The 57,671-nt window shown below is 33.7% G+C and carries 41 protein-coding genes (1 of these 41 running past the window's edge); 14 read left to right on the top strand and 27 right to left on the bottom strand.

Features of this window, described 5'->3' with window-relative positions; translation table 11 throughout:
- Both K7G79_RS11095 and K7G79_RS11090 read right to left on the bottom strand, forming a co-directional pair.
- On the bottom strand, window positions 1-176 hold the start of the coding sequence (locus K7G79_RS11095) for an L-rhamnose mutarotase (RefSeq protein ID WP_223551651.1). The gene continues 448 nt to the left of window position 1, outside the view; the window shows 176 of its 624 coding nt (coding positions 1-176); it begins with the start codon at window positions 174-176; its stop codon lies off the left edge, out of view.
- A 14-nt stretch (window positions 177-190) separates the two neighbouring features.
- Window positions 191-1,789, bottom strand: coding sequence for a sodium/solute symporter (locus K7G79_RS11090; protein ID WP_223551650.1), 1,599 nt, complete (start codon window positions 1,787-1,789; stop codon window positions 191-193).
- A gap of 176 nt (window positions 1,790-1,965) precedes the next feature.
- On the opposite strand from K7G79_RS11090, the gene K7G79_RS11085 reads away from it, so the two are divergent.
- The 3 genes from K7G79_RS11085 (at window position 1,966) to K7G79_RS11075 (ending at window position 7,667) form a co-directional block, all read left to right on the top strand.
- The gene (locus K7G79_RS11085) at window positions 1,966-5,076 is read left to right on the top strand and encodes a glycoside hydrolase family 2 TIM barrel-domain containing protein (RefSeq protein ID WP_223551649.1); all 3,111 of its coding nucleotides are present in this window, start codon (window positions 1,966-1,968) and stop codon (window positions 5,074-5,076) included.
- A gap of 42 nt (window positions 5,077-5,118) precedes the next feature.
- The gene (locus K7G79_RS11080) at window positions 5,119-6,129 is read left to right on the top strand and encodes a zinc-binding alcohol dehydrogenase family protein (RefSeq protein ID WP_223551648.1); all 1,011 of its coding nucleotides are present in this window, start codon (window positions 5,119-5,121) and stop codon (window positions 6,127-6,129) included.
- An 83-nt stretch (window positions 6,130-6,212) separates the two neighbouring features.
- Entirely contained in the window at window positions 6,213-7,667 is a 1,455-nt protein-coding gene (locus K7G79_RS11075; protein ID WP_223551647.1) for a tagaturonate reductase, read from the top strand.
- Between the two features lie 221 nt (window positions 7,668-7,888).
- Here the strand turns inward: K7G79_RS11075 and K7G79_RS11070 are convergent, their stop codons facing one another.
- From K7G79_RS11070 to K7G79_RS11030, 9 genes are all read right to left on the bottom strand, one after another.
- The gene (locus K7G79_RS11070) at window positions 7,889-9,403 is read right to left on the bottom strand and encodes an aminotransferase class V-fold PLP-dependent enzyme (protein WP_223551646.1); all 1,515 of its coding nucleotides are present in this window, start codon (window positions 9,401-9,403) and stop codon (window positions 7,889-7,891) included.
- Window positions 9,404-9,530: 127 nt separating this feature from the next.
- Window positions 9,531-11,546, bottom strand: a complete 2,016-nt coding sequence (locus K7G79_RS11065) for a protein-disulfide reductase DsbD (RefSeq protein WP_223551645.1) — start codon at window positions 11,544-11,546, stop codon at window positions 9,531-9,533.
- A gap of 162 nt (window positions 11,547-11,708) precedes the next feature.
- Complete coding sequence (locus K7G79_RS11060) at window positions 11,709-14,504, bottom strand: pitrilysin family protein (RefSeq protein ID WP_223551644.1); 2,796 nt, start codon at window positions 14,502-14,504, stop codon at window positions 11,709-11,711.
- A gap of 106 nt (window positions 14,505-14,610) precedes the next feature.
- A complete protein-coding gene (locus K7G79_RS11055; protein WP_223551643.1) occupies window positions 14,611-15,138 on the bottom strand; it encodes a protein-disulfide reductase DsbD domain-containing protein in 528 nt (175 codons plus the stop codon).
- Window positions 15,128-16,651 carry a hypothetical protein gene (locus K7G79_RS11050; RefSeq protein WP_223551642.1) on the bottom strand — a complete coding sequence of 508 codons (1,524 nt, stop codon included), beginning with the start codon at window positions 16,649-16,651 and terminating at the stop codon, window positions 15,128-15,130. The genes K7G79_RS11055 and K7G79_RS11050 overlap by 11 nt, the downstream gene beginning before the upstream one ends.
- Before the next feature lie 105 nt (window positions 16,652-16,756).
- Complete coding sequence (locus K7G79_RS11045; RefSeq protein WP_223551641.1) at window positions 16,757-17,935, bottom strand: TlpA disulfide reductase family protein; 1,179 nt, start codon at window positions 17,933-17,935, stop codon at window positions 16,757-16,759.
- 92 nt (window positions 17,936-18,027) lie between these two features.
- Window positions 18,028-19,467, bottom strand: coding sequence for a RagB/SusD family nutrient uptake outer membrane protein (locus K7G79_RS11040; RefSeq protein ID WP_223551640.1), 1,440 nt, complete (start codon window positions 19,465-19,467; stop codon window positions 18,028-18,030).
- An 11-nt stretch (window positions 19,468-19,478) separates the two neighbouring features.
- Window positions 19,479-23,114, bottom strand: coding sequence for a SusC/RagA family TonB-linked outer membrane protein (locus tag K7G79_RS11035; RefSeq protein WP_223551639.1), 3,636 nt, complete (start codon window positions 23,112-23,114; stop codon window positions 19,479-19,481).
- 114 nt (window positions 23,115-23,228) lie between these two features.
- A complete protein-coding gene (locus K7G79_RS11030) occupies window positions 23,229-24,407 on the bottom strand; it encodes a FecR family protein (RefSeq protein WP_223551638.1) in 1,179 nt (392 codons plus the stop codon).
- A gap of 97 nt (window positions 24,408-24,504) precedes the next feature.
- Here K7G79_RS11030 and K7G79_RS11025 point away from each other — a divergent pair, with 97 nt between their 5' ends.
- Window positions 24,505-25,128: an RNA polymerase sigma factor gene (locus K7G79_RS11025; RefSeq protein ID WP_223551637.1), complete on the top strand. Its 624-nt coding sequence runs from the start codon at window positions 24,505-24,507 to the stop codon at window positions 25,126-25,128.
- Between the two features lie 60 nt (window positions 25,129-25,188).
- Here the strand turns inward: K7G79_RS11025 and K7G79_RS11020 are convergent, their stop codons facing one another.
- The 8 genes from K7G79_RS11020 to K7G79_RS10985 form a co-directional block, all read right to left on the bottom strand.
- Entirely contained in the window at window positions 25,189-27,930 is a 2,742-nt protein-coding gene (locus K7G79_RS11020; RefSeq protein WP_223551636.1) for a S9 family peptidase, read from the bottom strand.
- Between the two features lie 372 nt (window positions 27,931-28,302).
- Window positions 28,303-29,262 carry a hypothetical protein gene (locus tag K7G79_RS11015; protein WP_223551635.1) on the bottom strand — a complete coding sequence of 320 codons (960 nt, stop codon included), beginning with the start codon at window positions 29,260-29,262 and terminating at the stop codon, window positions 28,303-28,305.
- 102 nt (window positions 29,263-29,364) lie between these two features.
- Window positions 29,365-30,561 carry a TlpA disulfide reductase family protein gene (locus tag K7G79_RS11010; RefSeq protein ID WP_223551634.1) on the bottom strand — a complete coding sequence of 399 codons (1,197 nt, stop codon included), beginning with the start codon at window positions 30,559-30,561 and terminating at the stop codon, window positions 29,365-29,367.
- Between the two features lie 12 nt (window positions 30,562-30,573).
- Window positions 30,574-31,947: a TlpA disulfide reductase family protein gene (locus K7G79_RS11005; RefSeq protein WP_223551633.1), complete on the bottom strand. Its 1,374-nt coding sequence runs from the start codon at window positions 31,945-31,947 to the stop codon at window positions 30,574-30,576.
- A gap of 100 nt (window positions 31,948-32,047) precedes the next feature.
- Window positions 32,048-36,046 (bottom strand): FG-GAP-like repeat-containing protein, encoded by a 3,999-nt coding sequence (locus tag K7G79_RS11000; RefSeq protein ID WP_223551632.1) that lies wholly within the window; start codon window positions 36,044-36,046, stop codon window positions 32,048-32,050.
- 398 nt (window positions 36,047-36,444) lie between these two features.
- The gene (locus K7G79_RS10995; protein WP_223551631.1) at window positions 36,445-37,128 is read right to left on the bottom strand and encodes a hypothetical protein; all 684 of its coding nucleotides are present in this window, start codon (window positions 37,126-37,128) and stop codon (window positions 36,445-36,447) included.
- A 307-nt stretch (window positions 37,129-37,435) separates the two neighbouring features.
- Window positions 37,436-37,804 carry a TfoX/Sxy family protein gene (locus K7G79_RS10990; RefSeq protein ID WP_223551630.1) on the bottom strand — a complete coding sequence of 123 codons (369 nt, stop codon included), beginning with the start codon at window positions 37,802-37,804 and terminating at the stop codon, window positions 37,436-37,438.
- 2 nt (window positions 37,805-37,806) lie between these two features.
- Window positions 37,807-38,895, bottom strand: coding sequence for a heparan-alpha-glucosaminide N-acetyltransferase domain-containing protein (locus K7G79_RS10985; protein ID WP_223551629.1), 1,089 nt, complete (start codon window positions 38,893-38,895; stop codon window positions 37,807-37,809).
- A 455-nt stretch (window positions 38,896-39,350) separates the two neighbouring features.
- Between K7G79_RS10985 and K7G79_RS10980 the strand changes: the two genes are divergently transcribed.
- Together K7G79_RS10980 and K7G79_RS10975 are read left to right on the top strand one after the other, a co-directional pair.
- The gene (locus tag K7G79_RS10980; protein ID WP_223551628.1) at window positions 39,351-39,605 is read left to right on the top strand and encodes a DUF4212 domain-containing protein; all 255 of its coding nucleotides are present in this window, start codon (window positions 39,351-39,353) and stop codon (window positions 39,603-39,605) included.
- Window positions 39,606-39,624: 19 nt separating this feature from the next.
- Window positions 39,625-41,325, top strand: a complete 1,701-nt coding sequence (locus tag K7G79_RS10975) for a sodium:solute symporter family protein (RefSeq protein WP_223551664.1) — start codon at window positions 39,625-39,627, stop codon at window positions 41,323-41,325.
- A 55-nt stretch (window positions 41,326-41,380) separates the two neighbouring features.
- Here K7G79_RS10975 and K7G79_RS10970 read toward each other — a convergent pair whose 3' ends face one another.
- From K7G79_RS10970 to K7G79_RS10960, 3 genes are all read right to left on the bottom strand, one after another.
- Window positions 41,381-41,968: an outer membrane beta-barrel protein gene (locus K7G79_RS10970; protein WP_223551627.1), complete on the bottom strand. Its 588-nt coding sequence runs from the start codon at window positions 41,966-41,968 to the stop codon at window positions 41,381-41,383.
- A 108-nt stretch (window positions 41,969-42,076) separates the two neighbouring features.
- The gene (locus K7G79_RS10965) at window positions 42,077-43,030 is read right to left on the bottom strand and encodes a transketolase family protein (protein WP_223551626.1); all 954 of its coding nucleotides are present in this window, start codon (window positions 43,028-43,030) and stop codon (window positions 42,077-42,079) included.
- Window positions 43,031-43,051: 21 nt separating this feature from the next.
- Window positions 43,052-43,897 (bottom strand): transketolase, encoded by an 846-nt coding sequence (locus K7G79_RS10960; protein ID WP_223551625.1) that lies wholly within the window; start codon window positions 43,895-43,897, stop codon window positions 43,052-43,054.
- 286 nt (window positions 43,898-44,183) lie between these two features.
- On the opposite strand from K7G79_RS10960, the gene tgt reads away from it, so the two are divergent.
- From tgt to K7G79_RS10930, 6 genes are all read left to right on the top strand, one after another.
- Window positions 44,184-45,314, top strand: coding sequence for a tRNA guanosine(34) transglycosylase Tgt (tgt, locus tag K7G79_RS10955; RefSeq protein WP_223551624.1), 1,131 nt, complete (start codon window positions 44,184-44,186; stop codon window positions 45,312-45,314).
- A complete protein-coding gene (locus K7G79_RS10950; protein WP_223551623.1) occupies window positions 45,314-46,390 on the top strand; it encodes an LptF/LptG family permease in 1,077 nt (358 codons plus the stop codon). Before tgt ends, K7G79_RS10950 begins: the two co-directional genes overlap by 1 nt.
- Window positions 46,377-47,273, top strand: coding sequence for a DMT family transporter (locus tag K7G79_RS10945; protein WP_223551622.1), 897 nt, complete (start codon window positions 46,377-46,379; stop codon window positions 47,271-47,273). The genes K7G79_RS10950 and K7G79_RS10945 overlap by 14 nt, the downstream gene beginning before the upstream one ends.
- Window positions 47,274-47,330: 57 nt before the next feature.
- Entirely contained in the window at window positions 47,331-48,284 is a 954-nt protein-coding gene (locus tag K7G79_RS10940) for an acetyl-CoA carboxylase carboxyltransferase subunit alpha (protein ID WP_223551621.1), read from the top strand.
- A gap of 168 nt (window positions 48,285-48,452) precedes the next feature.
- Window positions 48,453-49,991 (top strand): replicative DNA helicase, encoded by a 1,539-nt coding sequence (gene dnaB, locus K7G79_RS10935; RefSeq protein WP_223551620.1) that lies wholly within the window; start codon window positions 48,453-48,455, stop codon window positions 49,989-49,991.
- Between the two features lie 205 nt (window positions 49,992-50,196).
- A complete protein-coding gene (locus K7G79_RS10930; protein ID WP_223551663.1) occupies window positions 50,197-51,381 on the top strand; it encodes an asparagine synthetase B in 1,185 nt (394 codons plus the stop codon).
- Window positions 51,382-51,389: 8 nt separating this feature from the next.
- Here K7G79_RS10930 and K7G79_RS10925 read toward each other — a convergent pair whose 3' ends face one another.
- Entirely contained in the window at window positions 51,390-51,827 is a 438-nt protein-coding gene (locus K7G79_RS10925; protein WP_223551619.1) for a hypothetical protein, read from the bottom strand.
- A gap of 119 nt (window positions 51,828-51,946) precedes the next feature.
- On the opposite strand from K7G79_RS10925, the gene K7G79_RS10920 reads away from it, so the two are divergent.
- Together K7G79_RS10920 and K7G79_RS10915 are read left to right on the top strand one after the other, a co-directional pair.
- Complete coding sequence (locus tag K7G79_RS10920) at window positions 51,947-53,482, top strand: sulfatase (protein ID WP_223551618.1); 1,536 nt, start codon at window positions 51,947-51,949, stop codon at window positions 53,480-53,482.
- Window positions 53,483-53,487: 5 nt separating this feature from the next.
- Window positions 53,488-53,910, top strand: coding sequence for a secondary thiamine-phosphate synthase enzyme YjbQ (locus K7G79_RS10915; protein ID WP_223551617.1), 423 nt, complete (start codon window positions 53,488-53,490; stop codon window positions 53,908-53,910).
- A gap of 83 nt (window positions 53,911-53,993) precedes the next feature.
- On the opposite strand, the gene rplT is transcribed toward K7G79_RS10915, so the two are convergent.
- The 4 genes from rplT to thrS form a co-directional block, all read right to left on the bottom strand.
- On the bottom strand, window positions 53,994-54,338 hold the full coding sequence (gene rplT, locus K7G79_RS10910; protein ID WP_223551616.1) for a 50S ribosomal protein L20: 345 nt from the start codon (window positions 54,336-54,338) through the stop codon (window positions 53,994-53,996).
- Between the two features lie 144 nt (window positions 54,339-54,482).
- Window positions 54,483-54,680: a 50S ribosomal protein L35 gene (gene rpmI, locus K7G79_RS10905; RefSeq protein WP_223551615.1), complete on the bottom strand. Its 198-nt coding sequence runs from the start codon at window positions 54,678-54,680 to the stop codon at window positions 54,483-54,485.
- 85 nt (window positions 54,681-54,765) lie between these two features.
- Window positions 54,766-55,311 (bottom strand): translation initiation factor IF-3, encoded by a 546-nt coding sequence (gene infC / locus K7G79_RS10900; protein ID WP_223551662.1) that lies wholly within the window; start codon window positions 55,309-55,311, stop codon window positions 54,766-54,768.
- Window positions 55,312-55,342: 31 nt separating this feature from the next.
- Window positions 55,343-57,277, bottom strand: a complete 1,935-nt coding sequence (gene thrS / locus K7G79_RS10895) for a threonine--tRNA ligase (RefSeq protein WP_223551614.1) — start codon at window positions 57,275-57,277, stop codon at window positions 55,343-55,345.
- Window positions 57,278-57,671 lie beyond the last annotated feature (394 nt).

Here is a 57,671-nt window from a genome sequence, read left to right as displayed (position 1 = left end):
GTATTCGAATCCTGTTTTAAAGCCTGAATAATCATTAAATAAACAGATTGGAGCTTATAGATTTCAAGTTTTATAGAATTATTGTCGAAACTTATGCTATTGCATTTGGATATTAGTTCTGAATCACTGCAATTCCCTTTGTTTTCCAAAACAAAACATAATTGATTAGTAGACATATTCATAGCTTTAATCAATAGAAGGTAGCATAAATGATTAACATGACAATAACCAATACAATACTCAAGGTATTGACTGTTTTTGACGGTGATTTTATCTTTAAATAAAAGGTTTCAGGTATGCTTTGTTTAGATTTATCAAAATAAGAAACGCTAAAATATATGAAAGAAGAGATTATAAAGTACAAATAGGTTTGTCGTAACCAATTGATGCCTAGTCCCTCTGGGTTTGAAATATAATTTTCAATACTATTAATAGGTATGTATTTTTCTATAATAAAGATAGTTCCTGCAAATAAACTCCCTAGGCATAAAGTCCAAAAGGATGCATTGCTTGTACCTTTTTTAGATAAGATACCCCAAAGAAACACAACCACAATTGAAGGAGCAAAAATACTGAACATTTGATTGATTAAGGCAAAAATACTACCTAAATCCCCTAAAAATGGAGACCAAGCAACAGCAAGGACAAGGACAGTGGCACTGGTTATTTTACCAATTTTGATCTTTGATTTGTCGGAGAGATGAGGTTTGATTTTATCAAACACATCAAAAACGATAAGTGTAGAACAGCTATTTAGAGCAGCAGCCACAGAGCTCATTACGGCAGCTAAAAGTGCCGCAATCATTAGTCCTTTGAGTCCAATAGGCATTAAATTCATGATAAGTACAGGTAAAACATTTTTTGTTTCACTACCAATTTCCTCTTGAAATAGGGCAAATGCTAAAATTCCTGGAACGACCATGATAAAAACGGGTAGGATTTTTAGAAAACCAGCGAACAATGCTCCTAATTTTGCTTGCTTTTCAGATTTTGCACCCAAAGCTCTTTGAACAATCGTTTGGTCTGTGCACCAATACCAGATGCCTAATACCAAATGCCCAAAAAGCATATCTAAAAAGGTAAAACCTTTTTTATTGGCATCAAAACTAACCGCTTTTAATCTGTCTGGATCTACAGCTTGCTTTAAGCTTTCATAAGAATTAATACCAATATCTGGAAGTTCATAAATAGCTAAAAGGGTAATGGTTATAGAGCCAGCAATCAATATAATGGTTTGTACAGATTCTGTTACAACCACTGAAACCAAACCACCTATAATGGTATATATCCCTGTTGCAATAGCAATGATAATAATGGATATTAGAATGTTTATACCAAATAAATTTTCTATTACTACAGCTCCAGCATAAAAACTAACACCTATGTGCATGAATAATGCAGCTAAAATGCTAAATATTGCAAGTATGATTCGTGACCGTCCGTCATATCTTTTTTCAAGAAATTCTGGTAGAGTAGATATTTTGGTTCTTATATAAAATGGAATAAAAATAAATGCCAACAGAATTAGCTCAAACGAAGAAAACCACTCAAAATTACCCCAAACAATACCGTCTAAAAAACCAGACTCGGCTAATCCAACAAGATGTACTGTTGATATATTGGAAGCAAATAAAGAAGCCCCTATAACGGACCAAGTTAAAGTTTTGTTTGCGAGAAAATATCCAGAACTTGTGTTTTTTTGTTTACGAGATGCCCATAACCCGATTAATATTATAACTATAAAATATACACAGATTATTATAGCATCTATACCTGAAACTAACCCCATAAATTTGAAAAAATTCAAATATAAAAATATTATTTAAGTGTAAAAAAATATTTTAATTTAAAGTGCTTATTGTTTATATTGCGCCTTCAATATTTATAGGTTGTTTAGAAGAATATTAGGTTAAAAAACATCTGTAATAATTAATGAATTTAATCACCAAATAAAGGCTAGTTTTAATGAAAATTTTAAAGAAAATTACTGTAATCGTATTGTTATTGTCTAACACTCTAATATCTCAAACTTTAGATCCTGTAATTGAAAATCCAGATGTTATTTCAGAAAATAAATTGGCAGCTAGGGCGTCTTTTTTTCCATTTAGTTCAAAAGAGATTGCATTAAAAAATGATCTAGAAGGAGCTGACAACTATTTATTGTTAAATGGAACATGGAAATTTAACTGGGTTAAATCACCTGAATTAAGGCCAGAAAAATTTTATTTAGATGATTTTAATGTAGATCAATGGGATGATATTAAAGTGCCTTCCAATTGGGAAGTAGAAGGTTATGGGATTCCCATTTATACTAACACAACGTATCCATTTGCTGTTAACAATCCTAACCCACCCGATATTCCAGATGGTTATAATCCTGTGGGGTCTTACAAAAGATCTTTTGAGTTGCCAACCCATTGGAACAATAAAGACATATTTATTCATTTGGGAGCAGTTAAATCAGCTTTTTACATTTGGGTAAATGGTAAAAAAGTAGGATATAGTCAAGGTTCAAAATTACCAGCTGAGTTTAACTTAACAAACTTTGTTAAACCGGGTAAAAATACCATAGCTATGGAAGTGTACCGATGGAGTGATGGTAGTTATCTTGAATGTCAGGATTTTTGGCGTATATCTGGTATCGAAAGAGATGTTTATTTATATGCCAGGCCAAAAGTTCATATTTCAGATTTTACGGTAAAATCAGGGTTAGTAAACCAATATATAGATGGTGATTTTGAATTACAAGTCGATATTTCAAATGCCATTGCGAAAAAGTATAAAGGAACTGTTGAAATTGAACTACTGGATCTAGATAAAACTATATTTCAGTCGAATAAGAAAGTTGAATTTAATTCCAATACGTTAGCTGCTTTAAATTTTAAAACGGTTGTCCCAAAGGTAAAAAGTTGGTCGGCAGAATCACCAAATCTTTATACTTTAAATATAATTCTAAAAGATAAATCAGGTAATATTAAAGAAGTAATTTCGAAAAAAATTGGGTTCCGTAGCTCTGAGGTTGTTAAAGGCAGGTATTTGTTAAACGGTAAACCCATACTCTTTAAAGGAGTTAACAGACATGAGACAGATCCTGAAACCGGGCATGTGGTATCGAAAGAAGACATGCTTAAGGATATCCAAATATTTAAAAAGTATAATATCAATGCGGTTAGAACCTGTCATTACCCAAATGATCCTTACTGGTATGAGCTCTGTGACCAATATGGCATTTATGTTATAGATGAAGCTAATATAGAATCCCACGGAATGGGATATAACCTTAATAAAACACTTGCCAATAACCCTAAATGGTTAAAAGCGCATTTGGATCGAACAGAAAGAATGGTATTACGCGATAAAAACCACCCTTCAATTGTTATTTGGTCCTTAGGTAATGAGGCAGGAAACGGATACAATTTTTATAATACATATTTGCTGGCAAAGAAATTGGATAGTACTAGGCCAGTCCAATATGAAAGAGCAGGTTTAGAGTGGAATACCGATCTATATGTGCCTATGTATGCTTCACCAGATTATTGTGAGAAATATGCAATTTCAGATGAAGACGAAAGATCCTTGATTCAATGTGAATATGCCCATGCTATGGGAAATAGTATTGGTGGTTTTAAAGAATATTGGGACTTATACGAAAAATACGATAAGCTACAAGGGGGGTTTATTTGGGATTTTGTAGATCAAGGGATTAAGACAGAAAAAAATGGCAAGACTATTTTTGCCTATGGAGGCGATTTTGGTCCAGAAGATGTTCCTAGTGATAACAATTTCTTGAATAATGGATTGGTACAACCTGACAGAAAACCAAACCCTCATATAAATGAAGTTAAACACATCCATCAAAATATCAAATTTTATGAAAAGGACATCAGTAAAGGGTTAATAGATATTAAGAACTGGTATTTCTTCAGGGATTTATCTAATTATAAATTACATTGGGAAGTTATTGGTAATGGTTTAGTAGTAGACTCAGGAAGCATTGATAATATAGATTGTCAACCTCAAAAAACAACTACGTTTTCAGTTCCATTTAAAAAAGATTTTAATGTAGGCGTAGAATATTTTTTGAACCTAAAAGCCGTATTGAAAGAAGCAGAACCTTTACTGGAACCAGGTTTTGAAATTGGGCATGAGCAATTTAAAATAAATGATGTTGAGTTTGTGTTTAACGAACCCAATAATCTATCAAGTTTAGAACTTGAAGAAACTTCAAAAGCCGTTAATATCACAGGGTTTAATTTTAAAGTTTCATTAGATAAAACCTCAGGGACATTATCATCCTTTACTTTTAGCGGTAAATCTTTAATAGAAAAAGGTGGAGCAGTAAATTTTTGGAGAGCGCCAAACGATAATGATTATGGAGCAAGATTGCAAAAAAGATACGCTGAATGGAAAATGGCCGGAAAAAATGAAATAGCTCAAGTAACTATTAAAGAAAACTCAAAAACTAAAATAGTTATTTCTAGTACCAAGGAGTTGTTTGGGGGAGATGCAATTTTTAGGCAAGTTTATACAATTTATGGAGATGGAACAATTAAGGTGTCTAATAATTTTGAAGCATTAAAGGGAGATCATACCAACATGTTTAAATTTGGTAACGAATGGATATTATCTAAAGACTTTAAAAATGTGGAATGGTATGGTAAAGGTCCTTTCGAATCTTATGTCGATAGACAGCATGCGGCTAAAGTAGGGCTGTTTTCAAGTCCAGTTTCTGATCTTTATTTTCCTTATATAAGGCCTCAAGAAAATGGGAATAGAGGAGGTGTTCGTTGGATGAAAATACTAACAAACGATGGGGTTTCCTTAAAACTTTTTGGAGATAAACTCCTCGATATTTCAGCTTTAAATTACAGTGTTGATGACTTGGATTCTGGAAGTGAAAAAGGCCAAAAACATGCTGGAGAACTTATTGCAAGGGATGAAGTTTATGTTAATATTGACGGATTTCAACAAGGATTGGGTAGTATTAATAGTTGGGGAGCATTGCCTTTAGAAGAATATAGATTACCATTTCAGTCCTATAGTTATTCTTATTGGGTTGTCCCTCAAAAAGATTAAGTACTCTTTATGTTAAATTTTATAAAATAATTATTGGGTTAAATGAAGTATATAGTTTGTGAAAAACCTGGTGAATTTCTTTTAAAAGAAAAGGAAGTTCCAACTAGGCAAGAAAACGAGGCCTTGTTGCAGATTAATAAAGTGGGTATCTGTGGTACAGATTTACATGCCTATGCCGGTAACCAAGCGTTTTTTACATATCCTAGAATTTTGGGACACGAGTTGGCATCTGAAGTTTTAGAGATAGGAGAAAACCCTAAGGGGATTAAAAAAGGGGATAAAGTCGTCGTAATGCCTTATGTGAGTTGTGGCAAATGTATTGCCTGTAGTAATGGAAAGACTAATTGCTGTACTAATATAACTGTTTTGGGGGTGCATGGTGACGGAGGTATGCAAGAACAAATTACTGTTCCATACGATATCTTGTTGCCAGCTAATAATTTGTCAGACAACCAGATGGCTATAGTAGAACCCTTGGCTATTGGGGCACATGCCATAAGAAGGGCAGGTATAAAAGCAGGGGAAACCTTAGCTGTAGTGGGGTGTGGCCCCATAGGAATAGGTATTATGAAGTTAGCACAAATTGCAGGTGCAAAAGTTATTGCTATTGATATGAATAAGCAACGGTTGGAATATGCTAAAGAGAAAATAGGAGTTGAATATATTGTTGAGGCAGGAGAAAATGCAGTTAATGAGGTTTCTGAGATAACTAATGGCGATTTATGTACGGCAGTGTTTGATGCTTCAGGGAATAAGTTTGCATTAGAGACATGTCCTGATTACATGTCTCATGGAGGCCGATTTGTTTTGGTAGGACTATCAAAAGGAGAATTGACCTATACCCATCCTAAAATACATGCAAAGGAAATGACCTTAATGTGTAGCCGTAATGCCACGGTTGAAGATTTTGAGCATGTTATTGATGTGTTAGATCAATTTCCAACCGATTCATTCATTACACACAATGTGGCATTTACAGAAATGATAGAACATTTCGACAGTTGGTTAAAACCAGAAACAGGTGTTATAAAAGCTACTGTAGATTTTAATTAAAAGATAAAGAGCTTTAATTTTCCAATTTGTAACCAGTTATAATTTAGCTAATAACTTGCTTAAAAGAAAGAGGTATTCAAAACATGAAAACATTAAATAGGGATAGAGAAAACGTTTCAACTTATACCGAAAGAATCATACAATTTGGAGAAGGTAACTTTTTAAGAGCCTTTGCCAATTGGATGATCCATGTAATGAATAAAAAGGCCGGGTTTGATGCAGGAGTGGTTGTTGTACAACCCATAAAAGAAGGATTGGTAAAAATGTTGAACGATCAGGATGGTCTGTACACACTATACCTTAACGGACTTAAAAACGGAAAGGCTATTAGTGAACATGAAATTATTGATTGTATCCATAGAGCTATTAATCCATACAACGATTATAATGCTTTTTTATTGCTTGCACAAAACCCGGATATTCGCTTTATATTATCCAATACTACAGAGGCTGGAATAGCTTATAATGCAAACGATAAATTAGACGATGCACCTCAAGAAAGTTTTCCTGGAAAACTTACCGCTTTGTTGTATAAAAGGTTTAAAGCTTTTGATGGAGCTGCAGACAAAGGATTGATTGTTATCCCATGTGAACTTATCGATAGAAATGGTGATAATTTGAAGAGAATAGTATTGCAATATGCCAATGACTGGAATCTAGGAATCGCTTTTGTAGATTGGATAAAGAACAACAATATTTTTTGCAATACATTGGTAGATAGAATTGTTCCAGGATATCCAAAGGGTAAAATAGACAACTTAATAAACGAATTGGGCTACAAAGATAATTTAGTAGTAGAAGGGGAGCAGTTTCATTTATGGGTTATTGAAGGTCCAGAATCTATAAAGAAAGAAATTCCGGCTGAAGTTTGTGATTTGAATATTGTTTTTACTGATAATATGGAACCATATAGAACACGTAAGGTACGTATCCTGAATGGTGCCCATACCACACTTGTGCCTGTGGGTTATTTGTATGGTATCGATAAGGTTCGAGAGTCTATAGAAGACCATATAGTTGGCAAATTTTTAAAAGATGCCATTTTTGAGGAGATTTGTCCAACACTGGATTTACCAAAAGCTGAAGTCATTCAGTTTGCAAATGACGTATTGGATCGTTTTCTAAACCCTTACCTAGAGCATGAATTGATGAGTATTTCGTTGAATTCTATCTCTAAATTTAAAACAAGAGTACTACCCACTATTCTTGAGTATATTAAACGAAATGGAGAACTGCCTAATAGGTTATTGTTTTCGTTATCAGCGTTAATTGCTTTCTATAAGGGCGAAAGGAACAATGATATTATTCCGTTAAAAGATTCCCAATCTGTTTTGGAATTCTTTAAGTTGCAATGGGCTAAAGGACATATTCCATCAATAGTTAAGGCTACACTTGAAAATGTTGAGTTTTGGGGAATGGATTTAACAAAAGTTGATGGACTGCAAAAAGCGGTCACTAATGGTTTAGAACATATTGTAAATGATGGGATGCATAAATCCCTTGAATCATTAACAAGTGAGCATATCCAAAATATTTAAATGGTTTTGAAGATATAGCAAAACACTTCAAACAAGTTGGTGTTAATTAGTTCAAGAATTTTTTCAATTTTTTACTTGTATTTACAAATGGACCATTATCATTTACTCTATCTTCTTTTGTTAAGAATTTAAGATTAAAAGTATTTCAATGGTTTGCTAAAAACTACCCATGCAATTGAAAAGAAACAGGGATTATAAAAAGGGTTCCCGTTATTATAAACTTATAATGAGAACCATTTTTTTACCAATTCCTTTTCTACAGGTTGGGCAGAGGTATGGACATAATCATTTTTTATGGGATCGTATTTATAATCCTTTGCCCAATGCTCAATGTTTTTAGAAAGCTCAACCAACGAATTACATACAAATTCTACTTCTTTATTGGTCATTGTAGGATGTATTGATAAACGTACCCAACCAGGCTTTTCGGTATTGCATCCTTCAAGAATTTTTTGTTCTATGGCTTTTGAGGTTTGCTGATCCACATTTAACAAATAATGCCCATAGGTACCCGCACAGGAGCAGCCACCTCTAGTTTGGATGCCAAATCTATCGTTAAGAAGCTTGACAACCAAATTAAAATGATAATCTTCAAAATAAAATGAAAAAATTCCCAGTCTATTCTTGTGATTTGGAGCCAAAATTTTCACGCCATTTAAATTCTCTAAGGTTCTGAAGATTTGAGTGTTAATTTCTTCCTCTCTAGCTTTAATGGCTTCAGTTCCCATTTGCTCTTTTAACTGTATGGATAAAGCTACTTTTATGGTCTGTAAAAATGCTGGGGTACCACCATCTTCCCTTGTTTCAAAATCCTCAAAATAGTCACGGTCACCCCAAGGGTTTGTATAACTAACGGTGCCTCCACCAGGATTATCGGGAACCATGTTTTTATATAATTTTTTATTGAAAATCAATACCCCTGAGCTGCCCGGTCCTCCTAAAAACTTATGAGGAGAAAAGTAGATCGCATCCAAATACTCATCTTCATTATTTGGGTGCATATCAATATCAACATAAGGTGCTGAGCAGGCAAAGTCTACAAAGCACAAGCCATCATACTTATGCATTAATGCAGCAATTTTATGATAATTGGTTTTTATACCAGTTACATTAGAGCAAGCTGTAACCGATGCAATTTTAATAGGTCTAAGTTGGTATTCTTTTACAGATTTTTCAAAGTTCTCCATACAAATAAGACCCTCTTCATTACTGGGAATTACAACAACATCTGCAATAGTCTCTAGCCATGAGGTTTGATTGGAGTGATGCTCCATATGGGAAATGAAAACCACCGGTTTTTTCTCCTCGGGTACTTGTGTATAATCCTTTAGGTTTTCAGAAACTTTTAAACCTAAAATACGTTGAAATTTATTTACGACACCGGTCATTCCAGACCCGTATGTAATTAACATATCATTGGCGCTCGCATTGACGTGACGCTTTATAATCTTTCTAGCTTCGTGATATGCCAATGTCATTGCTGCACCAGAAGTTGATGTTTCGGTATGGGTATTGGCCACAAAAGGCCCCATCTCATTTAGCAATTTTTCTTCAATAGGTTGATACAATCTTCCGCTTGCAGTCCAATCTGTATAAATTAACTTCTGCTCTCCATAAGGGGATTTAAAAGTTTGGTCTATACCTACTATATGTTTTCTGAACTGTTGAAAATAAGTTTCTAAAGTTGTGTCTGTTTTTACAGAATTGGAATTATTGTTTTGGATTACTTGCTTCATAGTTCTAATTATAAATAACCTCTCCGGTTGATTTCCGGAGAGATCCTAATCAATCAAAAATCACCATCAAATTTTAACTAATTACTAAAAATGAAATACGCATTAATGGTGAAGCTTTAATACTTTTTTATTCTTTAAAATTTTGAATTCCTTTATTTAACCAATCCAAATACTCCTGTACGTTAGGGTTATAGGCTTCGGGTTCTATAAGATTATTTTCCTGATGGTCCATTAAAATGTACATAGGTTGCGAATTGGATTTATATTTTATGGTTTGTAGTTCACTCCATTTCTGGCCAATATATTTTAATTTCTTTCCAGGCTTTAATTTGGAATCGACGATCTCATCACCTGATAATTTTCTTTTATCATCAACATAAAGGGAAATCATAACAATATCGTTTTTCAACACCGATAGTACTGCTGGATCAGACCATACGAATTGCTCCATTTTTCTACAATTAACACAAGCATGACCAGTAAAATCTATCATAACTGGTTTACCTACTTTTTTGGCATAGGCTAAACCTTTGTTGTAATCATGAAACATAATGATACCGTGTTCGCCAACTTCCCCACCTGCAGCTAGAGCATCGTCAGGAACATAACTTGTAGAGCTTGTACTTCCCGTCTTGGTAAAGCCCACTCCATAAGGAGATTCACTGTATTTCATAGGAGGTGGAAACCCACTAATAATCTTTAGGGGAGCTCCCCAAAGACCAGGGATTAAATAAATGGTAAAGGTTAAAACAAGTAATCCTAAGCTTAATCGTCCCACAGAAATATAGGTCACAGGAGAATCATGGGGTAACTGGATTTTCCCAAACAAATAAAAGGCCAACGCACCAAAAATGGCTATCCATATGGCTAGAAATACTTCTCTTTCCAAAAGATGCAGTTGAAGCACCAAATCGGCATTGGATAAAAACTTAAAGGCCAGTGCCAATTCTAAAAACCCGAGTACTACTTTTACCGTATTAAGCCATCCACCAGATTTTGGCAATGAATTCATCCACCCTGGAAAAGCAGCAAATAATGTAAAAGGCAAAGCAATGGCCAAAGAAAAACCAAGCATTCCAATAATGGGGCCTAGGGTATTGCCTCCAACGGCAGCTTCAACAAGTAAAGTGCCTACTATTGGACCTGTACATGAAAAGGAAACAATAGCCAAGGCCAAGGCCATAAAGAAAATACCTATTAGCCCACTACGGTTCGATTGTGCATCTACCTTATTGGCCCACGATTGAGGCAAGGTAATTTCAAAAGCACCTAAGAAGGAAACAGCAAAAACAACTAATAACAAAAAGAAAATAATGTTGAACCATACATTGGTAGATAGGGCATTCATGGCAGCTGGACCAAAAATAGCACTTACCAACCATCCTAGTAATACATAGATAACCACTATTGAAATGCCATAGAAAATCGCATTTCTAATGCCCTGTGCTTTTGTCTTACTTTGTTTTGTAAAAAAGCTAACAGTAAGTGGGATCATTGGAAAAACACATGGGGTTAACAATGCAGCAAATCCTGAGAAAAATGCAATGATGAAGATTGCCCATAAGCTTCTTGAATTTGATTTTTCTGAACCTTTAGTGTTTTCTGATTCTGTTGTAGTAATGGTTTCAGTCTTTTCAGAACCTTCATTAGATAATTTTGGACTATCGTCTGCATTGGTCTTTACAGATGCATTTGATGTACCTATTTTAAAAGATAAGTCTACTTCCGTTGGAGGCAAACATCTTACGTCGTCACAGACCATAAATTCTACAGTTCCTACAACCTTAGTAATTTCTCCAACAACCTCTATCTTTTGTTTAAAAGTAGCCTTGTTTTCAAAGAACTTGATTTTCATATTGAATACGGGATCATCAACGGTGTGTCCCTCATCCTCTGTTGTATTACCAATAACATTAATCTTTCCCTCCTGTTGGTCATAGATAAAAGTAGTTGGAATTGGACCGTCTTCAGGGACATCCTGTGAATATAAGTGCCATCCCTTATCTATGGTTGCCGTACTTATAAGGTAATATTCTGAATCGGAAACCTGCTCTACTGAAGTAGACCATTTTACCGGTTCAAATATTTGAGCATTAAAAACTGAAACTGAAAGTAAAAAAAGTAAAAGAAGTGATTTTTTCATGTTCTTTAAGGTTGGTTTAATGTTGTTAAGATACTATAAAAAATACAGTTAAATTAAAACAAATGTTTTCTGTTTTTTAGGATTGCATTGTTAATCTAATTTATTTTTAAAATTTAGTAGGTTTAAATCTAATAAAATTATTACCCAAGAAAGTTGAAAACTCTATTCGGTTGGTTTAAAAACAATCTCATACGATTTGTGGTCTTCCAATAATTTTATTGTTAAATCTTGAATATCTTTTTTTGTTATTGAATTGACAATGTTTTCAAAGTTTTCAGGGGCATTTCTATTATAGCCATCTATGATCCAAGTACTAATTGCAGATAATTCATATCTGTTAAAGCTTTTACTTTCTTCCCTTTCTTTTAAAAAGTTAGTAAGTACTTTATCCAAATCATTTTGCTGAATTTCACCCTGCTTTATCTTTTCTATTTCTTTGTAAACGATTCCAATTAATTTTTCAGCTAAATCTGGATTACAGTCAAAACTTATTGATAGATAAGCTAATTCTAATGGTTCTTTATAAAGAGACCCTCTAGCACTCGCACCATAAGTGCCACCTTCCTGTTCCCTTAAAGACTCTGTATATCTGAGTTGTAGTATGCTTCCAAGAGCATCCATAAGCAAGGAATTCTTTACGGAATGCGACATATTATTTTTAATGGCTATTCTTACTGAAGCTTTAGGATCTTCCATAGGTAAAAATATGTCCTTATCTATTTTAGAACTTAACCATTCTACAGAATTATCTTTCCAGTGTTCTTTTTCTTTAGTTGTAGGTAAGCTTGCTATATAGCGTTCCAATAAAGGTTTTAGACTATCCTCTTTAACATCCCCTACAATAACAAATTCGAAATCTGCTGCATTAGAAAACCTTGAGCTATAAAGACGCTTCATTTTATCGAAATCAATATCGGAAACATAATTTTTATCAAACAATCGTTTATATGGGTTATTGTTGCCATAGAGGGATACGGTTATGCTGTCACTTATTTTAGATCTTAGATCTTTACTTTTAGTAAGTAAATAATTATCTAAATTTTGTAAAAACACATTGTAGGCTACTTCATCAAATCTAGGTTTTGTAAAATGAAGGTTTAATAGTTGTAGCATGGTTTCAACATCCTTAGTGGTTGAAAATCCAGATATTGATTCAGAGATATCTCCTAAAGAAAGGTTAACACTAGCCGTTTTTCCTGCTAAAACTTTTGGCAGTTCTGTTGCTGAAAATTCACCAAGGCCAGATCTTCCAATAACATTAAGCATCATATTGGCAGAGGGTAGGTCTTCTGTATTTATTAATGAATTTCCACCATAACTATGGGCTCTTAATGCTACATTGTTTTTTTGTTTGTCAACAAATTGATAGTGTACTTTAACCCCATTACTTAGTGTGTAAGTAGTGAATCCAAGTTCTTCTTGTGACTCTGTTTTTACAATTTTACCTGAAGTTAATTCCACACCTGCCATTAATGACTTCAATTCCTCTTCTTCTTGGTATGGTTGTAATGTTGTATCGTTTTCTACTTCGTTAATAATTTCTATTGTCTGAGCTTCTGTTAGGTTATTTTTTCCTTCAACCCCAGTTACTATAACATTTCTGTTATTTTTAGAATATAGTTTTTGTATTTGGGATAACAGAATATTCTGGGTTACCTCATTAAAAATACCCTTGGCTATTTCATATTCTTTGGTTATGTCTGTAATAGGCTCATTATCAAGATAATTTGCTTGTATTTGTCCTAAAATTTCTCCATGGCCTCTATCATCTAATCTGGCAATTTGGTTTTCATAATTGTTCTGGTTTTTAATGATGGATCTTTGGATTTCGGCCTTAGTAAAACCAAATTTTACGGCTCTATTAATTTCCAACATCGCTAACTTAAAAGCCTCTTGCTGTTTGCCTTCTTTAGGTATAATTCCAAATATAAATTGATTATGGGCCCTAGAAAGACCTCTAAAGCCTGTATAAACATCTATAAAAGGAGCTTCAGGTTGCTGTTTAATTTCGTTAAAACGTTCTGTTAAAACATCTATAACAATACCATTTAAAATATTCTCCCTTAAATATGCAATAGATTTTTTGTCTTTTGGTTTGTCGTGGCGGATATTAAATTGAATACCTGCAGAAGATACCTCATTATCCATTGCCATAGCATAAGCCAGCGATTCATTGTCTTCGATTTCAACAACATAACGTTCAAGAGGATTGTCAACAGCTGGAATTGCTGAAAACTTTTCTTTTATTTTGGTTTCCATTTGTTCCAAATCAAAGTCTCCAATTATTGCTATGGCCTGTAAGTCTGTTCTATACCAATCGTGATAAAAGTCTCTCAGTGCTTTATATTCAAAATTTTCAACAATATCCATTTTTCCAATAGGAAGGCGTTCTGCGTATTTTGAATTACCAAAGGCAGTACCTATAGTTTGTTGAAAAATTCTCATTCTACCATTTTGTCTGGTACGCCATTCTTCTTTTATAACCCCTCTTTCAGCATCAATTTCATCTTCTGTTAGGAGTAGATAATTAGACCAATCATGAAGGATTTGAAGTCCCGTTTCAATAAGCTCAGGTGTTGTTGGAATATTATTTACATTATAAACGGTTTCATCAAAAGAGGTGTAGGCATTTATATCCTTTCCAAAAACAATACCTTCTTTTTCCAAGGTATTTAAAATTCCCTTTCCTTCAAAATGCTTTGTGCCGTTAAAAGCCATATGTTCTAGAAAATGAGCCAAACCCTGTTGGTCATCATTTTCTAATATTGAACCTACGTTTTGAATAATGTAATAGCTGGCTACATCGTTGGTCACATCGGTGCTATGCAAGTAATAGGTCATTCCATTTGGTAAGACCCCTTTTTTTATGCTGTTATCAATAGGTAAGTTATTATTGGTGTTTTGAGCAGTAAGATTTAAGAAAAAGAAGATGCTTAATAGTGTTATGCAGTTTTTCATGATTATGTATAAATATTTTTTATATAGACGGTAATGTTTCGAGATTCCCCTATTAAGAAAATGTTAAATTAAATGAATTAAGGCTAAACACCTATTTATAAAAACTTTATAAAAATTTTTTAGGATTTAAGTTTATTTTTTTCTCTTCAGGAGGGTAACATTTGTTAAGGTCACAGGTTTGGTAATAAATACCACAGGATAAAACACCATCGCTAATGTTGTTAACTTGGCAATACTGAACAAATATAAGTTCGCCGTGATAAATATATACCCCATCATCATAAGGTTCGTCCAAAGGTTTAATCCAGTTTTCTATTTTGCTAATACCCTCGGGTAGATTTAGCTGTAATTCTGAAGTGATATAAGGCTGTGTCTTAGGAACATAGGAGTAAATATGCCAACCATGTAGCAAATTCACTTTCATAATTACCGCAAGTTGGGTTTTATCCTCAGACCAAACTACTGTGGCATTTAATGATAAAGGATCCAAATCATAACACTCGAAGGCCTTGAGTTTAGAGGCAGATTCAGCAACTTTTTGCTTGAATACCTCTGGAATTTTAGAGGTTTGAGATCTTCCAATTTGTGACAGTATTATGAAAGAAAAGACGAATAGAAAATATTTATTCTTCATGGTTTGGTACTGTATTTACAAGCCATTTATAGCCTCCTGATTCGGTAAAGAATAATTTATTTTTATTGTTATTGTACCAATTTCTCCATTCATTAGCCGATTCAAAACTTTCATCAGTATAACGTTTTAAAATTTTATTGGCCAATTCCGTTTTTTCACCTTTTTCTAATAGCTCAATACAAGTGGTCAATAATTCAAGTTGTCTGTTCGAAACGCCCAATAATTTTACATTTTCGTCAACAGCCAGACCATAATACCCTTTATCTTTTTCAAAGCTAATGTATTCTAAATTTTCATCTAAATAAGTTATATACGCTTTTGCATCGGTGCCAAACTGTTCAAAAAATTTACCCATATAACGTTTAACGTAATCTTGCCATGGCATATCTGGTTGCCTTGGTCTAGAGGGCCTATTTGCTATTTCTTCCTCTTCATCAGTAAGCTTTTCACCTTTTTCCCTTTTTAATATAGCATCGTTTCTTTCTTTTTCATTTTTATCATGAAATTCCCTAATCAATGCCAAATAATCCTGATAACCCTCTTCTGTAAGACCATATTTAATCTGATCTATATATTGTCTGGTAAATATTATTCTTTCTGTTTTTTTCGCAATAATTTTATGCCCTTTAAACTGTTTCATGTAATAAATGGCATTGGCAAATACGTTTTTACTTTCCTCGGTCATATAGTCTGGTGACGCACTAAAACCCCAAAGTAAAAAGTTACCATGTCTTCCTATAGCTACTGCATCAATATCTTTGGTACATACCCCACTTGATATAAATTCAGTTTCGGGAGAATCTAGAAAACCATCAAAAGAAGAGACTTGACCAATTCTATAGCCTTTTCCTTCTAAATACCCTTCTGTTTGTACTTGCCACATGGGCATGGTTTCTGGAAGGTTTTTTCCAGACGCATAATGAAAAGCACCACTTGGTGTAGGCCTGTCTTGCATAGTTAAAGAAACATTTAAAGGGCCTTTAAAAATGGGATGATCAGCTTTTAAATTATGGGCATGGGCATCTAGGCATAAACAATACCAATCCAATTTAGAGCCTATGGGAGATGTCATGGTTGGTGCCGCATGTCCAATAAAAATGGCAGCATGGTCAAAATCGTCTTCAATGTATTTTGCAGGAATATAACCCACCCTTTGTCCATTTTCGTCAGTTTCAACCACTTGTTCTGATATAAGGTTTGGGATATGGTCAAAAATAGTTACATCGTAATTTTCAGATAATTTAGAATTATAGTCTCTTGCATCAACACCTTTAACAGTAGTGAAGTAAGTGTTTAGATAATCCATAAACGCAGGATACCTATATTTGTATTCCTTTTTAAAACGTTCGTTAGATAAGGATCCCGTAGTAAAAACACCCAGTCGTTCTGGCATAGGCTTTTCGGGATGGTAACCAACATACAACACTTTTAAATCCAACTTCTGTTGTGCACTAGATGTTAAGGATATAAAAAAAACAAAAATAAATATAATCTTAAAAAACTTGGTTTTCATAGGTAGAATTTAATTAATTAAAAAAGGGCTGCTATTGTAACAACCCTTTTTTCTTTTGTTAAAAAAGTGACTAACTCGAAATAACTATTAACAAAAACTATAGGTTTATTTTAAAAGTTCCTCAAGGAGCGTAAAGGCTTCTTCACCAGATCCCACAAACTTTTTTACTATTTTGCCTTCAGGATCAATAATGAATTTTGTTGGAAATGCACTAACATTATAGCGAAGCACAAAGTTATCCACTTCACTGTCCCTTACATCCATAACCTGTTGCCATTGGTAATCATTCTTGTCAACAAAGTCGATAATTCTTTGCTTTTTATCTCCAGAGTTTACGCCCAAAATTTCTAAACGATCATTATATTTTTTACTAAACTCCTTTACCTTAGGCATTTCAGAGACACATGGGCCACACCAGATACCCCAAAAGTCTATCATAACGTATTTGCCTCTATAAGAGGCTAAATCAAACTCAGAACCATCTAGGGTCGATGTTGTCTTAAGGGCTGGAGCCATAGCGCCTTCCTTGGTGTTGTTAATTGCATTAACCCTATAAGACAGGTCTTTATAGAAAGATAGGTTAACTAAAGAGCTATCGAGATTATTATAAGCTTTAATCGCATCATCGTTATTTATTTGACTACGCGATAACATATCATTTAAGTAATAAAGCGCAGCTACAGAAGAGGCGTTTTTTAAGACGTAATCTTTTTTAATGGATTTAACAATATTACCTACTGAATCTGCTTTTGCTTCAAACACTTTCTTTTTTTCATTATCTTCTTCATAGGCTGATTTGACTCTATAATTAAGGCTTTCGTTCATAAATGGATAAATTTCTTTATGAAATATTCCTAACTCATTATTTATACTGTCACTATCTGTTGGATAGGCATCCATAAAATCAGAAATACTACCACTTACCTTAATGTTAGCACCAGGATAAAGAATAACATTAAGATATCCAGATTGTGCAGGGTAAAACCCTCTAGGTGTTGATTTACTTAGCTCTTTCATCCTTGAAAAAAAAGATACAAAGTGATGACCTTGAATTGAATCTGTAAGGCTAAAATTCCCGTTTGTAACAATTAAGGAATCCATTCTATATCCTAAGTTTTCATAATCCTTATTAGGTAATCTAAAATATAAGTTATTATTTCCTAGACCTTCAATAGTACCTTGTATTGTAAAGGTTGTAGGTAAAGATTCAATCCCCTCATGATTTGTTTTACAGGAGAATATAAAAGTTGTCAATACTAATATTATAAATTTTAACCTCATCATAAATTAAATTGTTTTTTAATGTTAATCTGTATTATAGAGTTAAAAAGTACTTCAAAATAATAAATTATTTTGAAGTACTTTTTCTAAAAAAATTAGTATTGATTTTGTACGGTAGCACCAGCACTTAAAATTATAATTTCATCACCAATAGGTCTGGCCCAAGCTCTAGAATCTGGTTGGATGGTGATGGTTTCACCATTAATGTTTCTAGTTATTACTATTGGGTCTGTTAATGGGTCATTATTTAAGCGCTTAATATCCATAAAACGTAAAGTAAACGGGGCTTCTCTTCTACGTTCGTTAATGACTTCATTTACTGCATCTTTATTTGAAGTTGGTATAGACAGTGGTGAGTAATCAGCTGCTGCAAAACGATTAATACGAACCATTTCAACGTCTGCCATGGCACCTGCAAAATCATTATCCCGAGCTTTGCATTCGGCTCTTGTTAAATACATTTCAGCAACATTAGGTCCAGCATAAGTATCTCCAGGACCCATATTCATATAACTGGTCCAGGTGTTAGTGGTAGCACCATTGCGTGAAAACCAACCGTCAATATAAAACACATTACGTATATCTGCTGGATCATATAAATCTAACAATTCTTGGCTGGGGCTTGTATTCCAATATCCATTAGTTTCATAGAAATACCAATATTGGTCATTATAAAAGTCTGAACCAGCTTGTTGCCAAGAAGCCAATTGTGCAGTATTTGGATAAACATATGGACCATACCATAAAGTATATGGAAGAATACTAATACTATTTTCAAAATTAATCATGGTGCTAAAACCACTTAATGCAGTATCGGCATGAGTTTTAGCTTTGTCATAATTACCCAAATATAAATGTATTCTAGCAGCTAGAGCGTGTACACTTGGTTTTCCTATACGAAAGCGACCCTTTTTTTCAGTATTTGGGTATTTTAATGCTTCATCCAATTCAGTTAAAATAAAATCAAAAGTTTCCTTAACTGTGGCTCTTTCTTGACTCTCTGTAACAGAACTTGTTTGTTTTATAACAATACCTGGCTCATCATTATTAGCCTCATTAGGGTACAGGGCATATGTAAGTGCTAAATTAAAATGATTATGGGCACGATAAAAATGGGCTTCAGCAGTTAATAGGTCAACTAATGCCTGATCTTCCATACCCTTTATCTTTCCTTCTTCTAGTTGCCCTAATACTAAATTTGATACTACTAACATTTGACCATAATAACTTCTCCAAGTCTGATCACTTGATCTACTACCCATGATAGTAGAAAAGGTATAATGTTCTATTTGTTCATCTGAAAAAGAAGAAGTCTCATCTAAAATCTCTTGAGGCATAGACGCATTATCATGACACCATACATTAGCTTGATGTTCTGTTCCGTTGGTAGAAATAGTTCCATAAAACAATCTATCCAAATCATCAACTGTTTTTATTACAACATCCGTGTTAACATTGGGGCTAACATCTAGATGGTCTTCAGAGCAGGCAGTAAAAAGAATACTACTTAATATAAATAAAAATACTTTTTTCATAATTTTTTTTTTTAAAATTCAATATTCAAACCTAAAGAAAATGTTTTTTCGGGAGCTCTTGTTACCCCTTCAATATATTCAGGATCTATTCCATGATCATTGGCTTTCCATATATTACCTAAGTTTTCAGCTTGGGCAAATAAGCGCAGACGTGAAATTCCTGCTTTTGAAAGGACATCTGTAGGCAAATCATATGCAAAAAATACTTGTCTTAAACGAATATGTGCCGCATCTTCTACCAAAGTATCTAAATTTGGTGTGTACCAGCCCCATCTATAACTCCATAATTCCCACTCAGTTTCTAATTTGGGAAGTCCCATAGCGTCATGATTACCAGCTAATAAACCAGCTAAATCTTCATGAAATCCTCCTTTTTGCAAGAATACTGGATAATTGAAAGTAGGCCTAACAAATTTATGTCCAAATTTACCTGTCATTCTGGTAGATAACGTAAAGTTTTTAAATCTAAAAGTATTGTTCCATCCTATTACAGTTGGTGCTATTCTAGTACCCATGAATTTAAGAACATCTCTTCCTTCTTCTCCATTTTGCCCAATGTTTTGATCCATTCCATAAGTTTCTCCATTTTCTCCAATTATAGTTGGGTATGGTTTGGGTTGTGAAGGTATGGTTTGCATACCACCATATACAAAGGAATAGATAGGTTGATATGGTTTTCCTTCAATATATGGGAAATTAGGAAGGGAACGAGGAAAGATTCGAATATCTTTTAATGAGGTCACTTCACTATCATTAAAAGCAAAAACAACATTAGTTGTAAAACTAGTCTCACTGGACAGTCTGATGTCTGAACTCAAATCAAACTCAATACCTTTGTTAAGCATACTTGCTACATTGTATCTAGCTGAACTAAAACCTGTAGTAGGAGAAGTATCTACACTAGCAATTAAATCTTTACTAGCTTTATTATAGTAATCTATTGAACCATATAATTTACTATCGAATAAATCAAGGTCTAAACCAATATTATAAGTACTAACACGTTCCCAACGTAAATCCGGATTGCCTAAACCATTAAGAAAAGCTCTAAAACCTCCATGAACAGGACTAAAAGAAGGACTCAAGCTTATAGTAGGTATTGTAGCTTCTGCATTTACAACATTACCATTTTGGCCATTGGTAACTCTAAGTTTTAAACGATTAACAAAGTCAACATCTCTTAAGAAGTTTTCTTCACTAATGTTCCAGCTAGCTCCAATAGACCACATAGGGTTATAACGTTGGCTCTTATCTTCAACAATAAAGTTAGCTCCATCAGAACGTGCACTACCAGAAATGGTATACTTGCCATCATAGGTGTATGCAAAATTCCCAAAATATGAATAATAACGATCATCACTTCTTCTGAAAGCTCTACCATCACCAACTCCACCGGCACCCCATATTGGTTGCCAAGGTTGATTGTTTGGAACAGCATAAGTGAAGTTATCTTTGTTAAAGCCATAGGTCCTTACCCCACCTGTAAATTTAGTGGTGCTAGAAGTTCTTTCTATACCTCCTAAAATGTTGATATAATGTTTGCCAAACATTTTATCATAAGTTATTAAGTTTCTTAAAGAAAGATAATCGGTTTCACCAAAGGAATTGTCTAAGATGGCTCCAGTAGGAATACGAGAATTTCCTAAATTACCCGTTACTGGGTCATAATTGGGTATTTCGAATCCATTAATGACTTGAAATTTAACATAAGACGTTTCAGGGCCATAATAATTATTAGAATTGGCATCATATTTCTGATAGGTAAAACTTGGTTTAACCATTAACCCATCTATAATTTTAATATCTAATCCAGCACTAACTCTTAAATTGGTTTCCTTAGTAACAAATTCTGTATCCCTGGCATCCCTAAGTGGGTTATAAGTAATATCGTCGTAAGGCAGGCCATTAACACTATTAGCAAAAATCTCTAAATACTTGGCATCGTATGTAGGATGATATACGGAAGCATAAGTGCCATCTTCATTTATCAATCGATCATAGGGTTGTAAGTTCTGTATTGTATTAAACCCAATACCCGCAGTTTCTCTTCTAGATTTATCTAACATTCCACTAATGTTTAATGTTAACCAATCTGAAATTTTATACTGGTTGTTAAGGTTAATTAATAATTGATTGTCTTCAGTCCCTATAAATGCACCTGTATTATCGTTATATAACACAGATAACCTAGTATTGCTATTTTCAGTAGAAGTGCCAAAAGACAAATTATATTGTTTTTGAATAGGAGCAACTAATAAATAATCTTTAGCATCTAAAAGGCTATTATTGTTAGACAATCTAGAAATAATGGAATTTAATTCTGCCTGGGTTATATCGCCATTATAAGCATCAAAATAAGCTCTAGCCCCTTGAGAATAAGCTGTATTTCCATTTCTGTTAACATTTTGTCTGTCAAACAATGTATTTGGAGCAGGATAAGGCAACATAAAACTACTACTAGTACCATGTCCGCCAGGTATCCATACGGTAGCCTCATATGCTAATTGTGTTTTGGAATCAGCAGTTGTGATATTACGATCTAAATCCATTTTAGGACGCATTTTAACTGAAGAGGTAAAACCAATTTGCATTTTACCTTTCTTTGCTTTTTTTGTTGTAATTACAATGACACCGTTTGCAGCTCTTGCTCCCCAAATAGAGGCAGCAGCAGCATCCTTAAGAATATTTATGCTTTCAACATCGTTAGGGTTAATGGTATTAAAGTTGTCTACTTGAATTGGAAATCCATCAACTACCAGAAGCGGTGCCCTATTTGAAGAAATAGTTCCAACACCCCTAATAGCTATATCGTCCAAATTAATTCTACCATCAGCATCTTCAACCACTTGAATACCAGGAGCAATACCCTGAAGTACAGAACCTATATTTTGAGTTACCGTATTTTGAATTTGCTCTTTTTTAATTGGAGTAAAAGAACCAGTACTACGTTCTTTAGCAATTCTTTGGTATCCAGTAACAATAACTTCTTCAAGTTCACTTACATCCTCTTGCATTGTGAAGTCGTATATTGTTTTTCCTTCCTGCACAAGTTGTTGTGCTGTTTTAAAACCTACGCCTGTTACAACTATTATTTCACCTAGATTTGCATTAAGCTTAAATTTACCATCAAAATCTGTATAGGTTCCCCTAATAATGTTTTGACCAATTACAGAAGTATCAGTAGTAGTATAAACACTTAAACCAGCAATTGGAACTCCTTGACCATCTATAATAGTCCCTGTAACTGGTATACCCTGCTGTAAGCCACCAACTGTTATTGCTTTTATTAAAACATTATTAGTGTTGGGAGATAATTCAACTTGAAATTCACCATGCGATAAACTCTTTTGAAGTAATTCATTTATTAAAATACTTCCTTTTTTAAGATTCACTTTTGGGAAATCTTTAAAAGTATCTACCTGATAAATAAAAGTATAATCTGTTTGGTCAGAAATAAGTTCAAAAACCTCATCTACAGTTAATACTTTATCATTTTCTATCTTTATTTTTGTGTTTTGAGAAAACACCTCATTTGCAGGGGTGAAACCAAAAACCATTGAGCAAAACAAAAAAATAAAACTCTTCATAGCCATAATTAGTAACTTATCCTTATAAAAGAAAAAAGGATTCTTTAATTTAATTTCCATAAATTTACATTGTTTATTAGTTAGTTAACGATTTAATTGATTAATAATGTTTAAGAAAGGGAGTTGAGGTGTTGTTTTGTGGTAAAGTATAAACCCTCACTTCCTTTTTCTTTTTTATCTTATTAAAATTGTTTTTCCATCTATATTATAATTATTAATATAATTAGTATTCTTTATATTGATTAATATTTCTTCTATATTCTGGTTTTTACTTGACACTCCGGTAAAACGAATATTTTCTAATTCTTTATCCATAAAAATAATATCCACATCATACCATCTAGATAGTACTTTTGCAATTTCTTTTAAAGGTAAATTTGTAAAGGTGAAAATTCCTTTCCTCCATGAGACAACTTTTTTCACATTAACATTAGTAATATTAATTGTGTTGTTTTGTCCTTTAGTATTTATTTCGGATTGCTCACCTGGTTTTAAAGTAGCCTTTTCAAAACCATTGTTTATTGCGATACTGCCCTCAGATAATGTAGTTAAAATACGTGGTTCATCTTTATAAGCCTTGATATTAAACTCAGTACCCAACACCTCTATTTCTTGCATTTGTGTATTAACAATAAATTGAGCGCCGTTATGGTTAGCACTAGGAGAAACTTCAAAATAGGCTTCTCCATATACCAACTCAACTTTACGTGATTCTCCTTTGGCAAAAGCCACTGGGTATTTAAGTTTAGATTCAGAATTTAACCAAACTTTTGTACCATCGGGTAATTGCACATAAAACTCACCACCTCTTGGGATGGTTAAATAATTGTATTTAATCTCGCCTTTTAAAATTTTAGCATCCCTATAAACTACACCTACATCATTAGCTTTCACGTTGTTGTTCACAAAGTCTTTACCTGTTTCAAGAAAGATGTCGGTTCCATCTTCTAAAGTCAATGTTGCTTTGTTAGATCCAATTTCAATATCATTATTAATTAAAGTTGGCTGTGCAATAGTTATAATATTAATGGAATTGTTTTTTTCTCTCTTGTTTATAAAGACAATAGAAAGACTAACAAATAAAATTACAGACGCCGCAACAGCATATTTCCAAAAGGATGTATTCCTTTTAATGGGTTTAATTTTACTTTCTAAGTCATCCCAAGAAACAAAATTGGCAGATTGTGCAGACCTGAATTGTTCAATGCTGTAATTTGTTACAACATAATGTTTAAAAACAAGTCGGTTTTTTTCTTTTTCATTCAACCAGTTATTTAGTACTTGTATTTCTTCACTATTTATCTGATTAGTAAAGTACTTAATAACTAATGCTTCTATTTTATAGTCAATCATAAAATAACAAAATATACTTATAAGACGCTTATATCTAAAATTACCCTAGTATAAATTTCATTTTTTTTATAGATTTACCCCATCTTCAATAATGGAAATGAAAAATAGCGAAGAAAATATTGAGTTGTTAGTGCAAAATTTTAAAAACGGTAGCACCTTAGCATTTAAAATACTGTTTGAGAAATATCATGTTGAACTTACAGCTTTTATAAATAGCTATACGAATGATGAAGCATTGTCGAAAGATATTGTTCAAGAATCATTTGTTAAATTATGGGATGCAAGAGCAAATATTAAAAGCGAAAACTCAATATCAGCATATTTATACAAGATAGGCTATTATATTTTTATTGATAATTATAGAAAAAACAAGAAAGAGTCTGAAATGATAGATTCTTTAACTTACAAAGCACTTTCAAGTTTCGAAGAAACTGATACTATTTATTTAAAAGAACAAAGATTAAAAAAAATTTATTCAGCCATTGAGAATTTACCACCTCGATGTAAGGAGATTTTCAAAATGAGTAAGCTTCAGGGCTATAAATATTATGAAATTGCGAAAATGTTAAAGATAACTGAAAAAGCAGTTGAATCGCAAATGTCAATAGCCTTTAAAAAAATAAGAAGTGAAATAAATAATAATAATTCATTATTATTATTTTTTAATTTAATGGCATATAAATTTGATTTAAAAACCGGTATCAAACGGTCTATAGATTGAAAAACCTCTAGTAGAATTTTCTAAAAGAGGTTTTTATTACTTAAAAAATTATTAGTTGTTTCAGTTTTTCAGCCTTCTTTGTTGTTCTGCATAAGGAATACCCGTTGTAATCCAGTCTTCTGCTTCCTCTCCTTTAAGATAATGGCCAAACCATTTTAAAATGCGTTGTTGGTAATCTATCCTGTTTTTGTCGGCTCTTAACCCATGTCCCTCTTTGGCATAAACCAATAAAACAAATGGTTTCCCAGCCCTTCTGGCAGCATTGTAATATTCAATACCTTGGGCCCAATTTACATTTAGGTCATTGTCGCCTACCTCAAATAGAATAGGGGTGTTCAACTTTTCTATTTGCATAACAGAAGAGTTTTTAATATAGTTTTCAGGCGATACCCAAGGTGCCGAGTCCATGCGTTCTTGGCCTACTTCAAAGTGGTCATTTTCAGGTCTACCGCCAAAAGCAGGGGTTATAGCTAAATTCATACTAATTAAATCGGTTAAACCAGCTCCGGCTACACTGGCTGCAAAAATATTGGTTTGCGTTGGCACATAACCCGCTTGATAGCCTCCCCATGAATGACCTATTAAGCCTACCTTTGAGGGGTCAACATCACCTAAATCAATAACAGCACTAACAGCGTTTTCTAATGTTTTTGTTGAAGAAACACCAGGATTACCAGCGATAAAATCGATATCTGGGTTGAAAACAAAGTATCCATTTTGTGTCCAAACGGTTGTGTTGTAATAATCGGTTTTAGAAGGCATGATATATCTGTTTAATCCTCTTGTTAGTTTTTCATAGATATAGGTTATCATGGGATATTTTTCCCCTTCCTTATAATTAGCTGGATAGTACAAAATACCTTGAGCTTCTTTTCCTAATGCGTTAGTAAAGGAAACTAATTTTGCTTTTCCCCAATTATAATTTTTTTGGAAAGGATTGGTATTGCTTATTTTTAAGGGATTTGTAAAAGTGCTATTGGTTACAAAAAGATTAGGTGATTGCTCATACGATTGTTTTACAAAAATCATATTATTTGCATCCTTAGCTTTCATTAACCTTGTAATTGAAGCATCTTCAAAAATGTGCCTTTTTATTTCTTTGCCGGGAATTCCAGAAGCATACCCTGTTTGCTTCGAATATTTTCCAAACAGTGAGAAATAAATTACTTCATCAGTAGCTATTAATGGTTCATCTCTGTCTAAAGAAATAATTCGATATACAATGTTTTCGTCCTTTCCATTTGTTATTTTTCTAATATGGCCCGTATTAGTGAATACCTGCCAAACATCAAACTCAGAATAGATAAAAAAGGATTTACTATCCTTACTCCATCCGCCAAAACCAAAGGCTCTTTTTTGTGGTAAAGGGTGGTCGTCTTCAAAATTTATAAAAGTAGCATCAATATTTTTAGTGATGTTGCTAGTTGTTTTAGAATTTATATCGAATAAATGTAAATGGTTGTTTTTTAGGTAAACAAAAAAGGTATTGTTAGGGCTCACTTCCCATGTATCAAAAATGTTTTCCAACACTTTAGTTTTTACTCCAGTTAACGAGTTAATGACATAGGCATCATAGGATGGTCTTCCAAACATGGCTTCAAAGTCATATGGTGTGCCGTCTAAACCTATCATAACTTGATTGTTTTGTTGAATTTTAACATCATCAACAAGTAAATCGTTAAGCTGAACAATCTTATTTTCCTTTAAATGCCAAACAGCATTCTTTGGGGTTTCAATATCTTTCATCCTGCTCCTTTTTTGGGCAGGGATAATAACAACATCTCTGCTGTTCCATATTTCAAGATCAGGCGATTCAATTTTGTCGGTATCTGTAGCTGTTGAATCCTTTTCTTTATTTTCTTCTGATACTTTTTTGTTCCAACTAAAAGTCTTAAAAAAGATATGATTACCATTATCTGATATTGAAATTCTATCAGGCAGAATTCTGGTTTCTAAAGGGAAGTTTTTGAAATCATTTTGATTAAAAACAAAAGAAGAGGTGTTTTTCTTACCTATGTTGTTCCAGGCCAATAGATCATAAGTATTGTTTTCATAATCCTTATTTTCAACCTTTCTTCTAACAAATAACGTGTTGCTTTTTTCAAACCAATTCAAACCTGAATACTCTACATCTTTTTGATCCAATACTTTTAGGCTTCCAGTGTTAGGGTTATATAGCTGAATGGTATTACCAATATTGTCTTCTGTTTTAATTAGCATTGCTAACAAATCACCTTTAGGTTGCCATCTAAATTCTGTAATATTTCCAAATGTTAGATTGGTGCTAGTCTCTAAATTTTTAACCATTAGTGTTTTTGTATTATTGTTTTCTTTTACTAAGGCTATAAAATTTTCAGTACCGCTAATATTAAAATATGAATAATCTTCTAAATTAACAGTATCCATTGATCTAAGGTTCAGTAAGACGGTTTTTCTAGGTTTTTTGTCTTTACTTTTTTTAATACGTTTTGCTTCTTTTCCAGAAGGAACAATATCGTAGGAAAACCACATGCTTTTTGCTGAAAAACTGCTTTTCGCAGCATTTATTATTGTATCTAACGTACCTGACTTAGTATTATACAAATAAGTGGTTTGATCACCTTCTTGTGTGTTGATTTGATATTTTAACCAGTTTCCATCATTGGATATCGTATAATTGTTAATACTTTCCCATTTTTCATAGTCATTAGGAGTTACTGTTTTGAGTGAATCTTGAGCTTTAATGTCAAAACTATTTAAACTTAAAATTAAACTAAGAATTAAGAGGATTAAAGTGTGTTTTTTTGAGTTTGTTTTTTGCATTACCAGTGGTTTTTAAATTAATTTTAAGAAATTACGAAAACAACTACATATACCTTATAAATTATTAGGTTAGAGGCGTTTTTACCATTTTTTTAACTTTTTATGCTATGAAGCAAGTAAATAACAGCTTTAAACACGTGATGTGATAAGCAATTTTTATTTAATAAAGATTAAACAACTTGACCAAAATTTCCTGAGCAGTTTTTTATTTAGATTTTACTACCATAAAAATAATAACTTAAACTAAAGTATAATAGTGAAATTTAGGGAGACTTGTTTCAATTATAAATTTTATAAATTGTAATAAAAAAGGCTCCTAAAATTATTTTTTAGAAGCCTTTTTTATTAGCTTATTATTTTTATCCTATTTTATTATCTAGGTCTAGAATAGATATTGGAAGGCCAATCAATACCATCTGTTCTTGTAAATCTCACCGTTCCTGTTTCATCATAAGCATCGGAGTAAGTGTACCAAAACTCGATATCCATAGAAGGGCCATTGATATTGGAAATGGTCCAATGCTCTGAACGGGTACCTTCCACATAGGTCTCTCCGTCTAGAAAATCAAAATATAATTTGCCTGCTGTTCCATAATAATAATCCCATAAAACATTTGACATACTATAAACTTGGTTACCCAAATGGGTAATGTTAACAGAGCCTGTTTTACCTACATAAACACCGCCCCAAGTTTCAGCACCACCGCTTACTACAATCCATTCAAAATCAAAAGTACCTTCCCAAACAGGAGGCGCATAGTCCTCTACTCTAACTTTCATACCAAATCGGTTACCCACCTTAGTGGACTGTCTAGAATCTAAAGTGGTACCATCCTTAGCTGTAATTACATAGTACAATAGAAAAATATCTCCCTCTCTAGCTAAAACATTAGTTCTACTATTTTTAAAGTCATTTAAATATAATGCGTAAGCATCATCGGCCTTAATACTATAGGTGAATTCTCCTGACTCTGGAACATTTACTGAGCCTATCATTTTACCATTTGTATTAAACGGAGCGGTATAATTATAACCATCTTTTTCTTCAACAGTAAGATAAAAATCTACTTTGGAAAAGTTTTCTGCTGAAACATTAGATTTCAGACTCATGTTTATTTCTACTTCATCATTTCCCCAATAATCTTGATTGGTAAGTAAGTCATGATACCAAATAAAAGTTTCTTTATCTTCAACTGGAGTGAACGCAATTCTCGTTTTTTCTTTCCAGTTAACTACTTCTTCAATTACTGAATCATCACTTTCATCACAAGAGTTTAGTAAAAAAATGGCACTAAAAAATAAAAAATATTTAAAAATTATTTCTCTTTTCATAATTAGAATAGTTAGTTGTTAATTTATGTTATTCTGTGGTTTAATTATTATTAATACGAGGAATTTAAAAATACCCTATAAAATTTTTTGTTTTTTTCTTGATTAATGCCCGAACAACTCTTTTAATTTAGTATCCAATTCATCTTTGGTTGGGTTTCTTAAAAGAATGGTGTTGTTATTATCAATCAAAAATGTAGTTGGTAAATGAGGCACACCGTAACTTTTGGCTACAGGGCCGTAAGCCCTGCCTTCTGCAGCATCAAATACATGAATCCATGGGGTTTCATCTTCCTCTATAGCTTTACGCCATTGTTCTTCAACATCGGCAGTACCAATACCAACAATTTCAAAACCGTCTTTTTTGTATTGCTTACGTAATTCTTTTAAATGTGGAAATGACGTTCTACAAGGGATACACCAAGAAGCCCAAAAATCGACTAACTTATATTTTGCATTTACTTTTGATAAAGCCAGTTCATTCCCTTCAACAGTATTAAGGGTAAAGTCCGGAGCAGTATTGCCTATCCCTAAGTTTTCAAAATTGTCTTTATAAACTTTGGTGATATGATGTTTGAAAAATACCGTCTCTCTGGCGTTACCAGTAAAAAGGTTGTAATACCCCTTTAATTCATCTTTAGTCATTCTGCCTTCAGTGTACTGATACCCTAAAATATGCACTGCTATGGGAGAGCCTGGGTTGTTTCTAACAAAGTCTTTTTTTGCTTTTACGTACCTATCCATTCGCTCCTTGCTAAGTGGCATTAGCTCTTTTTGAAGGCTTTTAGCTTTTTCAAGATCTTCAGCGCTTTTAGTTTTTTTCGCTTGAGCATAAAGTTCCCTGACTTTAGCAAGGGTTTTGTATTTAGGATCCTCTAGTATAGCCTGGGTCTGCGCTTCTATGGCTGCAAATTGGTCATGACTTTTTGAACCGGAAACCTTAGAATTAAATTGCCAATTACTTGCTTGTACCTCAGACCAATCGATGTCTAAAGTAATGTGACTATTTTCAAGAAAAAATCTACTAATCTTGCCATCAATTGATAAATTAACCATATCTGGAAAATCAACTTTTCCGGTAAATTCAAAAGTACCATTTACAATTTGCGTACTGTCTATCACGGTAACTTTTTCACGATTACCGTAATCAGTCATTTTAACAAAGCCTTGATCAAGTCCTTTTATGGTACCTGAAATTATATATCCAGCCTTCTCTCTACTTTGAGTTGTATAGTCTTTGCATGCAGTAATTAAGGTAAAAACAATTAAAACAACTGTAATTCTCAGTACAAAATTCTTCATGGTATATAAGGGTTAAATACCTAACTCATTAAACAATTCAGTTAATTTACTATTTGAAGGCCTTGGAGCGTTTTTCTCAACAATATTACCATTAGGGTCCAATAAAATGAATTGAGGAATGGCATTAATCATATAATCTCTAACAAAATCAGAACTGAAGTCATTATTGGCTATTAATTGAATGCCTGAAAGCTCTTTATCTTTGACCATGTTTTCCCATTTCTCTTTGTCTTTCATTTTATCAACCGAAAGACTAACGAAATGAATATTTTTTCCATGATATTCTTCTTCTACCTCTTTTAAAAAAGGAATTTCATATTTACAAGGGCCACACCAAGTAGCCCACACATCAATATAAACATATTTTCCCTTTAAATCATCTAACGATGTTTTACCCCCATTAATATTTTCATAATTAAAAAACTTTGGAGAAGGCTGTCCTTTTGCTAATTTTCTCAGGCCTTCATAAATTTCTGATATCTTATTATTATTTTCATCATTTGTAGAGGCTTTGCTAAATAATTCATAATACAAATTAATATCGTTAACATATTTAATGTCAAAAATGGCTGCATCAAATAGTAGGTCGTTCTTTATAACAGGGTCTTTTGCTAAGGAGACCGCTTTTAAATAAGCAATATTCCTGTCTAAAGAATCTTTTTTTACTATTTCAGAAGCTTTTTTTCTGTAGAATGATTTTACTAAGCCTTTATAATTCGTTGAGAAATCATAATCTTCTTTATTATTATAATCTACACTTACTAGCTCGCTTAAAAAACTATCCGAAACCTTAAAGTCTTCATTGTTTACATAGTAAGCATGTGACCTTTCATAAGAACCTAAGGTGTTAAGGTACTCATAATTAATATCCTTTACTTCCTGTCCTTTAAATAATTCAGGTATCCCAACATAGTTAGAAACAAAATTTGTTTTGGCTTGTTTTATATCATTACATTTTGCTTTGAACGCATCCTCTTCCAACTTAAAAAACTCCTTTCTGTCTCCACTTAATTCAGAAGATAACTTATTTTTTTCTCTAAGGTAATTACTAACTTCATGACCTTTTCCTGTTAAAGTTAAAGTGTTTTTAAAATCTTTGGCATCATAATTTATTTGAATATCGTTACCTGCTTCAATATAAATTAAATCATAATTATTTGAATCGTAAAAACTATAAACCCCCGGGTTTACTCTTAGGGTATCTCTAAAGCTTCCATCTTTATCAATTTTTAGTTGTTTTCTTGTTTTTCTGTCTGAACTAATTAAAGAAAGTTCAGCATCATTACTGTTTAAAATTTTCCCTGAAATAACAGCATAATCAATTGTTGTTTCGTCCTTACAGGATATTACTGCAAATGCAAAAAGGGCTAATATGATTTTTCTCATTTTTAAGTATATTTTAGTTTTTTATTTATTAAAGTTATTAGTTAAAGGGAGTAATTATTTCATACCAGATTTTATATTTTAACCAGTTAAAAATTATTTATTAAGGAGATATAATTTTATATATCTGATTATTTACCTTTAAGAAATAAATTCCAGAAGACAGCTTATTTGAAAACGAAATTTCTGTAGTACGGTTTGCTGAATTGTACTTTTTAGGATTAATGGAAATGTTTACACCATTAATACTTAATAAAGCAAATTCATCGGTTTCTTTTGTATTTGTAATTTTAATTAAGTTATTTACTAAAGGGTTTGGGTAAACAATCCTATTAATAATGTGTTCATCATTAGTTGAAAGTGTAGAATCAAAATAAGTCTTTGCATAATTAAAGGCATCAATACCTACTTGTTCTCCGATAATTCTACCTGGAATATCATCAGCAGGTGGGTGAATACCCCCCCAAATTCTAGATAAACTACATTGGTCTGAAGCATCTCTATAGGTTGCCCACTGTAAAACAACATCTTGCGATGGGCCATTTTCAAAAACTAAAAACTCATCTTTTCTAGCAACAAACTCACCCATACCGCCCGGAAAGTAAGCATCACCTGTAATTCTAGTTAAAACTTCGGCAGCGGCTCTTGAATATGTAGAATGACCTGACACATAACCAGCAAAAGGAGGGGTAACAAAGCTTTGACGCTGATATGGCATCCAGTTTTCAGCAAGTATCCAATCTACTCCAGCAATATCTGTAGTTGGGTTTGGGATATAATCGTGTCCTTTCCATGAATATAATTTAATTTTACCCACATTTTCATTATTGCTACCAGCTAAAGGATCTCCAGCTTGAACTACTTCTATAAAACCATTTTCTAAAGGAATACCAGCAATATTATAATTACTAAGGTCACTATTGGTGCACTGTCCCATTTCTGCCATGTATCTAATAGCTGAAACGGGTCTTATGTAGTCATACCAGCCTTTTATACCCCAAGCGGTAATAGCTGCATCGTGCATTGCGCCTCCAAGTGTAAAATAACTTTTTACATCCCATTCTAAATCTGAAAGAACTTCGCCTTCCCCTTGAAATTTTTTCACTAATAGACCATGGTCGCTCACATAATTTAGTAATGTAAACCAATGTCCAGGAGGGGTTTCTGAATCTGGTCCATCTGCCCAAAATTCTGCTAAAACCCTGCCATAATCCCCTCGTGGAACTATCTGTTCTTCATATGGTGAACCTGTATGCGGGTTAATACCATATCCTGTTCCAATATCACCACCGTTAATGGTATTATAAAAATTGGGATATTCATTTATATCGGCAGGTAATTGGTCTATAGAAATGTTTCCTATAGAATTAGGTGAGATGTCTATCATAACACCATCTGTAGGATCTAAATGTGACCCCCAAATTGATACCAATGAAAATCCCCATTTGTAATTATCCCCATTTGTAGTAACTGTATTGGGATCCAATAATGGAGGTGTTCCAGGGTCATGGTATACGTGATAAGATGATCCATCTCGAGAAAAAGTGGTTTTATTATTGTTCTGTAGTGAAAACGGAATTACATTTCCCCATTCGGGACTCAAAAAGTCTGGAGTTGAACCAGGTATTAAATTCCCACTTTGATCGATAAAAGTTTCTAAACTTAATGGTTGCCATCTGTTCGGATCTGTGATCGTAGTGTTCCCTGGTAAATCTATTGGTAATGGTTGGTTTGCCGGTTGGTAATAAGCATTATCATACCCCGTAGCTTCTCTGGCTCCATCAACATAACCAAAATTGATAAGGTTTTGAGCTATATAATTTCCTAAAGCTGCAGGATTGTTATCAGAATAATCAGTAGATGTAAAGTTTTTATCGTAACCCATATCATCCATAAGTAAGTCGAATAAAACATAAGATTCTTCTTTACCCGGAGAATTAGAAAACCTATGCTTTAATAATCCATAAACAGCATAACTTAATGTTTTTGCTCTATTATCTTCTAGGTCCCCAGAATTGGTAAACCCGTCAAAAGGTGTGAAATAGTTTCCTAATTGCTTGCCCAACATATAGGTTTTACTTCTTCCTGTAGTATCATATACAGACCAAGAATCATACATGGCAATGCTGGTATGGAATAAATTTCTTGCATGTACAGTAGGTCTAGCAAAATCATTTCTTATAGCCTCAAGTAAAACTTCATTCCAAAGCCTCGCGATAGATGCGTTTCCACTAAGAGAAACATCAGCAGCAGACAAAGAAATATTTAATTCAACAGGTAAAGTTGAACAGCCATCTGTTTCTGTAGCTATTACTTTACCTGTACTGGCAATGTCCCATTTAATTTTTACAGTATTAGTTCCTTGTCCTTCTAGTATATGTCCTCCTTCTGCTTGCCATACTATAGTAGAATTTGAACCTAGTGGATAGGTGTAATTTTCTTCAGCTAAAAAAGTACTTGTATTATTTCCAGTGATTGGTTTAGGCTCTAAATAATTACAGGAGCCATCATCTACGGTTGCAGATGGATTATAATTACAACTGTTTGGGTCGGTACAGCCCATTACTTTTACACTAGGACTTATTCCTAAATACTGATAATCAGCTCCTTCAGTAACCAATATATGAGAATTAACATTTATATTTGTATAATTGTCACTAATTCCTGAAGGCCATTCTATACTTAAAGAAGTTATCTCTTCTGCTTCTCCTAAACCAAAATGGACAGATTGTAAACTTTGAGAATACAATCCCATTCCTGAATAGTATTTCGTAAAGGTGCCTTTTGTCGTTGTTATTTTTAACTTGGTACCTATGCCGTCTCTGTTAGAAGAAACCCCCTTTAGTTTTATTTTAACCCAATTTAAATTTGTTTCTTGAAAACCATTAATCAATTTATTGTCATAAAATGAAGAAGGAGTATTGAAGTAACTATTTGAAAAAAATATATCAAGGTCACCATCATTATCATAATCGAAAACTTCTGAAGAATATGATACTGTTTCTTCAATACCTATACCTGATGCTGCTGTAATGTTTTCAAAATTGTTTCCACCGTTGGCATGTAAATTTTTATAAATAACATTTACCTTTTCTCCAAGTATTGTTTCTCCAGTACATACCAAAAGGTCATCGTCGCCATCATTATCAAGATCTGCAAATCGAGTATCCCAAGCCCAATCTGTAGGCAAATAAATATTTGAAGTTCCAAAATATTGAAAAGTGTTATCTGAATTTCCTTCAACAATGGTGTTTGTTACAGTGTCTGTGATATAAAAATCTAAAATATTATCAAGATTATAATCTCCAACGGCAATTCCCATGGCATCAATATTTATGTCTAACCCATAGCTACTGGAACTTTCAATAAACCAACTGCCATTATAGTTTATGTATAAATCATTTCCTTGGGAAAAATCATTTGTAACATATAAATCCATATAACCATCTTTATTAACATCAATAGGAATAGCCATAAAAGAGTTTTTGTCTTCATTATGCAGATTAACATTTTCAGTAGTTTCTGCAAATGTTTCATCACCTAAGTTTTTATACAACCTGTTGCCACAACCAGATTTAAAGTCTGCTATGTAAATATCTAAAAATCCATCATTGTTATAATCAAACCAAGTAGCGGTGGTATTTGCACAGTTGTCAATTGATGGGAAACCTGCACTGGTGGTAACATTTGAAAATGTTCCATTCCCATTATTCTTATACAATTGTATTTTGTAAGCATTCGTTAAAAATAAATCTGGATATCCATCATTGTTAAAATCGCCCCATGAAGCGCCAAACTTATATCCTATATATGCAGGTATCTGATTTATTTCACCTATTGGTTCACTATATAAATTATATAATCTAGCTTCTAGTGTAACGTCTGTAAATGTACCATTGTTATTGTTTTTAAATAATCTACTATACGTAAATGGTTTACCTTCCTCATCTAAAGAACTGGAAACTATAAACAAATCTAAATCATTGTCATTATCGTAGTCAGCAACAGAAACACCTTTATTATCCTTAAATTCGGCATCACCAAATCTGTTACTTGTTTTTGTAAAAGTTTGTGTGTTAATAACTGCTGGGATAAGAAACAAAAGAGAAATTGTAAATTTTATAAATAAGTTTGTATTATAAATCCACATAAATAATAAAGAAATAAAATAATTAACACAAAATTTTTTAATTCACTTAGAGGTTTATCTAAATTTTCTATCTAACGTTTTAAGTGATTATATTAGTTCCATCATGCAATTAATAAGATATATGCATTTTTTATTTTTTTGAAATCGGTTATAATGCCTTTATCGTAAAATCAATTTATTAAATGTTAAAACCCAAAATTTATTAATCAATTTCAACAATACTAATAGTTTTAAAATGAGAAGGGATACAGGCTACACTATCGTATTAAATAGGATTAATTTTTTAATTGCAATAGTTTACAAATTAAACCTAACTAGTTGTTTTTCACAAAAAATAAATGGAAACAGATTTAGTTGTTATGATTTACCTCAACTTTCCATTCACCAGGCTCTAAAATAATAAAATTAAAATTCACAAGAGTTGTGCCTGGATTACTTACGTTGTTAAAGGAATAATTCATATTGCATTCAAAAGGTACATTGGTTCCTTTAAAAATACCTAAATCTTGATCGATCCAATAATTTCCACTATCTCCAATAGTATTTGTTGGTATTCTAATTCTTTGACCATTAACCCTAACTTCAATAGTAACTTGATTAATAGCATCACCAACTTTTCTTATTTTGTAATTACGAACTCCCATATCTGTAATTACTCTATACATTTGAGATTTAGGTTTTCCTATGTATTCATCATCTTTCCATATGCCTTTTTTAATTACTTTTTCGCCTTCTACATTTGCTGTAAAAACGCCTTCACCATTTCTTTTTCCTTTTTTCCAATTACCTTCATAAAAAGAGCCATTAGCATAAGTCATAATTCCATTGCCATGAGGGAATCCTTTTTTAAATTCTCCTTCATAAGAATCAATGCCCTTCGCAATACCAATACCATTTGCAATTCCATTTTTACACTCACCAGAATAAGTTCCAGAAATATTTTCCAATAAAACCTTACAATCTTCTTGTGCAGCAACTAAAGAAATGTTTAATAAGAAAAAGAATAACATGCACAGATTAAGTTGATTTTTCATAATATTTTTATTTCATTTTAATTAATACGAAAAAAAACTAATTTACCCTATACCCAATAATAAGCTTTCGACAAATAATACACTAATAATTTAAAAGAAATACCTTCAAAGTGTTATGCTATTTATTTTATTTTAGCTTCAACTCTTGATCTACTCAAAAAGGTTGTTAAATACTTAATGAAGAATGTAGTTTTTAGTTATACCATGTTTTTTACCTAATGCAAAACAATAAACATATGCCTTTAAAATTTAATTTTTTTAATGAGGTAAATAAAAAATTAATTAGTTAGAACTAAATTCTTAAGCTTTATTTTTTCTTTTTTGGTTTGCTAGCTTTGGCAGTAGGGTTAAAGGCAACGCATAAGTCTAGCCAGTAGCTTAGGTCGTTATCAGAATCAAAACCTTCGGGAGTTACAAAAATATAGCCACGCATAGGACGACCTGTAAAATCCATGGGCAGGCATTCAGGTTTGTTTAATACAGTTTCATATACAGCTTGACCTATACGGGCCATTAATAAGCTATCACCATATTTTTTGTCGATGTGGATTCCGCATAACATTTTGTTATCCATTTTAAAACAGAGCCCCCCCATCATTTTAAGTTCAGAAAAAACGATATGCTTGTCTTTCAAATGGCGCCTAATGCGGTCTGCTAAATATTCATCGTAAGCCATGGTTAACGGTTTGTTTTATTTACGATTCTCCTAAAAATACTGTACAAAAAGGCATTGGTTTTTGCATAATGAAATGCAATAAAACAGACTATTAGCATAAAACCAATAGCGCCTATAATGGCTTCGGTAGGGGTTAAGGATTTATAAAAATAACGTTTTAAGCCAAAACCTGTATAGCTACCATAAATGATGATGAAGTGTACCACATAAATAGATAAGGTTTTTTGACCAATTTTAGTAACTAAGGATTGTTTTAAAAAACGTTCGAATGTATAAAAAAAAGCAAAAAGTATTAAAACATTACCAAATCTGGTAAAAAGATAATTGTAGTTGGCTGATGCGTTTAACAATTCAAAACCGGTCATGTGATATAATTTTATTAAGAACCAGGACGAACAATTAATGAGTAATCCTCCAATAACAAAAAAAGCAATAATGGTAAACAATTTAAATTTTGGTTTTTGCAAATGCCTAAAGAATACCGTAGCCAGCCATGCGCCATAGGCCATATAGCCAAACCAGGGCAATATAGTAAATACCGAACCGTGTGATTTGCTCATATAGTTTCCTATGAACAATGGAACCGAGGGTAACGATAGGGTTCTGTATAGTGGTTCGGTCAAGAAGCAGGCAGTCCCCAATAGGACTAGCACCAAAGACAAAACATAAGATTGTCTTTTTAGTATAACATATAGTCCTACCGAAATAATTAATGATAAACCAATACATTGCAGTACATCTACAGCTAAAAAATTAAAGTTAAAATGTCCGGTTAACCAACCAATTAAATTGATGCGTAGGCTGTAACCAATGCCAATAAGTAGTAGCCCCCTTAACAACCCTTTTTTAATTCTAGGTTTATCATCCCCTTTTGCATAAGCCCTCAATAATAAATACATAAATACCATTCCTGAAATGGTAAAGAATGTAGGGGCCGTTATGCCTCGAAAATAAACCCAAATTGTATAAATAATATTCGATGGGTCTCTGTAAATAGGATCTATTAAGGTATCAATAAAATGCCCTTGGAGCATCATTAAAATGGCAAATGCCCTAACAGTATCAATAAAATACAGTCTAATGGTTTGCAAAATAATTGGTTTGGTTAGGGTAAATATACTCAGCTAAAATGATATATTTATAAAATATTTTTGAATCAATAGGACTTTTATGGAGCAACTCCTAAGTGATTTTTCATCGTTTGTGTGGGGTTTTCCTTTGTTGGTGCTATTAATAGGAGGTGGACTATATATATATTAAAAGATTATGTGTTGTTATTGAGTATATTGATTTTTAGTACCTCACCCCTGTTTTCCTAATCCTAGTAAGCGGCCAAGTGTAGGGCGTTTCTTTTTGCAGCCATAATAAGCACTATTACAAATATTTATATATTGCAAGTATTATTTTAGGGGTTACAACAACTTTAATTATGGCACCAAGGGTAGTGAATGAAATTAAAGTGTATTTTCAAAAAGTTAAATAATTTTCAATTAATCAAAGGTGTTGTAAATATTAACCAAAAATAATTAATCAAACCAATTAAAGTATGACTAAAAATAACGCAAAGTCCTATTGGAAAGAAAACATCAGGTACGTTTTAATTCTTTTGGCCATCTGGTTTTTGGTATCCTACGGGGCAGGGATATTATTTAAGGACGAATTAAATAAAATTAAAATAGCAGGATTCAAACTAGGCTTTTGGTTTGCCCAACAAGGGTCGATGTATGTATTTGTCGTTCTCATATTTGTTTATGTTCGTTTAATGAATAAACTCGATAAAAAATATGGCTATGATAAGTAGTATGATGGTGCTGGAAGGCATTGGTGTCCAAAAATGGACTTATATTTTAGTGGGATTAACCTTTGCATTGTATATTGGTATTGCCATTTGGTCTAGAGCCAATTCTACCAAGGATTTCTATGTGGCAGGTGGAGGTGTTTCTCCATGGGCCAATGGAATGGCCACAGCAGCCGATTGGATGAGTGCAGCTTCTTTTATTTCTATGGCTGGGATCATATCCTTTGCTGGATACGATGGTGCTGTTTACCTAATGGGTTGGACAGGAGGTTACGTTTTGTTGGCATTATTGCTGGCACCTTATTTAAGAAAGTTTGGAAAATTTACTGTACCCGATTTTATCGGTGATCGTTATTATTCCAAAACAGCACGGTTAGTCGCTGTATTTTGTGCTTTATTGGTATCGTTTACCTATGTGGCTGGGCAAATGCGTGGTGTGGGTATTGTATTTTCAAGATTTTTGGAAGTCAATATTGACACAGGGGTTATTATTGGAATGTTTATCGTGTTGTTTTATGCCGTTTTGGGGGGTATGAAAGGCATTACCTATACCCAAGTAGCACAATACTGTGTGCTGATTTTTGCCTTTATGGTACCTGCTATTTTTATTTCCATACAAATGACTGGTAATCCCATTCCGCAATTAGGATTTGGCAGTGAATTGGCCGATGGTTCCGGTACTTATCTTTTGGATAAACTGGATGGATTGAGTACACAATTAGGTTTCGAAGAATATACCGAAGGCTCCAAATCCATGATCGATGTATTTGCTATCACCTTAGCGTTAATGGTTGGTACAGCTGGTTTGCCTCATGTTATTGTGCGGTTTTTTACGGTGAAAAGAGTAAGGGATGCTCGTAAATCGGCGGGAATAGCCCTATTGTTAATTGTAATTTTATATACTACGGCACCTGCAGTAGCTGTTTTTGCCCGAACCAATATGATTGAAACAGTATCCAATAAACCTTATAAAGGTGTTCCTGATTGGTTTAAAAAATGGGAAACAACAGGATTAATTGGCTTTACCGATAAAAATAACGATGGTCGTATTCAATATGTAGCTGATGTTAGCAAAAATGAACTAATTGTAGATCGTGATATTATGGTGTTAGCGAATCCCGAAATTGCTAAACTACCCAATTGGGTGATTGCCTTGGTGGCAGCTGGAGGATTGGCAGCAGCATTATCAACAGCAGCAGGATTGCTATTGGTGATATCAGCATCAGTATCACATGATTTAATTAAAAAAATCATTAACCCAAAAATTTCAGAAAAAGGGGAATTGGTAACAGCTCGTATATCGGCAGTAGGAGCTGTTTGTGTGGCTGGATATTTTGGAATCAATCCACCAGGTTTTGTGGCAGCCGTTGTGGCTTTAGCCTTTGGACTTGCTGCCGCATCGTTTTTTCCAGCTATTATTTTAGGTATTTTTTACAAACGTATGAACAAGGAAGGTGCAATAGCGGGTATGGTTATTGGTATTGTTTCTATGCTATTATATATGATAAAATATAAATTAGGATGGTTTGATGAAACCTTGCCCGATAAAAGTGAATGGTGGTTTGGTATTTCTCCCGAAGGATTTGGATCGGTCGCTATGGTGTTGAATTTTATCGTATCTATTTCTATTATGAAGTTTACACCAAAACCACCCAAGCGCGTACAAAACATTGTAGAAAAAATTAGAATTCCTAGCGGAGTTGGGAAAGCCAAAAGACATTAAAAAAAGACCCGACAGATTTGTAAACCTGTCGGGTATAAAATAAAATCTTAAAGGGTTATAGGATAAAAGACAAACTTAAAATAAGTTGGTCTGGACGTGTGTCTAACCTATCTGGATTTGATGATATATTATTTAAGAAAAATTTAGCTTCATTGTCGCTAAACCCCCTTTCATAGCGTAGATCTAGCCCCATGCGTTTAAAATTAAGACCAATCCCAAAGTTTAAGCCTAAGGTAAAATCGTTTTCAATATCGTTAATAGAAATACCGTCGTATTCGGTATCTAAAATATACTGAAAAGCAGGCCCACCAAAAACACTAACAGGTCCTAAAACTTTAACACCTACTAAAAGCGGAGCGTCTATTTTTTCCATTTTAAAGGTGTCGTTGTCGTAATCACTTTTGGTGCTAGTATAAACTAATTCAGGCTTAAAGTAAACTTTGCTTCCAATTTTTCCAAAGATACCTAAGTGATAACCTATGTTTCTATCTGGGTTTTTAGCATTTTCACTTATAGACTCAAAATACTTGCCATTGGCATTATAATTCAAACCACCTTTAAAGCCAAAGCCTGATGACGTTTGAGCGTTAATACCTGCTACAAATAGCATGGTTAGTAGTGGCGTTAAAATTAGTCTTTTCATAATATAAGTTTTTTAGATTTAGGTTTGTATACAATCAAAAACGCTGCCAAAGACATTTTATTTTCTTTAGCAGCGTTTAAAAGTGTTATTAAACTAGATGTTTTACTATTATTTTCTTTTTAGAACGGCCTCTACTTTATTGATAATGGTTTCACTATCCAAGCCATACTTTTTCATGAGTTGTGCTGGTGTACCAGATTCACCAAACGTATCGTTAGTTGCAACAAACTCTTGCGGTGTAGGATTATTTAATGCTAAGGTCCTGGCAACACTTTCTCCTAAACCACCTAAATAGTTGTGTTCTTCACAAGTCACAATGCATCCTGTTTTGGCTACAGAAGTTAAAATGGCTTCTTCATCTAAAGGTTTTATAGTGTGGATGTTAATCACTTCAGCAGCAATACCTTTTTCATGTAATGCTTTTGAAGCTTCCAATGCTTCCCAAACCAAGTGTCCGGTCGCTACAATAGTAACGTCGGTTCCTTCTGTTAGTTGAATAGCTTTACCAATTTCAAATTTTTGATCGACAGGCGTGAAAATAGGAACAGAAGGTCTTCCAAAACGTAAATAGACAGGGCCATTGTAATCGGCAATAGCAATGGTGGCAGCTTTAGTTTGGTTATAGTCACAGGGGTTGATAACTACCATACCTGGGAGCATTTTCATCAAACCTATGTCTTCAAGAATCTGGTGAGTAGCACCATCCTCACCAAGCGTAATGCCTGCATGTGAAGCACATATTTTTACATTTTTTCCAGAATAAGCTATTGATTGGCGAATTTGATCGTAAACACGACCTGTTGAAAAGTTTGCAAAGGTTCCAGTAAAAGGAATTTTTCCGCCAACGGTCAAGCCAGCAGCAATACCCATCATGTTGGCTTCAGCGATACCTACTTGAAAAAAGCGCTCTGGATTTTCTTTTATAAATTGGTCCATTTTTAACGAACCAATTAAATCGGCACAAAGTGCAACTACATTTGGGTTGGTCCTTCCTAATTCAGCCAAACCAGCGCCAAATCCACTTCTTGTATCTTTTTTTTCTGTATATGTATAAGTTTTCATGTCTTTGTAGTTTTTGGTGGATTAGTAGTCGCCTAAAGTTTCAGGATTTTGTGCCAATGCGCTTTCTAATTGCTCATCATTAGGTGCCTTACCATGCCATGCATGGGTATGCATCATAAAATCAACACCGTTACCCATTTCGGTATGCAATAACACACAAACAGGCTTTCCTTTTCCAGTTTCAGCTTTGGCATTTGCCATGCCTTTTAAAATAGCTTCAATATTATTCCCTTCTTTAATTTCTAAAACGGTCCATCCAAAAGCTTCAAACTTAGCTTTAACATTTCCCATATTAAGTACCTCATCGGTCTCACCATCAATTTGTTTTCCGTTTAGGTCCACAGTGGCGATCATGTTGTCCACTTTTTTGGCAGAGGCATACATAATGGCTTCCCAATTTTGTCCTTCCTGTAACTCACCGTCCCCATGAAGCGAATATATTAAGTGGTTGTCATTGTTTAGCTTTTTAGCTTGTGCTGCTCCAATAGCTACGCTCATGCCTTGTCCCAAAGATCCTGATGCAATACGCACACCAGGTAAGCCTTCATGGGTTGTTGGGTGTCCTTGTAAACGCGAATCGATTAATCGGAACGTATTCAATTCTTCAACAGGAAAATATCCTGCTCTTGCCAAAACACTATAATAAACAGGTGAAATATGACCATTTGATAAAAAGAAAAGATCTTCTTCAATACCATCCATATCAAAGCTTTCTTTTCTATCCATAATGTTGTTGTACAAGCAAACAAAAAATTCAGCACAACCCAATGACCCTCCTGGGTGTCCTGAATTTACTTTGTGAACCATACGTAAAATATCTCTACGTACTTGTGTCGTTAAATCGTTTAAATACTGCGTGTTTGGCATTTTTTAATTCTTAAAAATTTTAAGCCACAAAAGTAAGGGTTTATTAAGATTTAAAAAAAGGGTTTTCATCCATTTATTAACGATTTATTGTGATTTGCTAACAATTTTGATTTTATTAAGAAATAGGTCACATATAGTTACCTATATTTGTTCCCTGTTGATTTTCTTAGAATGAAACATCCAAATCAAATACTTATCCCATTTTAGATAATGTTTATAAAGATGTTACATGACTGAACTGAGCATTGTAGAAGTGTTCCGTATGAATGAGCAATAAATGCAACACATGAAATTTGAATTAAAAGGAAAAGACTCCCAAAGTAGAGCAAGGGCAGCAACTATAACCACAGACCACGGTGTTATTGAAACACCAATTTTTATGCCTGTGGGTACAGTTGCTTCGGTAAAAGGTGTGCACCAACGTGAACTTAAAGATGATATTAACCCAGATATTATATTGGGAAACACTTATCATTTATACTTAAGGCCACAAACCGATATTTTAGAAAAAGCAGGAGGGTTACATAAGTTTATGAATTGGGACAGAAATATCTTAACCGATTCTGGCGGCTACCAAGTGTATTCCTTATCTGCAAATCGAAAAATCAAAGAAGAAGGTGTAAAGTTCAAGTCTCATATCGATGGAAGTTACCACGTGTTTACCCCTGAAAATGTTATGGAGATTCAACGTAGTATAGGGGCAGATATTATTATGGCCTTTGATGAGTGTACACCTTACCCTTGTGATTACAACTATGCAAAGCGTTCTATGCACATGACACATCGTTGGCTGGACAGGTGTATTGCCCATTTAGATAAAACACCATTAAAATATGATTATGATCAAGCTTTTTTTCCAATAGTGCAGGGCAGTACCTATAAGGATTTACGTCAGCAATCGGCAGAGTATATTGCCAATGCAGGAGCTGTTGGAAATGCCATAGGAGGGTTGTCGGTAGGAGAACCGGCGGAAGAGATGTATGCAATGACCGATGTGGTTTGTCATATTTTACCAGAAGACAAACCACGTTATTTAATGGGCGTAGGAACACCTATTAATATTTTAGAGAATATTGCATTAGGTATTGATATGTTCGATTGTGTGATGCCAACCCGCAATGCCAGAAACGGCATGTTATTTTCAGCTAATGGTACAATCAACATCAAAAATAAAAAATGGGAAACCGATTTTTCACCTATTGATGAAATGGGCATAACATTTGTAGATACTGAGTACAGTAAAGCCTATTTAAAACATTTGTTTTCGGTTAATGAACTTTTGGGCAAACAAATTGCAACCATACATAATTTAGGTTTTTATTTATGGTTGGTTAGGGAAGCTAGAAAACATATATTAGCTGGAGATTTTAGAACTTGGAAAGACAAAATGGTAAAACAAATGGATAAGCGTTTGTAATGAAAATACTGGATTGGTACATATTAAAGCGCTATATCTTTACATTTTTAATGATGTTATTACTGTTTATTCCCATTGGAATAACGGTACACCTTGCTGAAAAGATTGGTAAAATTTTAGAAAATGAGGTACCTTTTGCTGAGGTGATGCTCTATTTTTTAGACTTTACCATTTATTTTGCCCATTTGTTGTTTCCGCTTTTTTTGTTTTTATCGGTTATTTGGTTTACTTCTAAACTAGCCAATAATACTGAAGTTATTGCCTTTTTAAGCTCTGGGGTGTCTTTTACACGATTTTTGAGGCCTTATTTAATAGGCGCTTTTGTTGTTGCCATTTTATCTATTGTTTTAGGACTTTATTTGGCGCCAAGTGCAAGTGAAGGATTTAACGATTTTAGTTATAAATATTTAAAAAAGGGGAGAACAGCAGTTGAAAACACTAATGTTTATAGACAATTAAACGATAACGATATTATTTACGTAAGTAGTTTTGATGTTAAAAATAAAATAGGAAGAAATTTTGTATTCGAACATTTTGAAGACAATAAGTTAGTGTACAAAATAGATGCCAATAATATTAAATACATTGAAAAGGATTCCATTTATAGACTTACAAATTATGTAAAACGAAAAGTTGGTGAAGTAAATGATATAATTGAAGAAAGCAAAAGTAAGGATACCATTTTTTCATTTGATGTAGACGATTTAACACCTGTTATATATATAGCCGAGACATTGGGCTATAAAGAACTTAATGAGTTTATAGAGAAAGAAGAATTAAGAGGTTCTTCGAATATTGGTAGGTATAAGTTAGTGAAGTATAGGAAGTGGAGTTTACCGGTTTCAGTATTTATATTGACTATTATTGCTGTAGCCGTATCATCTATAAAACGACGTGGGGGCATGGGCGTAAATTTAGCCGTAGGGATTTGTATAGCCATGGTATTTGTGTTCTTCGATAAAATATTTGGGGTTATGGCAGAACAATCTGATTTTCCACCGGTAATTGCAGTTTGGTTTCCTAATTTTATTTTTGGTATTTTAGCTTTATACCTACTAAGGAATGCCAAACGATAGAATAAAAAACTACTTACATCTACATTTTTTAGTATTTATTGCTGGTTTTACAGCCATTTTAGGCGAATTAATATCCATTAAGGCCATACCATTGGTGTGGTTTAGAATGTTAATGGCTAGTATTTTAGTATTTGCTTACATAAAAATGGCTAAGGTGAAATCAAAGATTTCTCTTAAAGCTATTTTACGGTTTTCAATTGCTGGAATTATAATTGCTTTGCATTGGATAACCTTTTTTGGTGCAATTGATGTTGCCAATGTGTCTATTGCATTGGCTATGTTTTCAACAGGAGCCTTTTTTGCCTCCTTAATTGAACCAATAATATATAAGCGAAAGATTATTTGGTATGAAATTCTTTTCGGAATATTTGTCATCGCTGGGGTATATATCATAACACAAAGTGAGATAAAATATTTATCCGGTATGATACTCGGTATCACATCAGCTTTTTTATCATCCTTATTTGCAGTGTTAAATGGTAAATTTTTAAGGCAACACACCGCTACGGTTATTTCGTTTTATGAGTTTATTAGTGGTGTAGCGTTCATTTCAATTTTTATTATGCTTTTTGATGGTGGATTTTCAACAGATTTTTTTTTATTGAGTGCAGCAGATTTTTGGTATCTTTTTATTCTGGCTTCAGTATGTACCGCTTATGCATTTATCGCTTCGGTTTATGTTATGCGGCTAATTAGTCCTTTCACGGTTGTATTAACCTATAATTTAGAGCCTGTTTATGGCATTATAATGGCAGTTATTTTATTTCCAGAAAAGGAAAAAATGAGTAACTCATTTTATTATGGAGCAGTAATAATAATTAGCACGGTACTGTTAAATGGGATTATAAAAAACTTGAGATATTTAAAAAGAAAGGATACTTAACTATTTAAGACGATTAAAGTTTTTATATTTGTAGGCTAACTAAAACTAGGAATTTTTATGGAATATTTAGAGTTTGAACTTCCAATAAAAGAACTTGAAGAACAATTGCAGAAGTGTAAGGTCATAGGTGAAGAGAGTGATGTGGACGTTACCCAAACTTGCAAGCAAATAGAAAAAAAGTTAAAAGAAACCCGTAAAGAAATATACAAAAACCTAACAGCTTGGCAACGTGTCCAGCTTTCCCGTCATCCGGATAGGCCTTATACCTTAGATTATATTCGTGCCATTTGTGGTAGTTCGTTTTTAGAGCTGCATGGCGATAGAAACTTTAAGGACGATAAGGCGATGATAGGTGGATTGGGAAAAATTGGCGATCAAAGCTTTATGTTTATTGGTCAACAAAAAGGGTATAATACTAAGACTAGGCAGTATAGAAATTTTGGGATGGCAAATCCTGAAGGCTATCGTAAAGCTCTAAGATTGATGAAATCAGCTGAAAAATTTGGTATTCCTGTAGTAACTATTTTAGATACACCTGGAGCCTATCCTGGACTTGAAGCTGAAGAACGTGGACAAGGAGAAGCCATTGCACGTAATATTTTGGAAATGACCAGACTAAAAGTACCTATCATAACAGTTATTATTGGTGAAGGTGCTTCAGGTGGTGCTTTAGGAATTGGTGTTGGTGATAAGGTTTTAATGTTGGAAAACACATGGTATTCTGTAATCTCTCCAGAATCTTGCTCATCCATTTTATGGCGTAGTTGGGAGTATAAAGAACAGGCTGCTGCAGCATTAAAATTGACCGCTACCGATATGAAGAAGCTAAAATTAGTGGACGATATTATAAAAGAACCTTTGGGTGGTGCACATAGAAATCGTGAAAAAGCATTTGAATTGGTAAGTGATGCCATTGTTAATTCTTATGGGGAGTTTAAAAACTTATCACCAAAAGAATTAGTTGACCAACGTATGGAAAAATATTCAAACATGGGTGTATTTAAAGGGTAATCCTTTTAAAATCATACCTTAATAGAAATCTGAAGTACTAACTTCAGATTTTTTTATGGTTATCGACAATATTTTTTAGTTATTAACAGTTCAATTGTTAATGACTAGTGGACAACAGCAATTCTCGTTGGCTTTAAAAAAAAATTCTTTTTAGTTACTTTCGCAACTATGAAACAACCCAACCAAATACAAGGATACAAAGTAGATAAAAGTACGCTTATCAATTTAGAAAAAGGAAAATTACCTCCTCAAGCTATTGATTTAGAGGAAGTTGTGTTGGGTGCGATGATGATTGATAAAAAAGGAGTTGATGAGGTAATAGATATTCTTAGTCCAGAAGCATTCTATAAGGAAGCCCATCAACACATTTTTGAAGCTATTTTTCAATTGTTTGAAAGTAGTGAACCAATAGACTTATTAACTGTTTCCAGTCAATTAAAGAAAACTGCAAAACTGGAATTGTGCGGTGGAGATTTTTATCTCATTTCCTTAACCCAGAAAGTATCGTCGTCGGCTCATATCGAGTTTCACGCCCGTATCATTCTGCAAAAATTTATCCAGCGGAGTTTAATTAAAATCTCGAATGAAATTATTGAGGATTCCTATGATGAAACCAAGGATGTTTTCGACTTATTAGATAAAGCTGAAGCCAAACTTTATGAGGTTACACAGGGTAACATTAAAAAGTCTAGTGAAACAGCTCAGGATTTGGTAATCCAAGCGAAGAAAAAAATTGAGGAAATTTCAAATAAGGAAGGTTTAAGTGGTATCCCTACAGGTTTTACAAAGTTAGATAAATTAACTTCGGGTTGGCAACCTTCCGATTTGATTATTGTAGCAGCTCGACCTGGTATGGGTAAAACTGCGTTAACGCTGTCTATGGCAAGAAATATTGCTGTTGACCAAAATATACCTGTGGCATTTTTCTCTTTGGAGATGGCCTCGGTACAATTGATTACCCGTTTGATTTCTAGTGAAACAGGGCTGTCTTCAGAAAAGCTAAGAACCGGAAAGTTGGAAAAGCATGAGTGGGAGCAATTAAACGTAAAGGTAAAGGGCTTAGAGAAAGCGCCGCTTTATATTGACGATACCCCCTCGCTCTCCATTTTTGATTTACGAGCCAAAGCAAGACGTTTATCTTCCCAATATGGTATTAAGTTGATCATGATCGATTACTTGCAATTAATGACTGCAGGAGGGAATAACTCAGGAAACAGGGAACAGGAAATCTCAATGATTTCAAGAAACCTAAAGGCCTTGGCAAAAGAATTAGATGTGCCTGTAATTGCATTATCACAATTATCACGTGCAGTTGAAACCCGTGGCGGTAGTAAGCGTCCATTATTGTCCGATTTAAGAGAGTCTGGTGCCATTGAGCAAGATGCAGATATCGTGAGTTTCATCTATAGACCCGAATATTATAAAATAGATGAGTGGGATGATGAAGAACGTTCTCCTACTGAAGGTCAAGCCGAATTTATTGTTGCTAAACATCGTAATGGAGGATTGGATAATATTCGATTGAAGTTTATAGGACACTTGGGTAAATTTGATAATCTGGATGATTTCGATTCACCTTTCGAATTCCATAGTAAGATGAATGCAGCTGCAAACGATGATACTTTTAAGTCAGATGCTTTTAAAGCAAGCCCAGATCAAGCTTTTGGAAGTTCGTTTAATGATGAAGAAGACGAAGTGCCATTCTAGATCTTTTCGTTTTAATATTTTCATAAATAGTTTACCTCGGAAATATTTTTAAGTATCTTTCGGTATAAATAATAGATTTTGTCATTTCGAAGGAGGAACGACTTAGAAATCCCATAACATTTACTTTAAATTGAAAAGGATACTAATTACATTACTATTTATAGGTTTAGGGTTAAAAACCTATGCCTCCTATGTGCTTATTCCCATGGACGCCGACAGCCAAAAAAATCATTTAAAGGCTTATGGTATGACGTATTGGACGATTAGTAAGCAGTTAAAAGTAAAATGGCTACTCAATTATAGGGGAGGCTCTTTTTTGTTGCCTAATAGTGAAGCGATTCAAAAAGAATGTCAAATTCGAGGCGTATCTTTTGAAATTATTTCTAATGCTAAAGCAGAAAGTATTTTAGAGGAAGTTAGTAGTCCAAGTCAAAATATGGAGGCTGTAGTTTTGGAAAAAGCACCAAAAATAGCCGTTTATACCCCCTATGGCGATCAACCTTGGGACGATGCTGTTACCATGGTACTCACTTATGCCGAAATTCCTTATGAAACTGTTTATGACGAAGAGGTTTTAAATGATGGTTTGCTATTGTTTGATTGGTTGCATTTGCATCATGAGGATTTTACAGGCCAGTATGGAAAATTTTATGGGGTTTATCGTGCACAATCGTGGTATATAGAAGATAAAAAATCTGCTGAAGCTTTGGCAGAAAAATTAGGTTATGCTAAAGTGTCTTTGGAAAAACTAGATGTTGCAAAGAAAATTAGGGATTATGTCATTGGAGGGGGATTTATGTTTGCTATGTGTAGTGCCACTGATAGTTTCGATATTGCTTTGGCAGCTGAAGGTATTGATATTTGTGAACCTATGTTTGACGGGGATGGTAGTGACCCTGCTTATCAAAATAAAATCGACTATAATAAAGCTTTTGCCTTTACAAATTTTATATTAGAGCAAAACCCATTAGTCTATGAATTTTCATCAATAGATATGACACGCAAGCGCCAAATACCTAAAACAGCTGATTATTTCTCTTTAATGGAGTTTTCTGCTAAATGGGACCCTGTGCCTACCATGTTATGCCAAAACCATACAGCCTTGGTCAAAGGTTTTATGGGACAAACCACTTCGTTTACACGTAGTGAAATCAAACCCAATGTATTGGTCATGGGAGAAAACAAAGCCAACGGTGAAGCTAAGTATATTCATGGAATTAGGGGCAAAGGCTTTTTTACGTTTTATGGTGGTCACGACCCTGAAGATTACCAACATAGGGTTGGCGATTCTAAAACAGAATTGGATTTGCATCCAACATCTCCTGGATATCGTTTAATTTTAAACAATGTGCTTTTTCCAGCTGCTAGAAAGAAAAAACAAAAAACTTAATTTTAATACTATTCAGCTACAAGAGTACGCTGCAAGGTATATATTAAACCGTCGGCAGCAGTACCGGTAGATTTTTCATTTTCATTAATAATCATGGTATTTTCGGACGTGAATATCAATTCACCAACCTCTGTTCCACCTATGGTTAAAAAATCACGTGAGTCTGTTTGATCAAGTAAATAATCATATGTTCCCGAATCCCAACCGTCTTGTTTGGTATCATCTGTATTGTCGTTTTCAATGGTTAACTTTAAAGTAGTTTCGTTAAATGACCAAACTATAGTCCCTAAACTAAAACTATCATTTACCCCAGAAACTCCTCCTGAAACATTGATCAAATGCCAAAGACTTTTATAGGTTTGTTGGTCTTGATCTGTATCGTTTTTTAAAGAACAACTAGTAACACTTAAAACTATGGCCAATAAGAAGATTATATTTTTTTTCATTTTTAAATAATATTTGTTTATTAGATGTAAAATTAAAAAAAGGTTGCGTCAAAAAAATACAATACAATTAAATAAAACATAATGAAAATTGTAAATTTAGCAGATAACCTTTTTTATTGATGAAAACATATATAACCTTAATGATTTATTTGTTGTATATCGTATTGCTTTTCAATTGTAAAAACGAAAAGCATGAAACGGTTATATATAATAAACCTAATATCCTTTTTATTCTTTCTGACGACCACACTTCACAAGCTTGGGGGATTTATGGTGGTATTATAAAGGACCACGTTAAGAATAAAAATATAAAACGTTTAGCCAATGAAGGAGTGGTACTCAATAATGCATTTTGTACTAATTCCATTTGTTCACCCAGTAGGGCTAGCATCTTAACAGGTCAGTACAGTCATATTAATCAGGTCTATACTTTACGAGAACCATTACCAGATAGCCATCCTAATATAGCCAAAACTTTAGGAGATAATGGCTATCAAACAGCTGTGATTGGTAAGTGGCACTTGGTAAAACAACCTGAAGGCTTTCAGTATTTTAATGTTCTTCCTGGTCAAGGGCGTTATTGGGATCCTATTCTTAAAAGCAAGGACAATTGGAAAGATGGTCATAACGGTTCTGTAGGAAAGGTGTATAAAGGGTTCTCCACGGATGTAATTACCGACTTAACTATTCAATATTTAAAACAAAGGGATGTGTCTAAGCCCTTTTTTATGATGTGTAATTTTAAAGCAACTCATGAACCATTTGAATACCCCGATCGCTTTAAAGATTTGTATAACGATATTGATATCCCAGAACCACAATCGCTACTGGACTTTGGTAAAGGTACGGGCGGACGCACTTTTGTAGGGCAAAAATTAGAAAATTTGGAGGCAAGATGGGAAGAAGCTTATCGTCGTCCTGATGAATTTTGGACCAGTTATCCTGGTTTGCCTTTTGAAAAAGAAGGTTTGGATAGTATTGGGTTGCGACAAAAAATCTATCAAAAATTCGTAAAGGATTTTATGCGTTGTGGTGCCACTATTGATGATAATATTGGTAAACTTTTAGATTATTTGGATGAAGCAGGTATCACCGATAATACAATTGTAGTTTATACGGCAGACCAAGGCTATTTTTTAGGGGAGCATGGGTTTTTTGATAAACGATTGATTTATGAGGAATCACTTAGAATGCCTTTTGTTATTCGATACCCAAAAGAATTGAATGGTGGACAACGGATAGATGATATTATTTTGAATATAGATTTTGCAGCACTATTGGCAGATTATGCGGGTATAGAGAAACCCAATTATATGCAAGGTGAAAGCTTTAGGGAAAACTTAAAAGGAAAGCCACTTAGAGGGTGGAGGAAAAACATGTATTATCAATATTGGTTACACGAACCGAAAAGACCGGCACATTTTGGCGTAAGAAATGACAGGTATAAATTAGCCTATTTTTATGGAAAGGGATTGAATAAATATGGAGCTTCTAAAACAGAAACATCTCCTACATGGGAATTTTATGATTTAGAAAAGGATCCTAAGGAGCTAAATAACGCTATTCGTGATTCAGTATACCAGCCAGTAATAAAAATAATGAAAGAGGAAATTAAACAACTGCAATTACAATACAAAGTTCCTAAAATAGAATAGCTACTATGCAATTTTTTCAAAGTCAGTTACAATTAAAACCGTACCCTAGAGGGTTTCATTTAATTACGAAAAAGGTTTTACAAGCTATTCCTGAAATAGAACAAATAAAAGTAGGACAGTTACACGTATTTATTAAGCATACTTCTGCAAGTTTAACCATTAATGAAAATGCAGATTATACAGTAAGAACCGATTTTGAAAACCATTTTAATGTATTGGTTCCAGAACATGCTTCATATTATGAACATACCTATGAAGGAGTTGATGATATGCCGGCACACATTAAAGCGTCATTACTTGGAGCGTCTATACTGGTTCCAATTACTAGTGGTAGGCTTAATTTAGGGATTTGGCAAGGTATTTATTTATGTGAACATAGAGACCATGCATCATCTCGAAATTTAGTGGTAACTGCGTTTGGTATTTAAAACGTGATATAAAAAGCCCGATTCAATTTTGAATCGGGCTTTTACATTAAGCGAATAATATGTTTTACATTAGGCGATACGCCTTATTTAACTCTATCTACAACTGCTTTAAAAGCTTCTGGGTTATTCATTGCTAAATCGGCTAAGACCTTACGGTTTAATTCGATATTGTTAGCTTTTAATTTCCCCATAAATTGAGAATAAGATAATCCATGTTCTCTAGCTCCAGCATTAATACGTTGGATCCATAAGGCACGGAATGTTCTTTTTTTGTTTCTACGGTCTCTATACGAATATTGCATCGCTTTTTCAACCGCATTTTTAGCTACTGTCCAGACGTTTTTACGTCTTCCAAAGTAACCTTTTGCTTGTTTTAGAACCTTTTTTCTTCTGGCTCTTTTTGCTACAGAATTTACTGATCTTGGCATAATTTTAATTGTTTTTGTAGTAGGCGGCAGATAATCTGCACTTCTTTATTTCTCTTAAATTGTAAATCTAAAATTTAAGATCTACAATTGTCAATTAATTGGCCCACTCCAGGGTTTATAAATAATTTAACCGGTTAAACAGTGTTACTTTAAACGTAACATTAATTTAACATTGTTCTCGTCAGCCTCATTTACCGTAGTGGCATGAGTTAACGCTAGCTTACGCTTTTTAGACTTCTTTGTTAAGATATGACTTTTAAAAGCGTGCTTTCTTTTAATCTTACCAGTACCAGTTAACTTGAAACGTTTTTTGGCACTAGATTTTGTTTTCATTTTAGGCATTGTCTTCTCCTAGTTTTTAATTAATTCGCTTAATTATCTTCATTTTACTGTCCCGAATATTATCAGGCTTATTTCCGTAATAACTTTATTTTTTAGGAGCAATAAACATGGTCATTCGCTTACCTTCAAGTTTTGGCATTTGCTCAACTTTCCCAAATTCTTCTAAATCCTGGGCCAAGCGTAATAATAATATTTGTCCTTGCTCTTTAAATATAATGGAGCGTCCTTTAAAAAATACAAAGGCTTTTAACTTGGCCCCTTCCTTTAAGAACTTCTCGGCATGTTTCTTTTTAAATTCGTAATCATGGTCATCGGTTTGAGGGCCAAAACGAATTTCCTTTATTACAACCTTACTGGCTTTCGCCTTTAAAGCCTTATCGCGTTTCTTTTGTTCGTAAAGAAACTTTTTATAATCCATAACTTTACATACAGGGGGGTCGGCATTTGGTGAAATTTCAACAAGGTCTAAACCTTGATCATCGGCTATACTTAGAGCTTCTCTAATACTATATATACCTACTTCAACATTATCGCCTACGACTCTTACCTTTGGCGATGTAATTTTAGAGTTAATTCTATGCTTATCCTCTTGTGAAACCCTTTGGGGTTGTCTTCTTCTTCTAATTGCTATGGCTTATAATTTTTAATTAAACTTATTTTCCTTAAAACGACTTTAGCGTTTTATTAATATCTTCTTTTATTATTTTGGCAAAGTCTTCAGTAGAAATCATTCCCAAATCTTGGCCACCATGTTTTCGTACTGTTACTTTATTTTCATTTTTTTCTTGTTCACCAATAATGAGCATATAAGGGTGTTTTTCCATTTCGGCTTCCCGAATTTTTTTCCCAATTGTCTCATTTCTATGGTCTACAAGGGCGCGAATTTCGTGATTTTCTAGCAAATTTAAAACTTTTTCAGAGTATTTTTCATATTTCTCACTTAGCGACAGGATTTTAACCTGAATGGGCATAAGCCAAATAGGGAAATTGCCTCCTGTGTGTTCTAATAATAACGCTACAAAACGTTCCATACTACCAAAGGGTGCACGGTGAATCATTACCGGACGGTGCATTTCATTGTCACTACCCTTATAAGTCAGGTCAAAACGTTCAGGTAAATTATAATCTACTTGTATCGTTCCAAGTTGCCAACGCCTTCCCAAAGCATCTTTAACCATAAAGTCTAGTTTAGGCCCATAAAATGCAGCTTCTCCAGTTTCGATAACGTAGTCTAAACCTTTATCTTTTGCTGCATTAATAATGGCTTGTTCTGCTTTTTCCCAATTTGAAACATCACCAATATATTTATCGGGGTTTTCGGGATCCCTTACCGAAACTTGAGCTGTAAAGTTTTCGAATCCTAGGGAGCCAAAAACATAAAGCACCAAATCAATAACATCTTTAAACTCTTTGTCCAATTGTTCGGGAGTACAGAACAAGTGGGCATCGTCTTGAGTAAAGCCTCTAACTCGGGTTAAACCGTGCAATTCACCACTTTGCTCATATCGGTAAACGGTACCAAATTCAGCAAAACGTTTTGGCAGATCTTTATAACTCCATTGTGAACTTTTATAGATTTCACAATGGTGTGGACAATTCATAGGTTTTAATAAAAACTCCTCATCTTCTTTTGGCGTATGAATAGGTTGAAAACTGTCCTCGCCATATTTTGCATAATGTCCAGAAGTGACATATAGTTCTTTTTGGCCAATATGAGGCGTAACCACCATTTCGTAACCTGCTTTTTTCTGTGCAGTCTTTAGGAAGTTTTCTAAACGTTCACGCAAAGCAGCTCCTTTGGGCAGCCATAAGGGCAGTCCTTGACCTACTTTTTGTGAAAAAGTAAATAGTTCCAGTTCCTTGCCAAGTTTTCTGTGGTCGCGTTTTTTGGCTTCTTCAAGTAATTGTAAATATTCAGTAAGCTCTTTTTGTTTCGGAAATGAAATTCCATAAACCCTTGTTAGTTGTGGTTTGTTTTCGTCTCCTCGCCAATACGCACCAGCAACACTTAATACCTTAACTGCCTTTATGATGCCAGTATTAGGTATATGGCCTCCACGACATAGGTCGGTAAATGTGGAATGATCACAAAAAGTAATAGTGCCATCCTCTAGGTTTTTTATAAGTTCAGTTTTAAACTCATTGTCTTTATATAAGGATAATGCTTCATCTTTGCTCGCTGAACGCATCTTAAAATCATGCTTGCCCCTTGCAATTTCCAGCATCTTATTTTCAATCGTTTTAAAATCCTTTTCTGATACAGTATGTTCTCCAAAATCCACATCGTAATAAAACCCATTTTCAATAGCAGGACCTATGGTAAGTTTGGCACCAGGGAAAAGCTCTTCAATAGCTTGAGCTAAAACATGCGCAGAGGAGTGCCAAAAAGCAGCTTTGCCCTCATCATCCTTCCAGGTATAAAGTACCAAAGATCCATCCGTAGTTAATGGAGTAACGGTTTCCACTTTCATGCCATTAAAACTTGCCGAAATGACATTTCTGGCAAGGCCTTCGCTAATGCTTTTAGCAACATCCATTGGTGTAATACCTTTTTCAAATGATTTTTTGCTCCCGTCGGGTAGTGTAATATGTATCATTAATATAAATTGAAATCCGGCTGCAAAGATAAGAGTATAACTAAATCCACACAATATATATATATGTATAATTTCACTAGACTTAAATTAAGTGTAACTTGCTTGATATTTATTATGTTTTGTCGTTAGCACCAAAAAGTCCGGTGAATTGTTAGTATGCTTTTTTGTTGCTGTCTTTGTGGTACTTCAGAAAAGTTCATAGATGGGGTATTTGTACTTATGATTTTTTTTATAGCCTTCTCCTATTGACGAAGACAAATGTATAGTTGGTCCTGTTTTTTTTTACGGGGATTGCTTAGGGGCAAAAAGTTTTGTTCATAAATATCGGGATATAAGGCAGTTAAGATTGGGGCAAAAAAATATTAAAAAAAAAGTACAAAAAGTTCTTGTGGAA

Origin of the sequence: Aestuariivivens sp. NBU2969, from assembly GCF_019931125.1 — a bacterium.
In the GTDB taxonomy this organism is placed as follows: Bacteria; Bacteroidota; Bacteroidia; order Flavobacteriales; family Flavobacteriaceae; genus Aestuariivivens; species Aestuariivivens marinum.
The sequence above is the reverse complement of the archived record's forward strand: the minus strand, read 5'-3'. Positions and strand labels throughout refer to the sequence as shown.

Excerpts from the sequence above, each read along its gene's own strand:
- K7G79_RS11090 (WP_223551650.1), bottom strand. The coding sequence starts at position 1,789 with ATGGGGTTAGTTTCAGGTATAGATGCTATAATAATCTGTGTATATTTT.
- K7G79_RS11085 (WP_223551649.1), top strand. The coding sequence starts at position 1,966 with ATGAAAATTTTAAAGAAAATTACTGTAATCGTATTGTTATTGTCTAAC.
- K7G79_RS11080 (WP_223551648.1), top strand. The coding sequence starts at position 5,119 with ATGAAGTATATAGTTTGTGAAAAACCTGGTGAATTTCTTTTAAAAGAA.
- K7G79_RS11075 (WP_223551647.1), top strand. The coding sequence starts at position 6,213 with ATGAAAACATTAAATAGGGATAGAGAAAACGTTTCAACTTATACCGAA.
- K7G79_RS11070 (WP_223551646.1), bottom strand. The coding sequence starts at position 9,403 with ATGAAGCAAGTAATCCAAAACAATAATTCCAATTCTGTAAAAACAGAC.
- K7G79_RS11065 (WP_223551645.1), bottom strand. The coding sequence starts at position 11,546 with ATGAAAAAATCACTTCTTTTACTTTTTTTACTTTCAGTTTCAGTTTTT.
- K7G79_RS11060 (WP_223551644.1), bottom strand. The coding sequence starts at position 14,504 with ATGAAAAACTGCATAACACTATTAAGCATCTTCTTTTTCTTAAATCTT.
- K7G79_RS11055 (WP_223551643.1), bottom strand. The coding sequence starts at position 15,138 with ATGAAGAATAAATATTTTCTATTCGTCTTTTCTTTCATAATACTGTCA.
- K7G79_RS11050 (WP_223551642.1), bottom strand. The coding sequence starts at position 16,651 with ATGAAAACCAAGTTTTTTAAGATTATATTTATTTTTGTTTTTTTTATA.
- K7G79_RS11045 (WP_223551641.1), bottom strand. The coding sequence starts at position 17,935 with ATGATGAGGTTAAAATTTATAATATTAGTATTGACAACTTTTATATTC.
- K7G79_RS11040 (WP_223551640.1), bottom strand. The coding sequence starts at position 19,467 with ATGAAAAAAGTATTTTTATTTATATTAAGTAGTATTCTTTTTACTGCC.
- K7G79_RS11035 (WP_223551639.1), bottom strand. The coding sequence starts at position 23,114 with ATGGAAATTAAATTAAAGAATCCTTTTTTCTTTTATAAGGATAAGTTA.
- K7G79_RS11030 (WP_223551638.1), bottom strand. The coding sequence starts at position 24,407 with ATGATTGACTATAAAATAGAAGCATTAGTTATTAAGTACTTTACTAAT.
- K7G79_RS11025 (WP_223551637.1), top strand. The coding sequence starts at position 24,505 with ATGAAAAATAGCGAAGAAAATATTGAGTTGTTAGTGCAAAATTTTAAA.
- K7G79_RS11020 (WP_223551636.1), bottom strand. The coding sequence starts at position 27,930 with ATGCAAAAAACAAACTCAAAAAAACACACTTTAATCCTCTTAATTCTT.
- K7G79_RS11015 (WP_223551635.1), bottom strand. The coding sequence starts at position 29,262 with ATGAAAAGAGAAATAATTTTTAAATATTTTTTATTTTTTAGTGCCATT.
- K7G79_RS11010 (WP_223551634.1), bottom strand. The coding sequence starts at position 30,561 with ATGAAGAATTTTGTACTGAGAATTACAGTTGTTTTAATTGTTTTTACC.
- K7G79_RS11005 (WP_223551633.1), bottom strand. The coding sequence starts at position 31,947 with ATGAGAAAAATCATATTAGCCCTTTTTGCATTTGCAGTAATATCCTGT.
- K7G79_RS10995 (WP_223551631.1), bottom strand. The coding sequence starts at position 37,128 with ATGAAAAATCAACTTAATCTGTGCATGTTATTCTTTTTCTTATTAAAC.
- K7G79_RS10990 (WP_223551630.1), bottom strand. The coding sequence starts at position 37,804 with ATGGCTTACGATGAATATTTAGCAGACCGCATTAGGCGCCATTTGAAA.
- K7G79_RS10980 (WP_223551628.1), top strand. The coding sequence starts at position 39,351 with ATGACTAAAAATAACGCAAAGTCCTATTGGAAAGAAAACATCAGGTAC.
- K7G79_RS10970 (WP_223551627.1), bottom strand. The coding sequence starts at position 41,968 with ATGAAAAGACTAATTTTAACGCCACTACTAACCATGCTATTTGTAGCA.
- K7G79_RS10965 (WP_223551626.1), bottom strand. The coding sequence starts at position 43,030 with ATGAAAACTTATACATATACAGAAAAAAAAGATACAAGAAGTGGATTT.
- K7G79_RS10960 (WP_223551625.1), bottom strand. The coding sequence starts at position 43,897 with ATGCCAAACACGCAGTATTTAAACGATTTAACGACACAAGTACGTAGA.
- tgt (WP_223551624.1), top strand. The coding sequence starts at position 44,184 with ATGAAATTTGAATTAAAAGGAAAAGACTCCCAAAGTAGAGCAAGGGCA.
- K7G79_RS10950 (WP_223551623.1), top strand. The coding sequence starts at position 45,314 with ATGAAAATACTGGATTGGTACATATTAAAGCGCTATATCTTTACATTT.
- K7G79_RS10945 (WP_223551622.1), top strand. The coding sequence starts at position 46,377 with ATGCCAAACGATAGAATAAAAAACTACTTACATCTACATTTTTTAGTA.
- K7G79_RS10940 (WP_223551621.1), top strand. The coding sequence starts at position 47,331 with ATGGAATATTTAGAGTTTGAACTTCCAATAAAAGAACTTGAAGAACAA.
- dnaB (WP_223551620.1), top strand. The coding sequence starts at position 48,453 with ATGAAACAACCCAACCAAATACAAGGATACAAAGTAGATAAAAGTACG.
- K7G79_RS10930 (WP_223551663.1), top strand. The coding sequence starts at position 50,197 with ATGGACGCCGACAGCCAAAAAAATCATTTAAAGGCTTATGGTATGACG.
- K7G79_RS10925 (WP_223551619.1), bottom strand. The coding sequence starts at position 51,827 with ATGAAAAAAAATATAATCTTCTTATTGGCCATAGTTTTAAGTGTTACT.
- K7G79_RS10920 (WP_223551618.1), top strand. The coding sequence starts at position 51,947 with ATGAAAACATATATAACCTTAATGATTTATTTGTTGTATATCGTATTG.
- K7G79_RS10915 (WP_223551617.1), top strand. The coding sequence starts at position 53,488 with ATGCAATTTTTTCAAAGTCAGTTACAATTAAAACCGTACCCTAGAGGG.
- rplT (WP_223551616.1), bottom strand. The coding sequence starts at position 54,338 with ATGCCAAGATCAGTAAATTCTGTAGCAAAAAGAGCCAGAAGAAAAAAG.
- rpmI (WP_223551615.1), bottom strand. The coding sequence starts at position 54,680 with ATGCCTAAAATGAAAACAAAATCTAGTGCCAAAAAACGTTTCAAGTTA.
- thrS (WP_223551614.1), bottom strand. The coding sequence starts at position 57,277 with ATGATACATATTACACTACCCGACGGGAGCAAAAAATCATTTGAAAAA.